Raw genomic sequence first — 56,734 nt, forward strand, 5'->3', positions numbered from 1 at the left:
GAAATTATTTTAAGGATATTTTAATCCAAAAATTTTGTAAGTTAATATTCAAATTATATAAACCATTTCTGATTTAAATTTTCATCTTTGTGTTTAATTCAATTTAGACTTTAAATTGCTTTTCTAGTCTAAATTGGCTAATTTTAGACCTAAAATCAAGACCTTTTGAAAAAATACCTACAAAAAAGTATTAAAATTTTCCTCTGGATAATAGGAACTATAATCGTATTGTTTTTATTGTTACTCCTTGCTATCCAAATGCCGTCAGTTCAAAATTTCGCCAAAGAAAAAGCAGTAACCTATCTTGAAGGTAAAATTAAGACTAAAATTACTATTGACACCTTACAAATTGGGTTTCCAGAAAAAATAATACTCAAAGGTGTTTATTTTCAAGATCAAAAAAAAGACACCCTTTTAGCCGGAGAGCGATTAGCGGCTGATATTAGTTTGTTACAATTGATCAATAACAAAATAGAAATCAGCTCCTTAGAACTGGAAGGTATTACCACCAATTTAAATAGAGATGCTAAAGCAGTTTTTAATTTTGAATATATCTTCAAAGCTTTTGCTTCCCCAGAGAAACAAAAGAGCGATTCACCCCCAATGCAATTTTCCGTTGAGGAAATTAAGCTAGACCGAATAAAATTTAATTATAATGATGCCGTTACAAAAAATGATTTAAATGCCAATCTAAATCATTTTGAAACAACGGTAAAAACATTTGATTTGGATCAAATGAATTTTGAAATTCCGAAAGCTAAAATTAATGGTTTGAAGTTTAAATTAAAACAAGGTATAGTTCAAATATCCAATAAGACCAAAGTTGCTGCTGCAAAAAATGCTCCGGACGCCATCTTAAAATTAAAGTTAGGTGAAATCGATTTATCCAAAATTGATTTCGATTATCATAGTGATGAAACCAAGTTATCCACTAATTTTTATTTAAAAAAACTGTTAGCTAAAATTGATAAAATTGACCTAAACAATCAATTACTGTTAATAGAAAGTATTGATTTGACCGGTGTTGAAGGGGGATTGGCTTTTGGAAAACTAGATCCAACAAATGCAAAAAATCAATCTAATGACAAAACTAACAACTGGGAAGTAAAAGTAAACAAAACAACGTTTAACCGAATTAACTTCCGTTATGACAATAATAACAGTGTCGCAACTAAGGAAGGCATCGATTACAACCATTTAGATTTTACTAAATTAAACTTACAAGTTGATGCCTTGTATTACAATCCCGAAAAAATTTCCGGAGATGCAAATTCGTTAACATTCAGAGAGAAAAGTGGATTAAATGTTCAATCGTTTAATGCTGAATTTTTCTACGGTAAACGAAATGCTTCTCTTAAAAAATTATATTTAAAAACGCCTCAAACAGAATTGAGAGATGAAATTCTAATAGGGTATCCTTCAATTGAATCATTGGCTAAAAATCCAGGCGAATTAGGTCTTATGGCTAATTTGAAGAAAAGTAAATTGGGAATTAAAGATATTCTTCTTTTTGCTCCTACCGTATCCAAGACGAATCCTTTCATGAGCTATCCCAATGCGATACTGCTTATTAATGGTAAAGTTTCCGGAAAATTAAAGAATATGGTATTTCCAGCTATCGAAATCAGCGGCATTGGAACCACAAAAGTGGCAGCAAGCGGCAGAATTATAGGTTTACCTGATGTAAACAAAGCCTACTTTGATTTGAATATTAAAGACTTGCAATCCGGTTCGAAGGATTTTAATGGAATTTTACCTCCAGGAACAATTCCAAATTCGATTCAGCTGCCTTCAAAATTAAGTGCAGTAGGAACTTTCAAGGGGACAATTGCTAATTTTAATACCAATATGGATTTGGTGAGTAGTTTTGGAAATGCAAAAATCAAAGGTGCGTATGACCGCAGCATAAAAAATCGAGATAAGTATGATGCCCAAGTAGAACTGACTAATTTTGAATTAGGTAAATTTATCAAAAACGATTCTATTGGAAAAGTCACTTTAAAAGCTACTATAAAAGGAAATGGTTCCAATCTAAAAACTGCTACGGCTTCGTTCAACGGAACGATTCAAAAAGCCTATTATAATAAATATACATATCAAAATCTAAGCATAAAAGGAAGTATTCGCAGTGGAAACTTCAATGCTACTGCTGTGGCAAAAGATCCTAATCTGACTTTTGATTTAGTCAGCAGCGGCAGTTTTAGAGATAAATACCCAACTGGCAAATTAAAACTGAATGTTGACATTGCTGATTTGGAAAAACTGAATCTGCATGCTGGTCCAATGAAAATAAGAGGTGTTGTAGATGCTGATATTCAATCGGCGAATTTAGATTATCTTAATGGAACCGTAAATGCACACAGTATAACCATAGCCAATGCGAAAGAAGAATTTGTAATTGATTCAATAAACGTAGTGGCAACATCTACTTCTGAAAAGAATACATTACTATTGAAATCACCATTTTTAGATGGTGAGGTAAATGGAAAATACAAGTTGTCAAAAATAGCGACCGCTTTATCTAATTCTATTGCAAAGTATTATGACCGCAAACCAAATTCAAGAAAAATTGCTGTTGAAAAACAACAATTTGCTTTTAAAATTGGGATAAAAGATAGTCCCATTTTATTGAAACTTATTCCTGAATTGAAAAGTCTTGAACCGATTAACATCAATGGAAGATACAATTCTGTTAACGATAGTATTGTTCTAAGCGGTATAATTCCAAAATTAATTTACGGAGAAAACACCATCACTAATGCTGCTCTTAAAGTGGACACGCAAGATAAGGCGCTTATTTACAGTTTAATTGTAGACGATATTCAAAACAACCAAATTCAGTTGCCTTACACCAATATTTCGGGGAAAGTGCACAATAATATTCTGGATTATACGCTACAATTAAAAGATCTAAAAGACAAAGAAAGATACTTGATTACAGGAAATTTGCAGGCAACAAACGGAAATAACCAAATCAGTTTTGATCCAAAAAATCTATTGCTCAACTATGAATCTTGGAAAATATCCCAAGACAATTTAATTCGTTTTGGCAAAAAAGGAATTTACGCGGATAATTTCGAATTGAGTAAAGATGGAAGCAGTATCCGAATACAATCACTATCCAATACTACTAATGCACCAATCGCGATTGATTTCAAGGATTTTGACATCAAAACCATTACCAGTATGGTTGAAAAAAAGGATTTACAAATGAGCGGAAAAATAAATGGAAACGCATTGGTTAAAAATGTAACTACAAAACCCTTTTTTACTTCGGATTTAAATATTGAAGATTTCACTTTCAAAAAAGATACTGTAGGTAACGTTAGCATAAAAGTTAATAATGCATTTGCCAATAGATATGATGCAGTAATTTCGATTACAGGTCAAGGCAACCAAGTCAATTTAGACGGGAATTATAAAACAACAGACAGCAGTTTTGATCTGAATCTGGCTATTGAAAAACTAAATTTAAAAAGTATTCAGGGCTTTACTTTGGATAATATAAAAGAAAGTACAGGCTTTTTTAGTGGCAATTTCAAAATTACAGGCAATACAACTCAACCCAAAGTAATTGGAGAATTACAATTCAATGGAATTGGTTTCAAAGCCACAAAACTCAACTCAACCTTCAAGTCAGCAAATGATAAAATCGTATTTACCAGCGATGCCATTCTTTTCGATAATTTCATTCTAAAAGACGAAAAAGACAATGATTTAAACATTAATGGAAAAATCAACAGTACGAATTTCAGGAATTTTGGTTTTGATTTAGCCTTGGATGCCGATAATTTCAAAGCTATTAATTCTAAAGCTAAAGACAATGATTTGTATTATGGCGAATTGTATTTAGACAACCATTTAAAAATATCAGGCAATTTTGACAATCCTGTTGTTGAAGGAAATATCAAAATTAATAAAGACACTAAATTCACTATTGTTTTACCACAATCTGATCCATCTATAGCCGACAGAGAAGGAATTGTAGAATTTATTGATCAAGACAATCCACAATTAATGGGCGATATTGCTCTAGCAGAATTTACTAGTGAATCAGAGATAAAAGGAATCAATGCTTCAGTAAATATTGAAATAGACAAAGAGGCTGAATTATCGCTGATTATTGACAAAGCAAACGGGGATTTCCTTAAATTAAAAGGAGAAGCACAATTGAACGGTGGAATTGATCCATCCGGAAAAACTACCTTGACTGGCCGTTATGAATTAACTGAAGGAAGCTATGAAATGAATTTTAATGCTATCAAAAGAAAATTTGACATTAAGCCTGGAAGTTATATTCTATGGACTGGAGAACCAACCACGGCCGATATAAATATTACAGCAATTTATAAAACAGAAGCGGCACCAATTGATTTGGTAAATGACCAATTAGGGACTGTTACAGCCGAAGTTAGAAATACCTATAAGCAAAAAATTCCTTTCGAAACTAAATTAAAAATGACTGGTGAATTGATGAAACCTACCATTTCGTTTGACATCGTTTTGCCAGAAGGTAACAATAGTGTTTCAACGGAGATTATCAATACTACGCAAGCCAAACTGACTCAATTACGTCAGCAGCCGGATGAATTGAACAAACAGGTTTTTGCTTTACTCCTACTGAATCGTTTCATTGGAGAAAATCCATTTGCGAGTGAAGCAGGAAGAGCCAACGTTTCTTCATTAGCCAGAGAAAGTGCCAGTAAAATTTTATCACAGCAGCTGAATAATCTTGCAGGCGATTTAATCAATGGTGTAGAACTTAATTTTGATTTGAATACATCCGACGATTATACAACGGGACAACGAACAAATAAAACCGATTTGAATGTAGGCATTTCCAAAAAATTACTGAACGATCGATTGAAAGTTACCGTTGGAAGTAGTTTTGGAATTGAAGGACCGCAACAAGTAAATCAGAATGCTAACAATATAGCCGGTGATGTTTCTTTAGACTACCAACTTTCAAAAGACGGAAGGTATAAAATTCGAGTCTATCGAATAAATAAATATCAAGTGGCCCTTCAAGGTGAAGTAGTAGAAACAGGAATTGCTTTTATCATTACTTTGGATTACAATAAATTCAAAGAGTTATTTGGTAAAAGTAAAAAGCAAAAAGCAACTAAAAAATTAAAAAAAGAATCAAAAAAGAAATCTGATGAATAAGACCCATTTACTATATTTTCTTTTTTTAGCATTGTTTGCCACATCGTGCAGCAATACAAAATTTTTGCCCGAAGGAGAACTGCTCTATACTGGCGCAACAGTAAAAGTAGAAGGAAATGAGATAACCAAAAAAGAAAAAAAAGCGTTAAAAACAGCACTAAAAGAGATCCTCAGACCAAAACCCAATTCCTTATTTCTTGGGTTAAGACCCAAATTATTCATTTATAATTTAGCGGGAAAACCAAAAAAAGAAAAAGGTTGGCGTTACTGGCTGAAAACCAAAGTGGGTGAACCACCCGTTTTATACAGTAAGGTTGATTTAGAATATAGTAAAAGTGTTTTACAGAATTTCTCTGAAAATAGTGGTTATTTCAACACTAAAACAGAAGCAGATTCAACTCGTCATGGTAAAAAAGCCACGGCGGAATATATTGTAAAACCCGGTAAACAATATAAAATTAGGGAAGTGAAATTCCCCAAAGATTCCTCCATAATCTCTAGTGCTGTTCGCAATACCAACCGCAGAAGTCTATTAAAAAAAGACAATGGATATAGCCTTGATGTTATTAAAGAAGAGAGAGTTCGTATTGATACCAGACTAAAGGAAAAAGGTTTTTTCTACTTCAACCCCGATTATCTTATAGTACAGGTCGACAGCACCGTTGCAGACCATCAGGTGGATCTTATCGTAAAAGTAAAAGACGAAACTCCAAAACTAGCGGAGACACCATTCAAAATCAATAAAATTATTGTTTATCCTAACTATTCTATTGGTTCTGATAGTTTGAAACCTAATTATAATTCTATCAAAAAATACCATGATTTTACTATTATAGATCAGGAGAACTTATTTAAACCACGAATTTTTGACCGTGCTTTGTATTTCAAAAAAGAAGATTTATACAATCGCACCAATCATAATTTATCTTTGAATCGATTGGTGAATTTGGGTACTTTCAAATTCGTTAAAAATCAGTTTAAACCTTCTGATACCATAGGAAATTATTTAGACGCCTATTATTATCTTACGCCTCTACCTAAAAAATCACTTCGTTTGGAAGTATTGGCAAAAACCAATTCTGCTAATTATACCGGAACCGAACTCAATTTAAACTGGAGCAATCGAAACGCTTTTAGAGGGGCTGAATTATTGACAATCTCTGCTTTTGGCGGTGTCGAAGTACAGGTTTCCGGGCAAAACAATGGATTTAATGTGTATCGGGTTGGAACCGAAGCTAATTTAGTTTGGCCAAGATTTATTGGTCCATTTAAGATCCGATCTTCCAGTGGTTTTGTGCCAAAAACAAAAGCTACCGTAGGATATGAATTTCAAAACAGAACCAAATTGTATTCTTTACAAACATTCAAAGGATCCTTTGGTTATTTATGGAAAGCAAGTGTAAAAAAAGAACATTTATTAAATGTTACCGAAATCACTTATGCAAGTCCTCAAAACGTAACTCCTTTGTATCTAGAACAAATTGCAGCCAATCCATCACTGGGGAAAGTAATTGAGAAACAATTAATCTTTGGTCCTACGTATTCTTATACCTACACCAATACATTAGAGAAAAGAAAGAAAAACACATTTTACTACAAAGGAACTTTAGACTTAGCAGGAAACATTGCAGGATTGGCCTCAGGAGCGAACATCTCAAAAGGCGATACTATCAAACTGTTTGATGTTCCTTTTAGCCAATTTGTAAAAATAGAAAACGATTTTAGACATTATTTGACATTAGGTCCAGATTCACAGCTTGCCAGCAGAATTATTGTAGACGCAGGATTTGCTTACGGAAATTCGAATGAGTTACCATTTATTAAGCAGTTTTTTATTGGTGGAACCAATAGTCTAAGAGCATTTCGTGCGCGATCCATTGGTCCTGGAACGTATGATGGCAATGCTGCGGCCAGTAGTTTTTTAGCAGATCAATCAGGAGATTTAAAACTGGAATTCAATACAGAATATCGAGCCAAAATTTATGGTTTGGTAAAAGGAGCTTTATTCCTAGACGCGGGAAATATTTGGCTGTTGAAAGATAACCCTGAAAAACCGGGGGCCCAATTTTCTAAAAAATTCATGAATGAATTAGCCGTTGGAACCGGAGCCGGATTGCGTTTTGATTTCTCTTTTCTAATTCTCAGAACGGACTTCGCCTTCCCTATCCGGAAACCATATTTACCGGATGGGCAACGCTGGGTTTTAGATCAAATTAATTTTGGAAGTGGCACGTGGAGAAAAGAAAATCTAGTTTTCAATTTGGCTATTGGGTATCCTTTTTAGGAGATAGAATTAAGGCAATAAAAAATTTTATTCCTTTTTAGTCGAAAATTCCAACAGTTTTTACAAATTTATATGGAACATCCAGAAGTATCACTAAATAAAAAACATTTAATTTACCTTACTCTCCTATAAAAGCTATATAATTATTTGCTGTAATTTGTATTTATTTAAAAATAAAAAATTTAAATAGAAATAAAATTAATTAAAGTGAGTAAAATGTTTTTCATTCTTGAAAACTAAACACAATAAAGTAGGCAATACAATCAAAAGTAAAGGCATCGCAATAATAAATCCTCCAATCACAGCAATAGCTAGTGGCTGATGCAATTCTGAACCCGTTCCAATTCCTATTGCTAGTGGAAATAAGGCTATGATTGCTCCAAGCGCGGTCATTAATTTGGGGCGCAAACGAGTGGAAATTGAATAAATTATAGATTCATTTACATTACGTGTCAATTTAAAAGTTTCTCTAAATTGTAAAAAAGTAAAAATAGCATTCTCACTTATTATTCCTACTATCATAATAATTCCTGTGTAACTCCCCACGTTTAATGGCGTTCCTGTTAGAAAAAGCAAGATATAGCTTCCTGCAATTCCCAAAACAGAAATTATTAAAATTACCAATGCTACTCTAAAATCTCTAAATAAAAATAAGATCACACCAAAAACCAACAAGGAAGAAGCGATTAATATCATCAACAACTCCTTGAACGATTGCTGTTGCTCTTTATAAGCTCCTGCATATTCTATATAATAACCACTTGGTAAATGAATATTGCTTTTAACTTGTGTTTGAATATCCTTCATCACACTTCCTAAATCTCTGTTATCCAGTCTTCCGGTTACAACACTTATCATTTGGAGATTTTCTCGTTCTATTTCAGCTACTCCTTTTTGAGCTGAAATAGCAACTAAACTGGAAATAGGAATCGATTGACCATTAGGTAAAAATAACTGCAATTTTTTGATATCTTCTAAACTTCTTTTTTCTGAATTTTTATAGATTAATCGAATGGGAATTATGCGTTCATTCTCTAATAAATTCCCAATAACATTCCCTTCAAGCGCAGTTTGCAACTGAAATTGCAAGTCGGCTGGAGTGATTCCATACTGCGCTAACTGGCTATAATTAGGCACAATATTTATGGATGGTCCCGCCAAAATAATACCGTCAAATACATCAGCTGTTCCTTTTACTTTTTCGACAATTGCATTTACTTTTTTGGCTATTTTTTGTAATTCGGTTTGATTATTGCCATATATTTTTACTTCAATAGGCGAAACAGAACTCATTAAGTCTCCCAACATATCCCCTATCACCTGACCAAAATCAATACGCAAAGCGGGTTGAGTCGCTTCAACTTTTTGTCTAATTTCATCAATAATAGCATTGCTAGTTTTACTTCGGTCCTTTTTTAATTGAATCAAATAATCCCCGCGATTGGGTTCCGTTATAAAAAATCCCATTTGTGTTCCTGTGCGGCGACTATACGTTTCTACTTCAGGAATTTTTATAATTATTTTTTCCACTTCTTTTAGCATTCTATCAGTCTCTTCAAGTGAAGTTCCTGGCGGGCTTTCATAATCCAAAATGACACTCCCTTCATCCATTTCTGGTAAAAAACCGGTTTCTAAATTAGGCAGTATAATAAAAATAGAAAGTACCAGAACGATACAAAATGAAATACTAATTATCGGTTTTCCAATAAAATAAGCTACCCAAGTCTGAGTTTTTATGTCATGGATTTCAGTTTCGTTTTTCGATTGAGAATTATTTTCTTTTTTGGAAAGCAATAAATAAACCACCGGAAGTAATAGCCAAGTCACAAAAAAAGAACAGACCAAAGTGATTATCATCGTATCCGTTAACACTTTAAAATACGAACCGGCAACACCGCTCATTAAAACAAAAGGAATAAAAATCACTATCGTACTTATGGATGAACCCACCATTGCCGGGAATAAATACTGTATCGCTTTTTGCAAAAGAGATACAGTAGGCTCATCAGGATGTTCCTCGTGTGTTCTATGAATTTGCTCTACAACTACAATCGCATCGTCAATAATTAATCCTAAAGCCGCTGCAATCGCTCCTAAAGTCATAATATTGAATGTTTGTCCGGTTAGGTACAAAACAATTAGTGTGAGTCCTAAAGTAACGGGAATAACAATCAAAATAGTGGCACTGGCTTTCACCGATTTCAAAAATAAAACAGCAACAATTATGGCCAACAAAAGTCCTATTAACAAACTATCCGTTACACTTTTTACAGCATCATTTACAAAACTGGCCTGCTCATAAAATGGCGTTATTATTATGTTTTTCGGAAGGATTTTTTTTAATGATTCCAGTTTATCATGCATCGCCTCTGATAGCGTAATCAAATTTGAATTGGGTTGCTTGAGAACTGCTATAAGAATACTTTCTTTACCATTGGCATTAACATTTATGTATTCTTTAGCTTCCCTAATTTCCACCGAAGCAATATCTTTTAAGGTTACAATTCCTTTTCCGTTATTACGAATAACCAGATTTTCCAGTTCCTCCTTTTTATCAACCTGAGCATCTGTAATCGTGAGATATAAATACCTGTAATCCGATAAATACCCATTGGATTTAATAAAATTAGTTTGACTTAATACTTGTGTGATAGCATCCGGTGTAATTCCTAATGCTGTCATTTTAGTAAAATCAAGTGACAACCAATATTCTTTTTCTTTTCCGCCAATAATCCTAATCTCAGAAACACCATTAATTTGAGAAAGGAACGGTTTTATGGTATAATTGGCTATTTTTTTTAGTTCAATAGCGGAGAGTCCTTTTCCTTCTATAGCATATCCAATTACCGGAAGAATCGAAGGATTCATTTTTTCGACTGAAATTTGTGTATCAGGCGGAAGGTTATTTTTTATCTGATTGATTTGCTCCTCTATTCTGGTTTTACTCAAATCGATATCGGACTTCCAATCCATGAATGCCGAAATCTCACAACTTCCTCTACTAGTTGTGCTCCTGATTGTTTTTAAATCCTGTACTTTTTTTATGGCATTTTCCAACGGTTTTGTCACCGTAATCATCATTTTATCAATGGGTTGTTGTCCGGCATCAGCAATGATTTTTATTTTCGGAAAAGTAATTTCGGGAAATAAACTGGTTTGCATTTTAGAATATGCGAAAAAACCTCCCAGAATTATTAAAAAAATGATGGCACTCAGTCCGTTTTTATGTTTGACAAAAAAGTTATTCATTTCAATCCGCTTTTATCACTTTTACTTTAATTGTATCTGCAACACCATAATTTCCTGAAAGTAAAATTTTATCTTCAGGAGTTAAAACCGGCGACAGAATCTCTACTTTATCTTGAGTTTCTACTCCTTTTTTTATTGGAATTTTTATTGCTGTATTGTTATCCATCATTTTCATAATCCAAAAATCCGTTTCCGTTTCATTACTTAAAACGGCTGCTTTTGGCAACGAAACAGTTTTTGAATTTGAACTTTTATTAATTCTGACTTTTACTATTAAATTCTCTGGAATATCATGTTTGCCAATTACTTTTAGAATCACACTTTGCGTTTGCGAAGTGGCATCGACAGTGGGCATGTATTTTTGAACTTTCGCTTTTACCAAAGTACTATCCGGTAAGATTACCGTTAGTTCTTCATTGATTGAAACATATTTTTTGAACTCATAAGGCAAACTCAGAACTATGGCAAAACTATTGGAGTCATTGATAGAAACTAATGGATCACCATCCTGAACATAATCACCTTGTTGCACGTTTACTGAAGTTACAAAACCATTAGTATTTGCTCTGACTTTTATGGCTCCGCCAAAATTTAAGCTTGGATCAATTTTATTAATCGTATTCCCTAACACTTTTGCCTCACGGGTTTTTATCGAAAATAATACCGCCCCGTTAGAAACATAATCATTGGAAGCCACATTAACTGAATTCAGATACCCCGTAGCATTTGCTTTTATAACATTTTTGACCAAATAAGCGGCTGTAGCATTCAGGTCAATATAACTTTGAATTGAACGGGTATCAATAGTAGTTAAAGTCACAGGAACACTCGGGTCAATTACTTTTTCGGCTTCATTGCTATTTTTACAGGAAATAAAAAAAAGTGCTGTAAGGATAAAAAATAGAATTGATTTCTTCATAGAATTAGTCATTAAAGCTCCAATAATTAATTTCATTTATAATTTGGAGTTTGTTGCTATTATTTAGGGAAATGGCATTTTTGATGGCTATTAAATTGCCAACAGCAATAATATATTCTGTGATTTGTGCATCTCCGGTAAGCAATAATTTTTTATTCGCTTCAATTAATGCGTCAGCAATAAGAAGCTGCGATTGCAACTGATTTTCTACAGCTGCTGATTGTTTCAAATTCAAATTCAACATCAATAATTGTTGTTGGTATTGTTTATTGAAATTGCTTTTATAAGCTAAATTAGTAGCTAATGCCGCATCATTTTTTTGATGCTGCAAAGTACGTTGGTTACCATCATAAATAGGAATTGACAGTCCTAAACCGACACTAAATCCAAAATTTTTATATGCCTGATAAGCAAAACTGGAATTATAACCTGCATCACCTAATAAAGACAAGGACGGTTTATAACTGTAATCAATGAATTTATTTTGATTCTGAAGTTTTAAACTGTCTACTTCAAATTGTTTCAAAAAAACTATTTTCTCAGAAGATCGACTATTTTTCAAAGTAATTTCAGGCTTTTTTAAATTAATAAAAGTCGTATCAGTTTCTCCAGCAAGATAGTTCAACAAGGCCAGATTATTCTGATATTGCTGTTTTAATTGTAATAATACTAAATCTTGTTGCTTTACCGTTGCACTAAAAATTAAATAATCCATTTGTTTATAAATGGCATTTTGGGTTAATTTTTTTAGAATGCTTGTTTCTTTTTTTAAAAGATTTGAGATTTTCTGGTTGAAGGTAATTTGTTCTGAACTAGCCGAAGCCAAAATATATTGAGTAATAATGGTTTTGTTTAAATCTTTTGAAGCAATTTTTTGATTCAAAACCAACCTTTCTTTAATAAGTTGAAACGAGTCAGATTGCGAATTGATTCTATTTTTCCCAATTATTTTTTGGTTAACACCTACCAAACCCGCAACAGATTGCCCGTTACTTAGCGCGGTATCATAACCAAAACCACTAATTAGAGGTGCGTAATTAACATTAAGATTTCCGGTAACTTGTGGTTTATAAACTGCTCGATTCAATAAACTATCCAGTGTCGCGGATTTTATTTGATTGCTGTAATCTTTAAGTAAAGGAGAATTATTTTGTGCTTTGGTAATGAAGTAACTCAAATCTTTTTCTTGCGAAAAAGATTTGAAACAAATAAAAATTAATAGTAAAAGCTTCCATTTCATTGGATAAATTTAGATAAAAAGAATGAAACTATTTAGAAATTGGCTCAACAACTAGAATAACGAACGAATTAAGTACTATTCCTGCTCGTGGTTTTGGGTTATCTGGGGTTGGCTCTGGTTTTACACCAAAATCCGCCGTAGGCAAATACAGTTGATTTGTAGTTCTGTTCAGTGCAATGGTTCTGGCCCCTTTTTGAGTCTTTACTGTTTCAATAACTGAAAAAGTATTTGCGTTACTCTCTTTTATAACGGTAATCGTTCCTTCGCCATTGGAAGTAAAAATAAGATTCTTTTTGGCATCAAAAGCAACGCCGTCACAACCATAACCAATTGGCAAAGCCTTTATTATTTTTCCATTTGTAGCATTAACAACGATCATTAAATTATTACCACAAACAGAAAACAATCGGTTCGTAACTAAATCTATTGCCAATCCTGATGGTTCCTCGCCAGGAGCAATACTCCAGGTATTTGTAACTTTTAATGTTGAAGCGTTTATCGTTTTTATTTCGTTTTTATCTTCAATATTCACATAAATTAACCCTTTAGTATTGGTTACTGAAAACTCTGGTTTTCCACCCAATGGAATTGTTTTCACCACTTTATTTGTATTGGCATCAATAACCGTAGCATCATTACTTTCAGCATTGTAAACAAACACTTTTCTGAAAAATTGATCGTATAAAATGGCATCTGGTTTAACTCCTGCAATTTTCACTTTTTCAAGTAATTCAAATGTTTTCAAATTGACAACTGTAATAGAATTGTCTTTTCCATTGCTGATAAATGCTTTATTTAGATCATTGGCAACAGCAATTCCATGAACTCCTTTTGTATCTGGAATAGTAGCTATTGTTTTATCTGATTTTAAATCAATCACATTGACCCTATTTCCGTGTGAAACAAATAAATGCTGCGCCACATCATCAACAGCGAGATAATCCCAGCCGTCATTGCCCGAAGTGCTGATCTTTTTGGATAATTTATAGGTTTGACTGTAACTATTAGAAATGGAAGCAATAATGATAAATGACAATAGTATTTTTTTCATTTTAAAGAACTTTAAAAGTTAATTTCGACCTTTTTTTTACGACAAATAACAGGTCCGATCTATTTGTCTTTTATGCTGACACCACTCTTTGCATCATTAAAAAGAGTTGGATATAAAACCAACTCTTTAAGATATTAATGTATTAACCAAAACTATTCTTTAACCGACATACCATTTTCTTTAAAAGCAAGGCTTTTACTCTTCATCCCTTTTTTTAAATCTACTTCATAGATAGTTCCATGTTTTGAACTTTCTGTTTTGTCCGCTTCTGCAATTTTCCAATCACTGTATTTCGATTTTACAGCTGCTAAAACTGCTTTTGGTACATTAACAACTTTAATTTCTCTTTCTGTTTCCAGCCAAGTTCCATCTTCTGAGAAATTAGCAGAAATCTTGTCTCCTTCCAATGTGAATTCTGCTTCCCATTCTTTCGGACCTTCAACTCCCCAACTCACTTTTGTTGCAGTAGGAAATTTTTTAACGAAGGCTTTTTTTACTGCATCCGGCGGAATTCCGGCAAACGCACAACTGCAAACGAATACAATTGACATAATCATTACTAATTTTTTCATTTTTTTAGATTTAAAAGTTAATTGCAAAAATATTACAGTACAAATATCAAATGAAATTCTATTTTAATTCTATGCTAAGAGAATAGCAATTCAGTTTTTAAAATTCAACTATTTATTACATCTGGTCAATTATTTGCAAAAATACTTCCTGCCAATAATTTGGATGATACGAGGTCTCCCTATCCCCAAAACGTACTATAATAATATTCTTTTCGGGATACATATAGAGATATTGTCCAAACAAACCAACAGCAAAATAACTCCCATATTTCAAAGGTCCTATTCCCCAATTATTATTATAAAAGTGTTTGTTATTTCCAGATGGATCTGAATGAGTTGATAATTCTACCCATTTTTTGGATAGAATTTGCTTCCCATTCCAATTCCCACCGTTTAGATAAAGTCTACCTAACTTTGCAAAGTCAATGGCTCTTGCTTCTAAACAACAAAATGATTTTTCAATTGCTTTAGCATCTTTTCGGTCTAAACTCCATGCCGCAGGTGCCTCCATTCCTAATGGCTTCCAAATTTTATCTTCTAAGTATTTTGAAATCGTACCTCCAGTCACCTTCTCTATGATATATCCTAAAAGTAATGTGTTCTCGCTGCTGTATCTAAATTTAGTATTGGGTGGACATTCAAGCGTTAAATTGAGCATTCTCGCTCTTAAATTATCACCCCAGTAAAACGCTGCATTATCAGATGCAGGATCTAATTCGCTATCTGTAAAGCGAATCCCTGATGTATGTTGCAATAAATTCTTTATGGTGATTTGTTCCCAACCTATTTTATTTTTAAATTCAGGTAAATAATCAACAATGAAATCATTCTCACTTTTTATTTTTCCTTCATCAATTGCTATTCCTATTAATGTTGAAACAAATGGTTTGGCCATCGAGAAGGAAGATACTAACGAATTTGATGTATACCCTTTGTTATATTTTTCGTAAACAATTGAATCATTACGAATAATTAAAAATGTTACCGTTTTATGTAATGTCGTAAAACTATCCAAGCTGACATTTGTAGAATTAAAATCCCTATTGATTACTCCTATTTTTGTTCCTAAATGAGAATCTTTACTGGATTTAAAGAAATTATAAACGGGACCTTCATTATTAACTATTCTTTGCGGAAAATGTTTATAATCACTTTGACTTGGAATCCCTCCATATCGCAAGGATCGCAATATATCACAAGAAATTAACGAACACAATAAGAGAGAAAGAAAAAAATATTTAACCAACTGTTTTGATTTCATTGTATTGACTCTTTTTTATTTAAATTCAATAGTATAGTCTTTTGTCAAAATAAAACAATGTTTACCATTAGTATGTTTATAGTTGAACCCCAACCCGCTTACATCCGCAATTTCTTTTACGATTGACAATCCAAGACCTAATGATTCCTGTGAAGTAGAGTTTTTATGGAACCGTTCAAATAACTGACTATCAATTGGGTTGTCATCTCCCAAATTTGAGATTATAATTTCCTTCTTCGTTATAAAAATCTCAATATTCCCACTATTAATATTATGCCTAATTGCATTTTGCAATAAATTATTAACCAATACTAAACACAAGTCAGCATTCATCAAAACACAAAAATCACTTTCAATATTTTTTATTACCTCAATTTTATTGGCTTGAATGTGCTCTTCAAAAAAGACTAAGGAGTTATCAACTGTATTTTCAAAAGATACTATTTCTGTGGTATTAAATTGTCTATTTTCAATTTTGGTAAGTAATAGAAATGATTTGTTTAATCGAATTATTTTAGAGCAAGCATAATCAATTGCTACTATTAATTTCATTTCATTCTCTTTCAAATTTTCAGATTGAATAAGTAAATCAATTTTCGATTTTATAACCGCTAATGGCGTTTGGATTTCATGTGAAGCATTTTCAGTGAATTTCTTTTGACTATTAAAATCAACTATCATTTTCCGCATCATAATATCCAAAGAAAGATTCAATTCATCAAATTCGGTTACAGAAGTATTTGTAAAATGCGGAATTACATTATCACTGGCACGAAATTTCTTTAAATTGGATACTGTCTGATAAAAAGGTTTCCATACTGTTTTTGAAATCCAAAAATTTATAATCAAGTAGGTCACAAAAAGCAAAATCAATAAAACAACAAAAGAAGTAAAAATACCTCTGAACAATTCGTTATATTCTAATGTGCTTCTCCATATCTTAATAGAATAATTAGCATTTCTAACTTTAAAAATAGAAGAAAGTAATCTGTTTTCTGCCAGTTCATTTTCTTTTTTATCAAAAATTAAAGTGTCTGAAAAAATAAGTGCAGGTGTTTTTAAAGCATTTATTTTATCCATTTTTTTAATTGTAGCTTCACTGCTTTTAGTGATTATTTTCAAAAAAATAGTATCATCCTCTTTTAAATAATTTTCTATTAGTTCTTTTCGATTTAGCAATAGTTCGTTATTACTTTCGCGCACCTCTCTTGTAATGATATGAAAACAAATAAATCCCGATAGAATTAATATCGGAATACTCAATATCAAATAATACAAACTTGTTTTAGCTAATAATTTCATTCTTGCGTTTTAAAATTGTAACCGATGCCGTAAATAGTTTGTAAATAATCTTCACATCTTTTTTCTAATAATTTTTTACGCAGATTTTTCACGTGATTGTATATAAAATCGAAGTTATCTAATCTATCCGAATTATCACCCCAAAGATGCTCTGCAAGCGCACTTTTACTCACTACTCTATTTTTATTAGATATAAAATATAGTAATAAATCATATTCTTTTGACGTTAAAATTACATCTTGATTATGAACTAAAACACGTCTTTCGTGAGGCAAAATTTTTATTTCATTGATACTAATTTCTAAATTTCCATCAAAACTTTTTCTTCTAATCAAAGCTTTAATTCGTGAATTAAGTTCCGACAAATGAAATGGCTTTGGCAAATAATCATCCGCTCCAAGGTCCAAACCATTTACTTTATCATCAAGTGAATTTTTTGCAGAAATTATTATAATACCCGCTTTAGATTTTTTTAGTTTAATTTCTCTGAGTAAATCTAAACCAGAGCCGTTTGGCAAAGTAATATCTACTAAAATACAATCATAATCGTATATCGCAATTTTCTGTTGCGCATGATGGAAATCAGGAGAAATTTCAACAATATTCCCTTCCATTTCAAGATATTGTTCTATGCTTTTTTGTAATTCTGGCTCGTCTTCTATTAGTAGTATTTTCATAGGTAATGTAAAAATAAAGCTAAAATCTATTCTAATTCTGTTTTTGAATTAAATTTAAGTGATTTCAATAGCTCATTAGTTCAAAGTCGCCCAACTAACCCAAATTTCAGAAGCTCCCATTGACCTCTTATCTAAACCTCTTATCTAAACCTCTTATTTATTTACGTTGTTGAATGATTAGAATATGACGTAATAAATTGCCAAATATTTAATAAATCTCCATTTTTAAACCTTATCAGTGCTACATTCTATTATCTTTGTTTTAAGTAAACCTACTGATAAATTATGGAAGAATGTATCTCTGTTTTTGATATGCTTAAAATCGGTGTTGGACCCTCTAGTTCTCACACACTTGGACCTTGGCGCGCAGCAGAACGTTTTCTAAGTGAATTGAGAGACGAAAATTTAATCCATAAAATAACTAAAGTAAAAATAGACTTATATGGTTCACTTTCGCTAACGGGGAAAGGGCACGCAACTGATTTAGCCATTATGTTGGGCTTAAGTGGACAAGATCCTGAATATATTCCTATCTCGGATATTGATAAAATTATAAAATCCATCAAGGATAAAAATGAGATCAAACTTGGCAATGAAAACCAGATTCCTTTCCATTTTTTACAAGATATTGTTTTCAATAAAAATTTTCTTCCTTTTCATTCCAATGGTTTGACTTTTACAGCTTATATAAATCATGATAACGAATATATTTCAACCTTCTACTCCATTGGGGGCGGATTTGTTGTAAAAGAAGAACGCATCAATGCCAAGAAAAAAAATGCTATAAAATGCGCTTTTCCCTTCCCAATCGATAAAGCAACTGAACTTTTAGACTACTGCAGAAAAGAGGATAAAAAGATTTCGGAAATTGTTTATGAGAATGAAAAATCGATGCGCACCGAAGAAAAAATCAATCATGAGTTAATGCGCATTTGGAAAACGATGCTGGAGTCTATCTATATTGGTTGTCATTCTGAAGGAATTTTACCCGGAGGATTACATGTCCGCCGTCGTGCATTTGATATGCACCAAAACCTCATTGGCTTAGCAAACTATGACTCTCCGCAAACTTGGTTAGAAGAAATTAGAAAAACCGAAGTGAAATTTCGCCAAATCTTAAAATGGGTAAGCTGTTTTGCACTTGCTGTAAATGAAGTCAATGCTGCTTTAGGACGGGTGGTTACCGCTCCAACTAATGGAAGTGCAGGCGTAATTCCATCTGTTTTAATGTATTATTTAGTTATTGAAAACCATAATGCAGGCGAAAAAGAAATCAAACAATTCCTAATGGTAGCCAGTGAGATAGGAAGTATTTTCAAAAAAGGATCTACTATTTCAGCAGCTATGGGCGGTTGTCAAGCTGAGATAGGCGTTTCATCCTCTATGGCGGCGGCTGCTTTATGTGAATTAATGGGAGGAACACCAGAACAAGTTTTAATGGCTGCCGAAATTGCCATGGAACACCACCTCGGTTTAACGTGCGATCCTATTGGTGGATTAGTACAAATTCCTTGCATAGAAAGAAATACAATGGGAGCCCTAAAAGCGATTAATGCTGCCGAATTAGCATTAGAAACAGATCCAAAAAATGCAAAAGTTCCTCTAGATAAAGTGGTCGACACCATGTGGCAAACGGCTAAAGACATGAACAATAAATACAAAGAAACATCTGAAGGTGGTTTAGCAATCGCTGTAAATATGGCAGATTGTTAAATAAATATGATTATTCAGATAGAGAAATTCCATCTTGGTATTCTGTTTGTTTACTTTCATCTCTACCTGACCTTGCTTATTTTCTAAAGTATAAAGCGTATAATCAGGATATGGCGAATAGACCGCAGAATTAATTATTTTATACGATAATTTCTTATCAGTGAAAAAGAATACAACACTATTTTTTTGGGTATCCAAGAATACGAAAGAATATTCATTTCCTGAAATATCACATTCGCCGCTATTGAAAGATAATTCATCTACGCAATAGTGCTGAACATTAAATACGTGTTCTTGATTATACACGCTACCCGTTAACAGTCGCATTCCTATTTTTTTTTCATACTTTGTGACTGTTTTTTTCATTATTAGAAAGCCAAACACCTCTTTTTCTTCACAAACAAAAGATATGCCACAAAAAAATACTTTACTAAACTGTAAAAAAATACGTTGTAAAATACAAATAGAAATTTTAAATTCTCCTCAAAATGCAATTTGGTCCATTACCTATTTTTATAAAAAAAATCGTTTCTTTGAACGGTGCTAAAATTCAATACCGTTAAAATAAAATGACGTAAAGCATTTTAAAGAATTAATTTCTGTTAGCGTTTCCATATAAAAATAATTTATTACAATATGAATATAAAAAGAGATATCAACGCATTAAGAAGAAAATTAATGCGCAGTTTAACTAAAAACATTGGAACTTCTCATTTTGATCCAAATACTGATTTCACGAAAGTCATTATTAAAAAAATTTTAATTTGCAGACCAAATCCCCGCTTAGGAAATCAACTGTTAATCACTCCACTTGTTCAGGAAGTCATTGCCACATTTCCCGACTGTGAGATTGATTTATTTGTTAATGGAGGTTTAGCAGCAATTGTTTTTGAAAATTACAAAAATATAAAGCGAATAATTCAACTACCCCGTAAACCTTTTAAAGATTTAATAAAATACGCTAAAGGGTGGATGGCTCTAAAAAAACATAATTATGACATTGTGATCAATGTTGTTGAAGGTTCCTCATCAGGACGATTGTCAGCACAGTTTGTTACTTCAAAATACAAGTTCTTTGGTGATGATCTTGAAGAACTTCAACTTAAATATGAAGATTACAAACACATTGCTAAACAACCAGTCTACAACTTTAGACATTATATGACCAAACTAGGTTTTAATGAAAGTGACAAACCAATTCCCTCCTTAAATCTAATGCTAAGTGCTTCTGAAATTGCTGAAGGACAAAAACTGTTGCAAGACATAGTGAGAAATGACAAAAAAACGATTGCCATTTTTACATTTGCAACTGCTGAAAAATGCTATTCACCGTCATGGTGGGAAACATTTTATAACAGATTAATAATAGAATATCCAAATTACAATATAATCGAAGTTTTACCTGTTGAAAATGTTTCGCAAATAGGATTTAAAGCACCTGCATTTTACAGTAAAGATGTCCGTGAAATAGGGTCTCTAATAGCAAATACTGCCGTTTTTATTGGTGCAGATAGTGGAATTATGCATTTAGCTAGCGCAGCACTAACACCCATCGTTGGCTTGTTTTCAGTTACGGATATAAAGATGTATGCGCCTTACAACAATAATAGTGTAGCAATAGATACTAATTCTAGTTCTGTTGAAGACTGGATTGACATATTGAATAAAATTATTTAAAATAGCTAGTTTAACACACTTAAAAAACAAAAATTTATTAACTAAAAAAGAAGCCAATCCGCTTCTTTTTTTATTTGCACCGAACGATAATATTGAATTGACTACATTTTGCGCAATAATTAATTGTTCTATTTGACTTAGTATCACCAACCGTTATTTAATCCTTCTTTCAATGCTTTTTCATATTTTTCTAAATCAAATTGGTAGAGGTCTGGAGCTTTGTGAGCACCACCTTTCCGACTTTCGTCCAATTTGATCAGGATATCATAACGCAACATTTTTCTGTAGAAATTACCTCGATTTAATTTTTTCGCTAAAATAATTTCATATAATTTTTGAAGTTCAGGCATGGTAAATTTTTCTGGAAGCAAGTTGTAGCCAATCGGTTTATGATTCAATTGCTTTCGCAAGGTAGTTAGTGCTTTCTTAAAAATACTTCTGTGATCCATCATAAAATTGGGCAGTTCCTCTATTGATTTCCACTCACAGGCATCCGAAATATCGTCCAGAACTAAATTTACTTGGTGAAAATCGACCAAAGCATAAAATGCTACGGAAAGAAATCGTTGTTTATTCCACAACGTGTCCGGAAATTCATCAAAAACACCTCCCGAGCGATTCAAGTCACTGAAAACTTTGAATTCTTGTAAATAAATATTTTCTGCACCAGTTCTACTATATAAAATTCTATTGGCCGCTTCTTTTAGATTTTCTGTTTTTAAAACATAGCCGCCGGGAAGAGCCCAAAGATCTTTATCTTTTAACCTGGTCACTAATACTTTTAAGGTTGTATCGTGAAATCCAAAAACGACACAGTCCACAGATAAGTTCGGAATATAGATCTCCCAAGCTTCCGCTGATTTCTTTTCTATTATTTTATTAAATTCCATTCTTTTTTAATTGGCTGTAAAAATACGAATTAGATTATAATTTTTACTTTAAAAACTGATAATCAAAAAAATAAACTATTTTTTTTTTGCAAATATTAAAAAAAATAATTAATATTGCTTCATAATGAAGCAATAAAAACTTTAGACAAAAAACTTTATGAAAAACCATTTAATTAAGAAATTAGCACAGATCTCACTACTTTCTACTTTAGTATTAACCGCTATTTCCTGGACGGAACATCCAAACGATATCAAGACTGACAAAGAACCGATTATTATTGTAAACGGATTAGTTTTTAAAGATTTAAACAAAAATGGAAAACTAGATCTATATGAAGATTACCGTCTTCCTGTGAATGAAAGAATCAAAGATTTGATAAAGAAAATGACTGCCGATGAAAAAGCAAGTATGCTTATTGGAATTGGTATGCCTGGATTTGATGCTGTAACGTTTAAGTTTACAGCAGAAGGCTTTCAAGGAAAAGTACCGGGAGCTGCTGGTGGGACTTATGAATTAAAACGATTAGGAATCCCGACCGTAGTGGTATCAGATGGCCCAGCGGGTTTGAGAATTAATCCAAAACGAAATAATGATAGTAAATACTATTACGCAACTGCATTTCCGGTAGGAACTTCATTGGCCTCTACTTGGAATACGGAATTAATAAACAGTGTAGGAAAAGCAATTGGTAATGAAGTGAAAGAATATGGTGTTGATGTTTTACTTGGACCTGGAATGAACATTCATAGAAATCCATTATGCGGCAGAAACTTCGAATATTACTCTGAAGATCCATTGCTTACCGGTAAAATCTCGGCAGCAATTATAAATGGTATTCAATCAAATGGTGTTGGAACTTCTATTAAACATTTTGCAGCCAACAATCAGGAAAGAAATAGAATGGGTATTAATGCTCATGTAAGCGAAAGAGCACTGCGTGAAATTTATCTTAGAGGTTTTGAAATTACAGTAAAAGAAGCACAACCTTGGACCATAATGTCGTCCTATAACTTAATTAATGGTATTTATACTTCTCAAAGAAAAGATTTACTGACGACAGTTTTAAGAAATGAATGGGGATTTAAAGGTCTGGTAATGACTGATTGGTTCGGTGGGTATGACGGATTTGGTAGCTCAAATGGCCCATTTTCTCCAAATTCCGTGAGTAACGTTACAGCACAATTGTTAGCTGGAAATGATTTATTAATGCCTGGATTGGCTTCTCAAAAACAAGCAATTTTAGACAACATGAAAAGCGGAAAATTATCTGCCGCAGTTGTAAATAAGGATTTAACTAGAATCTTAGAATTAGTAATGAAATCGCCATCAATGAACAATTACAAATATTCTGACAAGCCAAACTTAAAAGAAAATGCAGAAGTAACAAGACAAGCTGCTGCTGAAGGAACAATTTTATTGAAAAATGATAAAAACACTTTGCCATTTTCTTCTAAATCAGCTCCATTAGCAATTTTCGGTTTAACTTCTTATGATTTTATTTCAGGCGGAACTGGAAGTGGTGATGTTAATGAAGCATACACCATTTCATTAATTGCCGGATTAATTAATTCAGGATTTACAATTGATAAGGAGCTAGAAGGATTGTATAAACCTTATGCAGCAGATCAAAAAGCCAAAGAATTGGAACGTCGAGAAAAAGAAGGTGGATTGTTAGCCACACCAAAAAGACTTGCAGAACTGCAATTGAGTAAAGAAATCATAGAAAATAAAGCCAATTCATCTGAAATTGCATTGATTACGATAGGCAGAAATGCTGGTGAAGGTGATGACAGAAAAGTGGAAGATGATTTTAATTTAGCTTCTGATGAAGTAAATTTAATCAATAATGTATCTCAAGCTTTTCACGCTAAAGGAAAAAAAGTAGTTGTTGTATTAAATATTGGTGGTGTAATTGAAACCGCTAGCTGGAGAGACAAAGTAGATGCAATCCTGTTGCCTTGGCAACCAGGTCAAGAAGGTGGAAATTCTGTCGCCGATGTTTTCTCCGGAAAAATAACTCCATCAGGAAAATTAACAATGACATTTCCAGTAAAATATGAAGATACTCCCTCATTTAAGAACTGGATTGGAACACCCGCTGCAAGCCCTACTAGTGTAACTTATGAAGAAGGCGTTTATGTAGGATATCGATATTTTAATACTTTTAATGTGAAGCCATCTTATGAATTTGGTTACGGATTGTCTTTTACTACATTTGAGTATTCTAATATTAAATTAAGCGAGCCAACATTCTCCGATAAAATGACCGTTTCAGTTACCATTAAAAATACCGGAAAAAAAGAAGGAAAAGAAGTGGTTCAACTTTATTTATCTGCTCCGTCTAAAACGATTGACAAACCAAAAGAAGAATTAAAAGCTTTTGGTAAAACCAAAACATTACAACCGGGGGAGAGTCAAACAATTAATTTGATATTAAATTCTAAAAATTTAGCATCTTTTATTCCTGGCAAAAATGCCTGGATTGCCGAAGCAGGAAAATACAAAGTTTTAATAGGTTCCTCTTCTATAGATATCAAACAATCAGCTGAATTTACTTTGGCAAAAGAAAAAATAGTGGAGAAAACAAATCCGGCATTTGTTCTTGATGCTAAATTTACAGATTTGAAACACTAATTCTTTAAAAAATTAATCTTTTTATAAATGGATTCGACGAAAGTCGAATCCATTTTTTTGCTCTATAGATAAATTTATTTTTGTACTTGATGGAACTTGTTTTAGCTTATAAGTTTTAGTAATATTCTTATTTGGATAACCTAAAAACATATCAAATTTAAGATAAGATGCTAAACATTCTTAATTTTTAAATTAGCTTTTAAATCTTTTTCCTTTCCAATTCCAATTTTAATATAGGTTGATATACGAAAGGTATTTCTTCAATTTCGACATCACTTTTATCCAATCCAAATGCTCTTGTGTCAGAAAGAGACCAGTTTTTGAGCATATAATAGGAGTTCAACAATAAAGCGTCTTTAGCAGTAAAATCATTTTCGACAGAAAGAAATTTCTCTAAAATAATGAACTTAAAATCAGGTTCGGCATTGTATTTTGTAGAACCATCTGGGCGAATGTGTAAATTCAATTCTTTATTTTGGACCAAATTTTGAACAATTTTCTTGAAATACAACTCAACCTTTGGCTGGATTCTGAAACCAATATTTAATACAATTTTAATTACCTTGTCGTCTAATAATTCAATTACTTCATAATTAAGAGTAAATGGATCATTGGTTCTGTTGATATGAAAAAACCAATACACATCAGCTCTTTTTGGTTTTTTGGAAAAAATAGATCTCAATATTTTTTCTTCAACTTCATAATTTCGATCTGCCTTAGACAGGTAAATTAAATGTGTTGCATACTTTGGGATACTAATATCATTGCTCAATTCCTGAAGTCGTTCCGTATGTTCTGACAAATTGGTGAATTTTAGAAATTTATTATTAATTTTTCTGGCGTAAAACCAAACATACATTGTCATAAAAATGAAAAGCTCAAAGAACAAGAACATCCAACGTTCTTTGATTTTTATAATGTTGGCAATAAAAAAGGCAATTTCAATGATACCAAAAACAGTAATAATTATGGCTATCAAAATCTTGTTCATTTTTTTTATGTAAAGCAAGTAATAATTTAAAAGCACAGTTGTCATCAGCATGGCAATAGTAATCGAAAAACCATAGGCGGCTTCCATATTTGACGAGTTTTTAAAATATAAAATCATCAAAACACAGCCCGCCCAAAGAATAGTATTTACAGATGGAATATAGATTTGTCCCTTCAAATTAGTAGGATTTCGCATAGATACTCTTGGCCAAAAGTTGAGAGACATCGCTTCATTTATTAAAGTATAAGACCCGCTAATTAAGGCTTGCGATGCGATGATAGCAGCAAAAGTGGCAATGATTACCCCCGAGAAAAGAAACCATTGCGGCATAATGGTATAAAATGGATTTCTTCCTTCAAGAAATGGTTTCCCTTGATTCATTAGCCATGATGCCTGACCCAAATAATTGACAATTAAAGCAATTTTAACAAAAACCCAAGTAATCCTAATATTCTTTTTTCCACAATGTCCTAAATCCGAATACAAAGCCTCTGCTCCAGTTGTACATAAAAAAACTGCTCCTAACAGCCAGAATCCATGAGGATATTCCACTAATAACTCGTAGGCATACATTGGGTTTAATGCACTCAAAATCATCGGGTGATCAAGTATTTGCACAAATCCTAAAACAAAAAGCATTGAAAACCAAACAACCATAGCCGGACCAAAAAAGAAGCCTACTTTTTGGGTTCCAAATCGCTGAAAAAAGAATAATCCCGATAAAATTACAATCACAATTGGAAGTGTTGGAATACCAGGAACTACATCTCCTAATCCTTCAACCGCAGATGCTACCGAAATTGGTGGAGTAATAATTCCATCGGCCAAAAGTGTTGTTGCTCCAAGAATAGTAGGAATTACCAATTTTCCTTTACCAAACCGTTTTACAAGCGCATAAAGCGAAAAAACACCACCTTCGCCATGATTATCAGCCGAAAGTGTTAAAAAAATATATTTGAATGTCGTTTGAAATGTAAGTGTCCAAAAGATACAGGAAATACCGCCGTAAACAAGCAGTTTTGATATTTCTCGATGTCCAATAATAGCTTTCATAACATATAACGGACTGGTTCCTATGTCGCCATAAATAATCCCTAATGCAACTAAAAGAGATGCAGCACTGACTTTTTGAATAGTTGATTTATTCATTTTAATATTAATTTTTAAGATTGTAAAATGCATTGATTAGTATAAATAAAAAACCCAATCGTGATGTTTTGAACATACAATACAATGATTTTTTTGTCTGTTTTATTTATTATCGCGCAAAGCAGATTGCTTATAGCTTTGCAGATTTTAGCTTGTATTGAAACGATAACCAACTCCAGATTCTGTAATTATATATTTAGGTCGGTTTGGGTCTTCTTCAATTTTTTTACGAAGTTGTGCCACAAAAACACGTAAGTATTGCGTTTGATCGGAATAGCTGTTGCCCCAAACTTGTTTTAATAAATACTGATGTGTAAGAACCCTGCCTTCATTTTTGACCAAAATAGAAAGCAAGTTATATTCTGTAGTTGTTAATTTTAAAATTTCATTTTTTAGCTTAACAATTCTAGAAGTAAAATCAATTGAAATTTCACCAAAATCTATTATTGGTTCATTTTCATCTTGGTTTAAATTTCTTAAAGCTGTTCTAATTCTAGCTAATAATTCTTGAGTTCTAAATGGTTTTGCCAAATAATCGTTGGCGCCATTATCCAGTGCTTTTACAATTTCTTCTTCGGTATTTCTTACGGTTAAGATTAATATCGGTTTTTTATACCATTCTCTCAACCTTTTTAAAACTACTTGTCCATCTTCATCAGGCAAACCTAAATCCAAGATGATTAAGTCCGGCTGATGATTTGCTGCGAGCGATATACCTTCCTTTCCATTTACAGCAAAAATAGTTTTATACCCGTTAGAATCTAAAGCGATTTCGAGTAGTTTCCTGATCTGGATTTCATCGTCTATAATTAATATTTCGGCTGAATTATTCATTTGAAATGGCTGCTATATTCATTACTAATGCTGGAAAATCTATTTTAAAAACAGAACCACCTTCTACTTTATTTTCTAAGGTGATTTTTCCGTTTTGGGCTTCAACAAAACCTTTTACAATGGACAAACCTAATCCAGTTCCTCCTGTTTTTGAGTTTTGTAATCTGTAAAATTTATCAAAGACTTTATCTATTTCCGCTTCAGGAAAACCGTTTCCATCATCAGAAATAGTGATAACACAGGGCATCAATTTATCTGGGTTATATTCAAAATCAATAGTAGCGTTATACTCGACTTTGATCTCGATTTTAGCTCCATTTGGTGTGTATTGTGACGCATTAAAAACTAAATTATAAATAACTTGTTCCATTAAACCATAATCCAACTTAAATAGCGGTAAGTTTTCATCAGCAATAACAGCAATTTTATGAAAATGCAAATCGTCTTTTAAACTATCTAAAACATTGTAAACCAATTCTTTTAAATCACACCAATCCATTTTTGGCTGTATTACTCCTGATTCTAATCTGGACATATTCAATAAATTCTCGACTTGATGATTCAATCGCAAGGAAGCCTTTTCGATTTCGGTATATAATTTTAATTTATTCTCTTCAGAAATGGTTAATGTTTTACTTTGAATGGTGTCTATTGAGCCCATAATGGTAGAAATTGGTGTGCGCAATTCATGCGATAAGGAATCCAATAAGGCATTGTACAGCTTCATCGTATTTACCCTGACTTCTTTTATTTGGAATATTTTTTCGGCTTTTCTAATTTTGTGGGTCAAAACGCCATTTATAAGTGCAATTAGAAAAAACAAAAACAATAACAAGGAATCTTCGGCATTACTAATATGAAAAGTATAATATGGTTTCAAAAAGAAGAAATTCATAATTAAAGCACTTAAAATAGCACTCAATAAAACGGGTAAAATATCTAAAAATATAGCCAATAAAGAAACCACAACGAGCAATAAATAACCGACTATGGTGTAATCCAAATAATCTCTGGTGAACAAACACAGTGAAGCAACTGTACTTATAGACAATACGCATATAAGATATTGGTTTTCTCTTTTTATTTGGCTCAAAATACTTTTCACGGTAATGCTTTTATTAACACTACAAAGTTAAATGATATGTTGTAAGTATTTTATAATATATCAGTCCCTAAGATAAAGATTTTATAAAGATTTTTTTTGCTGATTCCTTAAAAAATAACCATTATAACTCTCTTAATAATTCAATTTCATTACTTTTACAGGCTCAAATCGTATTCTTAATACTTAAAATAGTAAACCACAATGTCTCTAGCAAAAAAAGATTACAAAAGAATTACAACAAAGTCATTAATTGAAATGAAGGCTAATGGAGAGAAAATTTCCATGCTGACCGCTTATGATTATACCATGGCTAAAATTGTTGATACTGCTGGAATCGATGTTATTCTTGTTGGTGATTCTGCATCGAATGTTATGGCGGGTCATGAAACTACTTTGCCAATTACTTTAGACCAGATGATTTATCATGCTTCCTCAGTCGTTAGAGCGATAGAAAGAGCATTAGTTGTTGTTGATTTACCTTTTGGAAGTTACCAATCAGATCCAAAAGAAGCGTTGCGTTCTGCTATTAGAATCATGAAGGAAAGCGGTGGACATGCCGTAAAACTTGAGGGTGGAAAAGAAATTAAAGATTCAATTAAGAAAATATTAAACGCAGGGATTCCTGTTATGGGACATTTGGGCTTAACTCCCCAATCTATTTATAAATTTGGAACGTATACGGTTCGCGCTAAGGAGGAAGAAGAAGCGGAAAAGTTAATGGAAGATGCTAAATTGCTGGAAAAGCTAGGTTGTTTTGCCTTAGTTTTAGAAAAAATTCCCGCTCATTTAGCAGAGAAAGTAGCGCAAAGTATTTCGATTCCCGTTATAGGAATTGGTGCCGGTGGCGGTGTTGACGGTCAGGTTCTTGTAATCCATGACATGTTAGGAATGAACAATGAATTTAGTCCTCGTTTTTTGAGAAGATACATGAATTTATACGAAGGAATGACTACTGCTATTGGTCAATATGTCGCTGATGTGAAATCAAGCGATTTTCCAAATGTGAATGAACAATATTAGTGTTAAGTATTCATATGCAGTATTCAGTTCTCGATCGTATCGATAAAATTTTAATTAAAGCCTTTTACACTTGTCTAGTAAAATAATTTCGAACAAAAATAACTTACAAATTCTTCACGAAGACAACCATCTAATTGTGGTCAACAAGCGTGTAGGTGATATTGTACAAGGCGATAAAACGGGCGACAAAGCTTTGAGCGAGGTTGTAAAGGAATATATAAAAGACCAGTACAATAAACCGGGAGAAGTTTTTCTCGGGGTTGTACATCGCCTAGACAGACCTACAACCGGTATTGTTGTTTTTGCCAGAACAAGCAAAGCTTTGACCAGAATGAATGAATTGTTCAGCAACCGCGAAACGCAAAAAACATATTGGGCAATTGTAAAAAATAAACCCGAAAAAAGTGAAGACAAACTTATCCATTTCATAAAAAGAAACGAAAAAAACAACACTTCAAAAGCGCATATCAAAGAAGTTCCTGAGAGTAAAATAGCTAGCTTGGATTATAAACTATTCAAAGAATTAAACAACTATTTTGCACTTGAAATCAATCTATATACCGGAAGACACCATCAAATCAGGGCACAACTTTCTGCCATTGGTTCACCTATAAAAGGAGACTTAAAATATGGTTTTGACAGAAGTAATCCTGATGGAGGAATACACTTACATGCCAGAAAATTAGTTTTTATACATCCCGTCACCAAAGAACCTATAATTATTATTGCCCCTACGCCCTCTGATTCCATTTGGGATGCGTTATGATTTTTTTTGTAAGAATGATTCATTATGTAAATTATAAAAATTAACTTGCATAGCGCTAAATAAATTGTGTGTCCAATGAATTACAAAACGAATATAGCATCTAGAAAAGAAGCTTTAACAAAGCTACTGAATGTCATTATCACTCATGAAAATGAAATTATTGAAGCTTTATATAGTGATTTTAGGAAACCTGCTTTTGAAGCGGTTCTTACAGAAACGAATTATGTAATTTCCGAGTTAAAAGATACCATTAAAAATTTGCAAAAATGGGCAAAACCAAATAGGGTTTTCCCATCAATACTTAATTTTCCCTCCACGGATTATATTTATAAAGAACCTTATGGCAAAGTATTAATTATAGCTCCTTGGAACTACCCTTTTCAATTAGCACTTTGTCCCTTAATTTCAGCTGTTGCTGCCGGAAATCAAGTAGTTTTAAAACCCTCTGAGCTAACTCCAAAAACATCAGAAATAATCACAAAAATAATCGAAAAAACATTTCCGGTTAATCACGTAGAAGTTATCGAAGGCGGCCTTGAAGTATCTCAAAATCTGCTATCTCGACGCTGGGATTATATCTTTTTTACGGGTAGTGTTCCTGTGGGGAAAATCGTGGCAAAAGCAGCAGCTGAAAATTTAACGCCCGTAACATTAGAGCTTGGAGGTAAAAACCCTTGTATAATTGACAATACTGCCAATTTAAAATTGGCCGCAAAAAGAATTGTTTGGGGGAAATTTATAAATGCAGGTCAAACGTGCATTGCACCAGATTATATCTTAATTCAAAAAGATATGAAAAATCATTTCATGGAATTCATGAAATTGGAAATCACGAAAGCCTATGGTGAAAATCCAAAATCATCCCCAGATTACGCCAGAATTGTAAACACAAAAAACTGGCTTCGATTAGCAAATATGATTGATGATAAAAAAGTGATTTTTGGTGGTCAGACTGATATTGACGATCGTTACATCTCTCCTACACTTATTGATGAGGCCAGTGTGGATACTTTGATTATGCAAGACGAAATTTTTGGTCCATTACTGCCTATTCTTTCTTATGAAAATGATGCCGAAATAAATACTGTGATTTCAAAATACGAAAAACCATTATCATTATATGTCTTTACCGAAGACAAGAAATTTGCACAAAAAATAATTAAACAGTATTCTTTTGGAGGAGGCTGCATTAATGATACCGTTGTACATTTTTCTAATAAAAGACTGCCTTTTGGGGGTGTTGGTCATAGCGGAATTGGTGCATACCACGGGCGTTTAAGTTTTGATACTTTCTCACATAAAAAGGCAATTGTAAAAAAAGCAAATTGGCTAGATTTGCCCATGCGTTATGCTCCTTATAAAGACAAATTAAAATCCATTCAAAAATTATTAAAATGGCTGTAACCAATAAAAAATCGCTTAGTGAAGCTGTAAAATATACGCGATCGGTTCTGGTTTTTAAAAAAGAACCTATTGATGAGCAAAAAGTAAAAGATTGCATCCATTTAGCCACACTTGCGGTAGCAAGCAGTAATATTCAGCTATGGGAATTTCATCATATTATATCTCCTGATAGTATTAAAGAAATAGCAGCAGCCAGTTTTGACCAAAATGGGGCTAAAACTGCTCAACGATTAGTGATTGTTGTCGCTAGAAAAGATTTATGGAGAAAAAGAATGCACGCTAATATCTCTTTTCTGAAATCCCAATTTGGCAACAAATCGGAAGCTGAGTATTCAACTAAAGATGAATTTGCTCTAAACTACTATAAGAAAATAATACCTACAATTTACACTGATTTTTTATTGATATTGGGAGGTATCAAATTTATTGTTTTTTACATCATCGGATTATTCAAATTCATTTATCGACATGCAAGACAAAGTGATATGAGTATTGTAGCTCATAAAAATGCCGGACTTGCAGCACAAAATTTCATGATTAGTATGGCAGCGCTAAATTTTAATACGTGCCTAATGGAAGGTTTTCATTCCATTAGAATTAAAAAAATATTAAATATACCTTCTGCTGCTGAAATTAATATGATCATTGGATGCGTACTCAGCGACGAGCAAGGAATATATGAGAACGCTTCAGAATTCCTTTTGAGAAGATCTATCACAAAATATAAAAACCTTAAATTAACCAACTAAAACCTTAAATTAAATGATGAAAACTACAAAGGAGAAAATAGAAGAAATAAAAACCAATGGTTACCAAATAGATTTTGGAAATGTTTTTAATCATGCATTTGAAAATTATAAAAAAATTGCTTTATACGCCGGTCTAATGATTTTTGTATTTGCAATAGTATTAGGATTTCTAGCTGGTGGAATAGTGATTTCTACTTTTGGAATTTCTGCACTAAATCAAAAAATGTTAGAAGATTTAAGAATCGAAAATTTTACAGGACTGCATTTGGCAATGTATCTAATTTTGGGAATATTATTTAATTGTCTTTTGGTTCCATTCTTAGCAGGATTAATTAAAATGGCTCATAGTGCTGAAAAAGATGAAGAATTTCATGTTTCTACAGTTTTCCAATATTATAAAAATCCTTATTTTCAGGAACTCCTCATTGCGACATTTATAATTACGATTTTCAGCACTGGTTTATCTGAAATGTTTAAGCTTGTTGGTATCGAAATAATTGGTGTATTATTTAGTGCTGTAATCTCCTTTTTTACATTCCTGACTATTCCGCTAATTATTTTTGGTAACCTAAAAGCTATTGATGCTCTAAAATCAAGTATGATAATTGTTTCAAAACAACCCTTAGTGCTTTTGGGATTAATAATTGTAAGCGGTATCGCTTCATTAGTCGGTTTTATTGGATGCTGTATTGGTATCTTTTTTACAATTCCTTTTATGTATTCTATGTATTATGCAATTTACATTTCAATTATAGGAATAGATCCAGAAATTGGATTGGAATAAATAACTAAAAATTTAAAATATGCTTTTTATTAAAAACACAATCTGATCTTTTTTAGGTTGTGTTTTTTATTAAAAAAAATCATATATTAACCCAAAATTAAGATAAGATCATAAATCTATTCTTTTTAACTTAATATAGATATCCCTATGGTATTGCACTATAGCTCATTATTATTAACTAAAGTAAATTTATTTATTTTTAGTTGGTTCACTAATTTTTTAATGGCAAATAATTTTTTAATAATTAAAACATTGATTAACAGCAAAGTGAGTTTTTCGACAATAATTCCCATTCTAATTCTGTTATTTTCGTTATTGATTTACAGCTTTTCAAAAATTAAAAAAATATTATACAGTAAATCTATAGAAAAAAATTACAAAGAAAATTTGAGAAACAAAGAGTACCAGATCTATCTTTTGTTTTTAGGAATAATACTACCGATATTAGAAATTAATTTAGAAATATTTAGTGTAAGACCCAAAAGCTTATTAATGACAAATGGAATTGTTGGGTTCTTTTTAATAGCAATCTATTTTGCAAGTTTAAAAATGGTTTTTATAAAACGAAATATTAAAAATATTTTTGTCACAATATATCTGCTTTATTTTGGCCTAATTTGTAAAAATTTAATTTTCCTCCCTACTGATTTTATTCCAATAATAGCTTTTATAGTTACTTTTTTTTTCTCATTCAGCATCCTAAAACCAACAAAGTTGTATTGGTATTTTGTCACATCAGTATTAATTTATCTGGTAGGACTATACGGTTTTGGAATTGTACCAATAAAAACTATAATTATATTATTTAATTATTCTTTAATAATTTTTATTATCAACTACATTAGATATGTCTCCTCTTTAAATATAAAAGATAAATTTCGTTTTAATGATCAGATTATTAATAAAGGGAATTCACTTATTCTTGCTACAAACAGAAAAGGGGAAGTTGTATTTTGTAGCGAAACTATCACATCAATTTTAGGCTATTCAATTCCTGAAGTAATGGGATTAGGCTATTGGCAATATACTGAAGACAAGGAGTTTGTTGCCGAAAATTACCATTTAAATTTCAATGATGATCAGTCATTCATCAGAAAGTTGAAATGCAAAAATGGAGAATACAAATACATTCAATGGAAAGACAAGAAGTTTTCTGATGATTTAATTATAGGAATTGGACAAGATGTAACGAATGAAATTTACATTCAAAATCAATATAAGAACCTCATACAATCTGCTACTGATATAATATACGAAGTAGATCAAAATGGTAATTTTACATTTATAAATGATTTTACTAGTAAAACTTTAAAGTACAAAGAGAATGAAATTCTAACTCGTAATTATTCTGAATTTATACGAGAAGATTACATCCATAAAATGATGCAATTTTATCAAAATTTAGAAGAGAAAGAAAATGATTTCCCTACAATCGAAATTCCTTTAGTAAAGAAAAACGGTGAAATAGTATGGATTTCTCAAAAAGTTATAATTCGCAGAAACGACTTTAATCAAATTATTGGGTATTCCGGTATTGCTCGAGATATTACTAAGTTCAAAGATATTGAAACTGAAAATAGAATCCGAGCGGAAAAAAATAATGAATACAACAAGACCATTAAAAAATTATCTACAACTAATTTTAATAATTTTCAAAGTTTACAGGATTGTTTGAAGTTGATAATTAAAGCTTCCGCAAAAGCTTCTAAATGCAATTATGTCAGCTACTGGAAATACACGGAAGATAAAATTAGCTGCGAAATTTTATATGATTTAGATAGTGGCAAATACGGTGTCGGAAATGTTTTAAACAAAGAAAAATTTAAAATTTATTTTGAATCAATAAAAAGTAAAAAACAAATTAGTGCACCCGATGTTTTTAATGAATTCGAAGTTTCTGAATTTAAAGAATATTTTTTGAAGAAAGGTATCAAATCACTTCTTGATATTCCCATTTTTACCAATGGAGAACTAGTTGCTACCTTAAGTTTTGAAACTACAAAAAACCAAAGAAACTGGGACATCGAAGACATCAATTTTGCAAGAACAATATCGGATATAATTTCGCTAGCGATTGTATCGAATATGAGAAATGAGGCAGAGAAAAAATTAGTATACAAAAGTGAACTGCTGTCTGCAATGACTTTATGCACGGAAAAACTGCTAAATAGTAATGATATAAACGATATTTTCTCTGATATTCTAGTCATAATGGGAAAAGCGACTAAATCTCACAGAGCTTATTATTATGAAAATGATTCAGAAACAGGATCTATAAGTCAAAAATACAGATGGATTATTCGTAATGGTAAACTAACCGAGAATAATATAAAACTGCAAAATTTGCCTTACTCCTATTTTGAAGAATTATTAACTCCTCTTTTCAACAATAAAATTTATGAAGTAACAGTTTCGAAAATTGAAAATGAATCTTTAAAAAATAAATTAATGGCGGTAGATGTGGCCTCTGTAATTCTTTTTCCAATTTTTGTAAAAAACAAATTTCATGGGTTTTTAGGTTTTGATGACACCTATACGGAACGTAAATGGAACGAAGATGAAGTCAATATTTTACAAACTTTGTCAAGAAATATTGCGTCCTCAATTGAACGAATTACTAATGAAATAGCAATCTATGAAAGTGAAGAAAAATTTCGATTGCTTGCTAATAACATCCCTGGAACCGTATATTTATCAAAATACGATAAATACGCCACGAAAATTTATATTAATGATGAAATTGAAAAACTAACCGGTTACCCAAAATCAGAATTTCTTAATAATAAATTGTCTTTTATAGATTTAATTTATCCTGAGGATAAAGAACGAGCTGTCTTTGAACAGCAAAACGCCATCGAAAATGGCAAACAAATACATTTAACCTACCGAATTATAAACAAAAATAATGCTATTATTTGGGTAGAAGAATTTGGTGATGTGATTTACAAAGAAGGGAAAATTGCATTTATCGAAGGTATTTTCATTGATATAACGGAGACAAAACAAACCGAATCTTTCATTAAAGCTAAGGAGTTAGCAGAAGCTGCTAATAAGGCAAAATCAGAATTCCTTGCCAACATGAGTCACGAAATCAGAACTCCATTAAATGGAATAATTGGGTTTACTGATTTATTAATGAAAACTAATCTTGGTCAAACCCAAGAAAAATACATGACGACAATAAATCAATCTGCTAATTCATTATTAGATATTGTAAATGACATTCTTGATTTTTCTAAAATCGAAGCTGGGAAATTAGAGTTACACATCGAAAAACAAGATGTTAAGGAGATATTAAGTCAAATGATTGATTTGATATTATATGAATCAAATCAAAAAAATTTAACTTTAGAACTGAATATTGCATTAGATGTACCTAAATATTTTTGGACAGACAGCGTTCGTTTAAAACAAATATTAATTAATCTTCTGTCAAATGCTGTAAAATTTACGGAAAAAGGTTCTATAAAATTAAATGTTTCAGTAGCTGAAAAAACAAATGATTCTAGAGCCAAAATACTTTTTTCTGTTATTGATACCGGCATTGGAATACTGGAAGAAAACAAGAAGAAAATATTTAAAGCCTTTTCACAAGAAGATAACTCAACGACCCGAAAATTTGGGGGAACTGGATTAGGTCTTACTATCTCTAACCAATTATTAGGTTTAATGAACAGCCAGTTACAACTAGAAAGTACAGTTGAGTTTGGCAGTGCCTTTTATTTTTATTTAGATTTAGAAATCAGTAATCTGGTGTCAGATGAGGTTAAGGAAATTATTATTCCAGATGCTAATAAAGAGATAGCACTTAAAAATTATCAAAAAATAAGAATAATGCTTGTTGAGGATAATAAAGTTAACATGTTATTACTTAAAACTATCATTAAAAACTTATTTACAAATGTGACAATTTTTGAAATTCCAAATGGAAAAGTGGCTGTTGATCAATTTGAAACTTTAAACCCGGATCTTATTTTTATGGATATTCAAATGCCAATTTTGAATGGATATGAAGCTGCTAAAAAAATACGAAATCTAAAATCTGGTCAAAATGTTCCCATAATTGCAATAACCGCCGGTACTGAAAAAGAGGAAAAGGACAAGTGCATATCCTTTGGAATGAATGACTATATTGCAAAACCTATAATAAAAGGTATTATTGAGGAAGCTATTTTGAAATGGATTAAATGATCTATAAAGATTAATTTATTGTAAAAATTGAAACTACTTAAAAAAAACATAAATTAGTACTTATTTACAAAATACAAATTACTTAAAGATATTATATTATGAAATGGACTGGCAGACGTCAAAGTGACAATATGGAAGACCGACGAGGGATGTCTTCAGGAGGAAAAACTATCGTTGGAGGTGGAATTATTGGTATTATTATCTTATTACTGAATCTCTTTGGGGGTGAGAATGCCCAAATGCTTACTCCAATATTAGAACAAATGAACCAAGGTCAAAGTGCTCCCATTGAACAAAGAGCCTTAACTGCACAAGAAATTGAGGAGGGCAAATTTGTAAAAACCATTCTTGCAGATAATGAGGATGTTTGGGGAAAAATTTTCCAGGAAAATAATATTCAGTTTCAAAATCCTAAATTAGTATTGTTTACGGATGCTGTAGAAACGGCATGTGGTAACGCTACATCTGCTTCTGGGCCATTTTATTGCCCAAGCGATCAAAAAGTATACATGGATTTAGCGTTTTTTGAAGAGTTGAAAACAAGATTTGGAGCTCAAGGAGGCGATTTTGCCACCGCTTATGTTATTGCACATGAAATAGGGCACCATGTACAAACCTTATTGGGAACTTCCAGTAAAATGAGACAAATGCAAGAAGGTAAAAGTGAAGCCGAAGCTAATAAATTATCTGTAGCTTTAGAATTGCAAGCCGATTTCTATGCAGGTGTTTGGACGCATTACAACCAAAAAATGAATAATTTTTTAGAAGAGGGGGATATTGATGAAGCGCTAAGTGCAGCACATGCCGTAGGTGATGATGCTATTCAAGCTAAAATTCAAGGACACATTGTTCCGGAATCTTTTACTCATGGAACTTCTGCTCAACGTAAAGCTTGGTTTATGAAAGGGTATAAAACAGGTGATATCAAACAAGGTGATACATTTGCAGAAATTAACTAAAAGTAATTCTATTCCCCTTTTTGAATTTAGATACTAGTACTATTTGGGCTTTATTATTAATATGGATTAAAATAAACTAGTCTATTTTAATTGAACAAAATGAAGCAATAAAAAGCACATCGAAAAAATTAGCAGTACCTTTGGGCCCACTTAAAGAAGTACACTAAAAATAGTGCTCACTTCATAAACACCATTTATGTCATTCAACTCATTAGGCTTATCTGATGCTTTATTAAAAGCCATCAGCAAAAAAGGATATTCAACACCTTCTCCAATACAACAAAAAGCAATTCCTCCTATTTTAGAAGGTAAAGATGTATTAGCATCTGCACAAACAGGAACAGGAAAAACAGCTGGTTTTACACTACCTATTTTACAAATATTATCACAAGGTCAACAATTGCGACAAAGACCTATTCGTGCCTTAATATTGACACCAACCAGAGAATTAGCCGCACAAATATTGGCCAATATAAAAGAGTACAGTGAATTTTTAGACCTAAAAAGCACTGTTATTTTTGGGGGCGTAAACCAGAATCCGCAAGTGACACAATTGCGTCAGGGAATCGATATTTTAGTGGCCACTCCAGGTCGGTTAATCGATTTGCATAATCAAGGATTAATATCGCTTGCAAAAGTTGAAATCTTAGTTTTAGATGAAGCAGATCGTATGCTGGACATGGGTTTCGTACGAGACATTGATCGCATTATAAAAGTGTTACCTTCAAAAAGGCAAAATTTGATGTTTTCGGCAACCTTTTCAACAGACATCAAGAAATTGGCCATGGGCATTTTGCACCATCCCGTTCATGTTGAAGCAACCCCGGAAAACACGACCGTGGATGCTATTATCCAAAAAGTATATCCTGTTGCCAAAGAGAAAAAAACAGAACTGATCATTAAATTGATTACGGAAGGAAACTGGAAACAAATTTTGGTTTTCACCCGTACTAAACAAGGTGCTAATAAACTGACGGAAAGCATGATTAGTGCCGGAATCAAAGCAGCTGCCATTCATGGAAATAAAGGACAAGGCGCCCGTACAAAAGCCTTAGCGGGTTTCAAAGACGGAAGTCTAACCGCTTTAGTTGCAACTGATATTGCTGCGCGTGGTCTGGACATCCCGTTATTACCGCATGTGGTTAATTTTGAATTGCCTAATATTCCTGAAGATTACGTTCACCGCATTGGTAGAACTGGTAGAGCCGGAGCAAGCGGAGAAGCTATTTCATTATTCAGTCCAGACGAAACTGTCTTTTTACGTGATATCGAAAAATTAGTAGGTTTGAAATTGCCGAAAGAAAACATTAGAGGTTTTGAGCCAGATCCTAACGCTTCAACGGAACCAATTAAACAAGGTCAAGGAAGACAACAACGGAATTCGACTCCTAAGCAACCAAAAACCGAAACTACAAACCGCACCAGCAACAATAGTTTTGGTCCAAGACGTCCAAGTCAAAATAATGACCGCCGCTCTAATAGATAACAACTGAGAAAATCCGTTTTCTTTTTTAGGAGCAGAATAATTTCGTTTTTTTAGAACATATTTCCCGCTATACTTTACAAACCTAATGAGACCTGAACACCAGCTCTCATTAGGTTTTTCATTTCTATCGGGGCTATTTAGAGCGCTCTTACTTTCATAATACCATTTTGCAAATTCATCCTTTGAATCTATAATAGCTAGGTGATTTGTAAGAAAAAATTGTTATATTTGAGATAAATAAAGTATGGCTGGTCTCATACATCTATACTAGTGGCAAATATCCAAGTGACGCTCTAAAAATATTCGATAATATATGAGAAAATTACTATTTCTATGCTTACTTCTTCCAGTGGCAATGTTGTCGCAAGACCTTAAAAATGAATCGCAACAAACATTATCTTCAAAAGTAGATGATTTTGTAATTTCTTTCTATGCTAGTCATATCGAGGTTGATAAAATGATTCCGTTTTTTGACACCGCTTATTTCGCTATGCTCTATAAGTTCTCGGAACATATGAAATTGAAAAATGAAGACTACGGCATGTTCGTCAGCAAGAAAACTTTAAAAGCTAGAAATAGTACTGATGGAAATATTGTTAATCTTACGTTTAGAATTAAATATAAAAAAGGTTCTATGACAGAAGAATTAGAATTGCGAAGATCTTCTGTAAACTCACCATTTAAGATTTTTTATTGGAAGACTCATCGATAAATTATGCAAATGCACATTTGTCCACAGTAGGCTAATTCCCATTGCTGCTTTTTCGTTTCGGATGTTTTTTTTTCCACTCGCACTCGTTTGTCCACTTTATCTAGTGCTCGTTTGTAACGAATACTTAGTTAGATTAGGAGACAAATTATAGCGTTTGTAACGTGGATAACTAAAATATGGCAATTTTAAGACTTTGCAAAATAGATTATATCAACCCCGTTAAAAGCGTTTTACCAGCTCCGCAAAGTGTTCTTATAAAAAATAAATTTCTCGTTAATGCTGCGCAAATGTCTCTGCCTTTGCGTAATTTTAGAATTTGTTATTAAAAATAATACGCAATAAAATCTCTGACTTTCATACACCTCTGTTTTCCCCGCTACGCAAAGTCTCCGACTTTGAGTATGTGTTTTTCAGTCTCCGACTGACCTTAAAATTCAAACATTTGAAAAATAAAATCGGTTAAAATCACAGTTAGGAGCGCGAAGATTTGCTTAAGAACTAACTTCAAGCTTGTATCCTTTGTTGCGTATTACAACAATGTTACTATTCGGATCAAGTTCTAGTTTTTTTCTAAGTTTTGAAATGAACATATCCAAACTACGTCCAACAATAACACCTTCATCTTCCCATAGCTCTTTTTGCAATCGGCTTCTCTCTATAGTCTTGTTAGGAGATAATGCGAAAATGAGTAGTAAACGCGTTTCTGTTCCAGTCAAATCTATGGTTTCTTTATTTATCAGCAGTTGCCGTTTTTGCGCATCAAATACGACCGAACCAAAAGTAAATATCTGGTTATGGTCATCTTTTGGTAAGTCGCTCTTTGGCTTAACCGACCTCAAAAAAACAAAGCCAACAAATGCTAAAAGTGACAAGCCACCCAAAAAATATTTATTCCTTGCTGTAGTAATGCTATTCGGTTTAAATTTAATGTTAATCATATAACATGCTTTGGGTTGCGTTCTTCCTATACACGCTACAATATCATCTTTTTTATTTTTGGATATAGCATATCCATAAGCAATACTGGAGTTGCCACAGTTAAGTACGTTAACAACATAATCATTTGCAAATGGATCTTTGGCTAACAAACGCTGAGTAGTATTCACCAAGGAGTCGGTTTGAAAAGTAAGCTCATTCTCAAACCTGATTTGATATTCATTTTCAGCCATCTTTATTACGGGAAGAACTCTTGATGTACTATCGCCGGACTGTAAGAGTATTTCGTGTCCGATTCTGCGGAGTAAAACTTCCCTTCTGGCGATATCAAAATCGTCACTATCATCCTTTCTGAAAGCCATAAAGATTGCAGCCATAAATAGGAGTAGCAATAACCCAAACAGATATTTACGTCTTCCAGAAAGGATATTTCGACTAAGATGCATTGTGTAAAGTATTTATTTACAAAGTTTACATTTTTATTTACAATCCCAATCTATCAAATCGAAAAATATCAATGTAAATTCGTAAAATCAATTTAAAAGATATGATAAAATGAAAAAAATCATCTATACGCTCATCTTACCGCTGGTTATGGTAATCGGACTAGTATTTAGCTTCGCTACGTTCGCATACCGCTCGGGTGCTAATCGTGAAATTAAAAATGAAACTAAGTCATCTCAAAAGCAGTTGTCCGTTGCTGACAGGAAAGCCAACTTGGATAAACGAAAAAAATGGGAAGCTTCACCTGACGGAATAAAGTACAAAGAATGGGAGGTTTCTCCTGAAGGTAAAAAAGTGCATGCCAGTTATGATAAAATAAAGAAGTCCATAAAGGCTTTCACCAATATGGAGGCAGTGGTAACGTCACTTACTTTTAAGCGTGCAAATGCGAAATCATCAGGACCAAAATGGCTCATAGTCAAAATTAATGGCGAAGAATACATGATGCAATTTATTCCTAAGGATTTTCAGCAGTTAAATAGCCTGAAAGTTAACGACAAAATAATTGTAAGAAGCCGCAGCGCAGGATATTCGCCTAATCATCCATATTTGATTATATCGGGCGACTATATTGCGCAAAATAATAAGATACTTTTTAAACGTGACTTTAGCAAAAATAACGGTTGCTAAAAATTAAATTCCCTGCTACGCAAAGTCGGAGACTTTAATTTTCTATTTTTCAGTCTACGACTGACCTTAAAATTCAAATATTAAAAAAACAAAATTGGTTAAAAACCGCAAGTCACTTCCTTAAAGTAGGAAACTTTGTGGAACGTTGTGATTACCATTTGCAATCAAAAATCGTTGATCAAAAATCTGAAATCTCCTCCTCTTTATACTCAAAACTGTTGTTTCCAATTACAACAATATTGTAAAGCATTACTTTACAAACTAGTATTCTATTCATAGGTATTCAAATCTAGATTAAGAACAGTACCTACTCTGCTAAACTCCTTATTAATCTTTGCATTCAAGATCAGTTGTTCATTTGTTATTGGATGATTAAAAATTAACTGATGCGCATGAAGCATCATTCCTTTCAGTTCAAAATTCTCTAACCATAATTTATTTTGTTTGTTACAACCATGTGGACGACTTCCTAAAATGGGATGAAAAATATGTTTGAAATGTTTTCGTAATTGATGCATCCGTCCCGTTTCAGGAATCGCTTCTACCAAACAATATCGTGACGTAGGTTTATTGTTAAATTCTAACTCAATTTCGGTAGTTTGCAATCGATGAAAGTAAGTTATTGCATTTTGTATAATACCATCATCATTGGTTAAATCATAATCAATCGTTAGTTCTTCGGGTGACCAACCACGTAAAATTGCTAAATACTTTTTTTCGACTTCGCGTGTGGCAAAACGATCATTCATAATTTTTAAAACCTCCTTGTACAACGCAAATAACAAGACACCAGATGTTTTGCGATCTAACCGATGAACAGGATAAACGTGTTGCCCTCCTATTTGATTTCTCAATTCTTGAATCGCATAAACTTTTGCATCGCGCGCGTAAAACGATTTGTGGACTAACAATCCACTTGGTTTATTAATTGCAATAATATATTCGTCTTGGTACAGAATTTCTAACATTTGGCAAAAATAAAAGAGATTTCTCTCGAAATCTCTTTTTTGACTTATTTATTTCTATACTTTTCTTTTTTTCCCCTCTAGCGCGAACGTATTCTTAATTTTGCAGAAGTAAAACATCAAAAATCGTTAATCAAAAATCTGAAATCTATTTTACCCTAACCAACCATCACGATCCAAACTTCTATATTGAATCGCTTCGGCAATATGACTCGAAACAACTATTGGAGCCGCATCAAGATCAGCTATCGTGCGTGCTACTTTCAAAATCCTGTCATAGGCCCGCGCCGAAAGATTCAATCGTTCCATCGCCGTTTTCAATAATTGCTTGGAAACATCGTCTAAGGCGCAATATTCCCGAATGTGTTTGGTATTCATTTGGGCATTGTAATGGATGTTTTCCATTTGCACGAAACGTTCCGTTTGGATTTCGCGAGCAGCCGTGACTCTTTTTCGAATATCGACGCTGCTTTCTGCTTTTTGGTCTTCCGATAATTTTTCGAAAGGAACTGGCGTTACTTCAATATGTATATCAATTCGATCTAATAAAGGTCCTGAAATTTTACTTAAATACCTTTGCATTTCATGTGGCGAAGAAGTTTGTGGAGAATCCGGATCGTTAAAAAAACCACTTGGACTCGGATTCATACTCGCCACCAGCATAAACGACGATGGATAAGTAACTGTAAATTTAGCTCTGGAAATCGTAACTTCTCTATCTTCTAATGGCTGACGCATTACTTCCAACACATCACGTTTAAATTCTGGCAATTCATCCAGAAACAAAACGCCATTATGCGCCATGGAAATTTCGCCGGGCTGCGGATAACTCCCTCCCCCAACAAGTGCCACATTTGAAATAGTATGGTGCGGACTTCGAAACGGTCTTTGATTCATCAAACCTACTTCCTTCAGTTTTCCCGCTACACTATGAATTTTTGTGGTTTCTAGCGCTTCACGCAACGTCATGGGCGGGAGAATACTGGGTAAACGCTTGGCAAGCATTGTCTTTCCTGCTCCCGGAGGACCAATTAGAATAATATTATGTCCACCCGCAGCAGCAATTTCCATACAGCGTTTTATAGACTCTTGTCCTTTGACATCACTAAAATCGAACTCGGGAAAATCTAAATCTTTATAAAACTCAGCGCGGGTATCAATTGTAGTTGGTTCTAATGTACCTTTTCCTTCTAAGAAATCAATAACTTCTTGAAGATTTTCTACTCCATAAACATCTAAACCAGCCACAATAGCAGCTTCTTTCACATTTTGTTTTGGAAGAAAAAAACCTTTAAATCCCTCTTCTTTTGCTTTTATAGCTATCGGTAATGCCCCTCGAATGGGCTGTAAACCGCCATCAAGTGAAAGTTCTCCCATGATGATGTATTTATCAATTTCATCCGCCTTAATTTGGGAGGAAGCCACAAGAATACCAATTGCCAAAGTCAAATCATAAGCAGAGCCTTCCTTACGCAAATCGGCGGGAGCCATATTAATTGTGATTTTTTTTCCAGGCATCGTGTATCCATTATTCTTCAAAGCTGCGGCAATTCTATAACTGCTTTCTTTTATTGCATTGTCTGGTAAGCCAACTAAATGATAACCAATTCCTTTATCAATATTTACTTCAACTGTAATGGTTGTCGCTTCAACTCCAAAAACGGCACTTCCGAAAACTTTAACTAGCATATTTACGTTATTTGCTTCTAAAGTAGAAAAAACATTTTTAATAAATATGAATAATTAAACATCATTTAATAAAATTCCCAAAAAACATTGAAATATTCATCAAACCATTAAAAAGTAAACAAATAAACTAAATTGCCTTCATTCAGAAAATAAACAAATGTTAAAATCAATTATATGTAATGTTTTACTTATTCATTTTCATATTTTTAGAGAATATTTACAAAACCAAACCATGAAAAAAATCCTACTTCTCCTCTTTTTGAGTGCTTTATTACCCAAAATTTATGCCCAAGAATATTTCCCAAATAATGAAGGTGTTAAAAATACGAACCATAATTTTACCGCTTTTACAAATGCCAAAATTTATGTGACACCCACACAAATTATTGAAAACGGGACTTTACTAATTCAAAATGGTAAAGTAATTAGTGCCGGGAACAATAGTGTAATACCTAAAAACTGCACCACAATTAATCTGAATGGTAAGTCGATTTACCCATCCTTTATTGATACTTACACGAGCTTTGGAATTGAAAAACCAAAAAACAATTCTAGTTCGGGCAGAAATCCTCTGTATGATTCTAAAAAAGAAGGCCATTACTGGAATGAAAATATTCGTTCAGAAGTTAATGCTTATGAGAGTTTCAACTATGATCAACCTAAAGCGGAAGAATTACTTAAAGCAGGTTTTGGAGTTGTCGGTACACATGTACAAGATGGAATTGCGCGTGGAACAGGAACATTGATAGCTTTAAACAACTTTGATAAGAGTACTCGGTTACTATCCGAGAAAGTAACCAATCATTTTGCATTTACGAGAAGCGCAATAACCAATCAATCTTACCCCAGCTCATTAATGGGAATGATGGCCTTGTTACGCCAAATGTATTTAGATTTAGATTGGTATAAAAATGGAAATTCTACAACCAAGGATGTATCCTTAGAAGCCCTTGCCAAGAATGAGAATTTAATTCAAATATTTGATTCGGGTGATAAATTAAATAGTTTACGCGCTTCAAAAATAGCCAAGGAATTTGGTTTGAACTACGTTTTGAAAGGTATTGGAAATGAATTCGAAAGAATTGAAGAAATAAAAAAAACAAATTCAAAATTAATCATCCCGATTAATTTCCCTGAAGCGTATGATGTTTCCGACCCAAACCAAGCCAATCAAATGGAATTGAAAGATTTACGTTTTTGGAATCAGGCACCTACTAACCTTAAAGTATTAACAGATAATAATGTTATTTTTGCTTTGACTACAGACAAATTAAAAAAAGTAGAAGATTTTAGAGTAAATCTATTAAAAGCCATAAAATATGGCTTCGATAAAACCAAAGCATTAGAAGCATTGACCATAATTCCAGCTTCGATTTTAGGAAAAAGCAATGAAATAGGAAGTTTAAAAACAGGAAGTTACGCGAATTTTGTAATAACTTCAGGTGCTATTTTTGACGAAAAAACAATAATTTATGAAAATTGGGTTCAAGGCAATAAGTATGTTATCAACGACATAACAATTAAAGATATTCGTGGTGATTATGATTTGAGTGTGGATAATCAACAATACAAATGGAAAATTAGTGGGGAAATTACTGCTCCAAAATCGATAATTACAACAATAGATTCCAAAAAAGTTAGTTCAAAACTAACGGTTTCTAATAATTGGATTTCAACAGTAATGAAGTCGATGGATTCAACAAAAACAACTTTCTCCAGATTAATTGGATATATCGATGACATCCAACTACTTTCAGGAAAAGCAATTTTATTCAATGGAAATGAGGTAAAATGGTCTGCAGTACGAACCGCTCCTTTTATAAAGCCGATTGACTCCTTGAAATTAGAAAAAAACAATACGATTATTGCAACTACATTCCCAAATGTGGCTTATGGTAATTCAAAAAAACTGACGCCTCAAACCTTATTGTTTAAAAACGCTACTGTTTGGACAAATGAAAAAGAAGGAATTCTTGAAGAAACAGATGTATTAGTTAAAAACGGTAAAATCGCATCAATAGCAAAAAATATTTCTGATGCATCAGCCACCGTTATTGACGCAAAGGGAAAACATTTGACAAGCGGAATCATAGATGAACACTCACATATTGCGATCTCGAACGGAGTTAATGAAGGAGGACAGAATTCTAGTGCCGAAGTAACGATTCAGGATGTTGTTAATTCTGAAGATGTGAATATCTATAGAGATTTAGCTGGAGGTGTTACCGCTTCTCAATTATTGCACGGCTCTGCAAATCCTATTGGAGGACGCTCCGCAATTGTCAAATGGAAATGGGGATTATCCGCAGAAGAAATGCTGTACGAAGACCAACCCAAATTCATCAAATTTGCTCTGGGAGAAAATGTAAAACAAGCCAATTGGGGAATTGTAAATCCAACGCGTTTCCCACAAACAAGAATGGGCGTTGAACAAGTTTTTACCGATTATTTCCAACGTGCAAAAGAATATGATACTACTTGGAAAAATTATAAAGCAATTAAAGGAAAATCCAAAGCGCCTAGAGTAGATCTGGAATTACAAACTTTAGTCGAAATATTGAATAAAGAACGCTTTATTACTTGTCACTCTTATGTACAATCGGAGATTTTAATGATGATGAATGTGGCCGAAAAATTCAATTTTAGAATCAATACTTTTACCCACATCCTTGAGGGTTATAAAGTGGCCGATAAAATGAAAGAGCACGGAGTTGGTGCTTCTACTTTTGCAGATTGGTGGGCGTATAAGTTTGAAGTAAATGACGCAATTCCTTATAACGGACCAATTCTTCACAATGCAGGAGTTTTAGTAGCATATAATTCAGATGATGCTGAAATGTCAAGAAGATTGAACCAAGAAGCTGCTAAAGCTGTAAAATATGGAAATATTTCAGAAGAGGAAGCTTGGAAATTCGTGACTTTGAATCCCGCAAAACTTCTACATATTGATGATAAAGTAGGAAGCATAAAAATTGGAAAAGATGCTGATGTTGTATTGTGGAACAATAATCCTTTATCCATTTACGCTAAAGCAGAAAAAACAATAATTGAAGGTGTAATGTATTATGATCTTCAAAAAGATGAAGAACAAAGGGTCGCTATTGCCAAAGAAAGAAATGAGTTAATCGGACAATTATTGCAAGAGAAGAATAAAGGAATGATTACTCAGGAGCCTAAAAAAGCAGAAAAGAAAGAATACCAATGTGATACTTTAGAAAATTAAAAAAATGAAAAATATATTTATACTATTGTTGGTATTTTGTTTATCAATAATTACGAAAGCCCAACAAACACCAGCACCTAAGCAATCTAAATCAATTCTCATCTTAAATGGCACTGCTCATATAGGTAATGGAACAGTTCTTGAGAATAGTGCAATAGGATTTAAAGATGGTAAAATTACCTTAGTTGCAGATGCGAGAGTAATACGTTTAGCTGAAGGTGCGTATGATGTTACAATTGATGCTAGTGGCAAGCAAGTTTATCCAGGCTTTATTGTACCTAATTCAACATTAGGTTTAGTGGAAATCGATGCTGTAAAATCCTCGGATGATGAGGAGGAAATTGGAAGTATTAATCCGCATGTCAGAGCTATTATTGCTTATTCTGCAGATTCAAAAGTTATCGAGACTGTGCGTCCAAACGGTGTTTTAATGGCTCAGATTACGCCTCGCGGTGGAAGGATTTCCGGAACTTCATCTATTGTTCAGCTTGATGCATGGAATTGGAAAGATGCAGTTATAAAAGAAAATGATGGAATCCACCTTAATTTCCCTTCTAGTTTCTCAAGAAGTGGTTCTTGGTTTGAACCTGGTACAATTGAAAACAATAAAGAGTACGTCAAACAAATCTCGGAAATAACAACTTTTTTAGCTAATGCAAAAGCGTATTTAGCAGATAATTCGAAAGAAAGAAATTTAATTTTTGAAGCTACGAGAGGTTTGTTTGATGGAAAGCAGACTTTATTTATTCATGCCAATGAAGAAAAGCAAATTATTGACGCTCTGCAGTTAGCCAAAGAAAATGGCATTAAAAAATTAGTGATTGTAGGCGGATATGAAGCGTATAAAACGGCTGCTTTGCTGCAAAAAAATAATGTTGGCGTTTTATTAAAGCGTGTTCATGATATGCCAGAAAATGACGATCAGGATGTTGATTTACCTTATAAGAACGCCAAGTTATTAACCGACCAAGGTGTTCTTGTAGGTTTAGAGAATAGTGGTGACCATGAAAGAATGAATACTAGAAATTTGCCATTTTTGGCAGGAACTTGCGCTGCTTACGGACTAGATAAGGAACAAGCCTTGCAACTAATTACATTTAATACTGCAAAAATACTAGGAATCGACAAACAATGTGGAACTCTAGAAGAAGGGAAAGACGCTACACTGTTTATCTCAGATGGAGATGCTTTAGATATGAGAACAAACAAATTGACAACAGCTTTTATTCAAGGCAGAACGATAAGTCTGGAAACACACCAAAGTCAACTGAACAATAGATATAAGGAAAAATATAATCAAAATTAAAAATATGGGACTATTTAATGCCATTTTAGGCAACGCATCAGAAGTTAATATCGAAAATATTTCAAGAGAATTTGAACCTATTTTGATCGATGGGGAGATAATTGAGAAAGCATATAAACTTATTCGGGATATGTTTATTTTCACAAATAAACGTTTAATTTTAGTGGAGAAACAATTGGTTGGAACTAAGGTCGATTATATGTCCATCCCTTATTCGAGTATCAAAAAATTCTCCAAAGAAAGTGCCGGAATATTGGATATGGATGCTGAATTAAAAATTTGGTTAAACAGTGAAAGTACGCCAATTTCGAAACAATTTGGAAAGGGAAGTAATAATATAAATGAAGTCTATAAAATTTTAAGCCAACATATTTTAAAATAATATTATTTTCTAATTTTATAAGAAATGTATCAATTGATGTATCATCATATTGATACATTTTTTTTATCCTTACAAATCATTAAATTTATAATAATTTCCAAAAAGGCGCATTGCTTATAAAATAAGGATTAATAAATTATTAAATTATACATTTAATTCTAACATACCTATAAAATAACAGGGGCTAAATTGAAAAATTAATAAAAATAAAAAAATATACCTGTTTTTTAATAGGGGTCAGCAATCATTTTATATTTTTATCCAAAATTTAAAAGTAAAACCTATGCGAAAGATTATTTTAAGTGTGATATTAATCACAATTCTAGTATTATCCATTTTTTCAATTCATCTTTTTGTTGAATCTACTACACTAGGCGCTCACGTTGTAGCATTAAAATTAGATACTGGAAATACCGCTTGGATGATAGTTGCCACAGCTCTTGTATTATTAATGACTCCTGGACTTGGATTCTTTTATGGTGGAATGGTAGGTAAAAAGAATGTAATTAGTACCGTATTACAAAGTTTTATGGCTATGGTTATAGTAACAGTTCTATGGGTTGTTGTTGGCTTTGGATTGTGTTTTGGACCAACAATTGGCGGATTTATAGGAAATCCTATGCCGAACTTATTTTTTCAAGGGGTAAGTGCTAATACTGCTTGGGAATTGGCTCCCACCATTCCAATGATATTATTTGCTTTATTTCAAGCAAAATTTGCAATTATTACACCAGCTTTAATAACAGGAGCATTTGCAGAACGTGTTCGTTTCTGGGCTTACTTGTTATTTATGGTTTTATTTATATTATTCATTTATGCTCCACTGTGTCATATGACTTGGCATCCAGACGGATTATTATTCGGGTGGGGAGTGCTAGATTTTGCTGGAGGAACCGTAGTTCACATGAGTGCAGGATGGGCTGCTCTTGCTGGTGCAATATTCTTAGGAAAAAGAAAAGTACAAAAGGCAAATCCGGCTCGTATTACCTACGTATTATTAGGAACAGGATTATTATGGTTTGGTTGGTTTGGTTTCAATGCAGGTTCTGCTGGGGGAGCAAGTAGTATAGCCGCACAAGCATTAGGAACTACAACAGTTGCTGCTGCTTCTGCTGCGATGGGATGGGTATTTCTTGATAAAATCCTTGGGCATAAACTTTCAGCAATGGGCGCTTGTATCGGTGCAGTTGTCGGTTTAGTAGCGATTACACCTGCCGCAGGATTCGTAAGTATCCCCCATGCGATTGCTATTGGTATTATTGCCAGCGGGGTTAGTAATCTTGTGGTTAGTAAATTCCCTAAAGGTAAAATTGATGATGCCTTAGATGTATTTGCTTGTCACGGTGTTGGTGGTATGGTAGGTATGCTTTTAACAGGTGTATTTGCTTCAAAATCAGTAAATGCAATTGTAGGAGACCACCAAGGTTTAATTTTTGGTGATGCTACTTTGTTTTTAATTCAATTAAAAGCATTAGTTCTCGTTTCTATATTTGCATTCTCAGCTTCCTATGCTTTATTCTTTATTGTAAATAAAATTACGCCTTTAAGAGTAACGGAAGAAAAAGAAGAATTGGGTTTAGATATTTCTCAACATGGAGAATATTTGTAAATCACTTTTGAAAAAAAACATACACACTCTGAAATTAAATTTTTAGAGTGTGTGTGTGTGTGTTTAATTCATTTCAATCGTTCCCTATTTTGTATTCTTTTTAAGCTACTATAGATGTCTGAACAATTTTAAAATACAACAGCAAATCTTTGTAATAATTGCTTATTTTAAAATAGAAAATTCAATTTTAGAATCATTATATATTCGATGAGTCTGTTTTCTAAAATCTTCAGGTTTAGCATAAAATATATTTTCTACAAAAGTTTGTGGATTCAAATCAATTAATGGAAACCAAGTACTCTGAATTTGGATCTGGATTTTATGTCCCTTTTTAAAAGTATGAAAAACATCCTGTAATTTGATATTTACCGCTGTTTTTTCATTTGGAATAAAAGGTTCTGGATTTGAAAAACTATTTCTGAAACGTCCTCGCATCACTTCACTGCGCACCATCATATGATAATTGCTCATCTTCAAATACGGCGCAATTTCCTTTGTTTCTGGCTCATCCTTAGGAAAAACATCCACTACTTTAATAATCCAATCAGCATCCGTACCAGTCGTAGAAACTTGAAGTCTAGCCATTATTTCCCCTGCTAATGTGGTGTCGTCATTTAAAATTTCCGTTTCAAAAACCACAACATCAGGACGTCTTGCCGCAAAGCGCTGATCATCGGTCATGTATTTCCTTGGCGTTATTCCTTTTTGATTAATATCTTCAGATGAAGGAACCGGTTTTTTTGGATCACTTATAAATTCTTCGAAAGCAAAGTTCTTATTCCCCATTTTTGACAGTTGACTGCCTTGCAAAAAGAAATCTTGTTTTTCAACTTTTTGAGGTGGCCATACAGAAAAAGTCTGCCATGCTTTTTTCCCAGTATCAAAAACATAGGCTTCTGGCAATTTATTTTCACCTTTTCCATTATTTTTTAAAAAATGACGAAAGAAATTAGCTTCAATATTTTTTTGATAAAAACCTGAAATACTATCTCCAAAATTAATATTACCTATTATTTGTTGTGGCTGATTTCTTGCCCAATCGCCATGACTCCATGGACCCATAACGATAGTGTTGTAATTTTTACTACTCTTTTCAATTGCATTGTAGGTATTTAATGGTCCGTATAAATCTTCGGCATCAAACCAACCTCCTACTACCATCACAGCAGGTTTTATATTTTTTAAATGTTGAAGAATTCCTCTTTTTTGCCAAAAACTATCGTAGCTGGAATGCTCTTTTAGTTGTTGCCAAAATTCATTTTCTTTTCCATAGTAGGTATCTAAATTCGACAATGAGCCTGCATCTAAATAAAACTGATAATCATCAACCGTTCCCGTATTTGGAAATTTATACCAAGCCTCCGTAGTTCGTTTTTCTTTTTGAGGTCCAAATAATGGTGTTGCTTTCCAATAGCTTAACAAATAGGCACCGTTATGATGAAAATCATCAAAAAAGAAATCGGAAATACAAGCCTGTGGCGAAACAGCTTTCAATGCGGGATGATTACTTAGTAAAGAATACGTAGCATAAAATCCAGGATAGGAAATCCCCCAGGTTCCCACATTACCATTATTGTGAGATACATTTTTGACTAGCCAATCTATAGTATCATACGTATCTGAGGCTTCATCAATCTCTTTTTTACTTTTTTTATTGGGAATAAAAGCGCGCATATTATCATACATTCCATCACTCATAAAACGGCCCCGAACATCCTGATAAACCACTATATATCCCTCTTTCATCATAGTTTCACTTGGGGAAATACTTTTTTTAAACTGGTTTTCGCCATAAGGTGCACAATTATAAGGAGTCCTCTGCATGATGATGGGATACTTTTTAGAAACATCTTTTGGAGAATAAATACAGGTGAATAACTCTGCCCCGTCACGCATTTTTATATGCACTTCTTTCTTAGCGTAATTTTCAGCAACATAATTTACCTTTTCATTTTGAGAGTACAGCACCACGCTTAAAAGAAAAAGAGAAATACCAAATAGTTTTTTCATGATTTTTTGTTTAAATAATTTTTAAAGATAAAAAATCTTGACAGATATAATAGGAGTTAACTTATTTTTAAGATTTTCTAATGGGGTGTTTTTATTTCTAATACTATTATTTTATTTGGTAACAACTAATTTTAAAAAGCAATCTAGGTTGATCATCACATAAAAACTCCATTTCAATAAAAAATTAAAATGGAGTTGGTTAAAAGTTTATTTGTAAATAACCTTTATTCTTTTATCAGTCTGACTATTTTTTGGTTACTACCCTGACTCACGATTACTAAATAAGTACCTGATGGTAATTCTTCTCCAAACTTAATTTCTTGACCATCACTATTAGCAATGTGTTTGATCATTCTTCCAAGTACATCATATACTGATATTTCCACTTTTTCATCACTACCACCTAATAATTTTGAGATGAATTGATATTTAGCTGGGTTTGGATATATTTTAACATCAAATGGCTCAATTTCTGAAGTTTTTTCAACAATTTCCATTTTTGTTGTTGTTGTTGTTGTTGTTGTTGTTGTTGTTGTTGTGCCTTTCTTCACGTCGTGGATTACGATGGAGCCTCCGCCTAACGCTGTTGTTGCATCTGCATTATCTGCTGCGCCAATTTGGTTATCATATACCAGACTCCCTGATGTTGTTGCCCAAATTTTAATTCTAAATTTATCTGTAACAGCTGTTGCTTTCATGTCACCGTCTATTGCAGAAACCATAAAACTATATCCAGAAATCCCGTTTATTGTCCCTTGCCCTTTATAAATAGCTTGTGCCCCAGCAATAACTAATGACATGGCATCGTGAATGCTACTAGAGAAGTTTAAATTTCCAGTTTGAAATTGAAACTCTGTATTTCCATCCACTGCAGTGCTTCCTTTTTTGTATTTGGCATTGAAACCAAAGTTAGCTTTTCCTATAAGTGTTGCGTTAGCTATATAAGCGCCCGCAGGCGAGTTAATCCATCCACCTCCAGTTACAAATCCGCCAGTTGGATCATATACTGCAAGATAGGCGTTGGATGTAGCACAACCAGCACCAGCTACAGCAGTAATCTTGTAAACTTCAGCTGTAAGACCAGTAACTGAAAATGTTGCTAACCCACTGCTGTTTGTTAGAGAACTATAACTTGTAATTCCACCATTCCCATTATCAAGCGTGAATATTACATTGATACCAGAAAGATTATTGGAAATTGATGAAGAAACTATAGCACTTAGCAATGCATTAGAACCAACAGGAACTGGTACACTACTAGCGCTGGCATCTATGGCGACACCATAAATAGTAAATATTCCGTTTATAAGTGTTACTGAATAGTTGCCTAGCTTACTGTTAGGATCATTCAATGCAGGAATTATATCGTAAGCACCCGCTACTGATGAAATTGCTGCTGTTGTACTATAACTCGCCGTAATTCCGTCACTACTTAGTACGCCATTTAATGTTCCGGTTAAACTAGGATTAGCCTGACCACAATACTTAGATTTATCACTAGCTTTTACGATTAGTTGCGCTTTACCAATTGTAAAGTTTTTGCTATCACTGCTGCCTTCATGGTTCGCATCACCTGTGTAGGTGTAACTTGCATTGGCCGTTCCAACATTAATGTTGTTTGTATAAACCGGAGTTGGTGTCAAACTCAATCCTCCTGCACCTGTTACGCTAACCGAAGCTTGGCTAATAGCCGAACCTGTATAAATAAATGGTGCGCCGGCAGCGATAGTAACTGTGGTAACACTTGGCGCTTTTGCGATGGCAAAGCCCTTGGTGTCCGTGCTGCCTTCGTGGTTCGCATCACCTGTGTATATGTAACTTGCATTGGCCGTTCCAACATTGATGTTGTTTGTATAAACCGGAGTTGGTGTCAAACTCAATCCTCCTGCACCTGTTACGCTAACCGAAGCTTGGCTAATAGCCGAACCTGTATAAGTGAATGGTGCGCCTGCAGCGATAGTAACTGTGGTAACACTTGGCGCTTTTGCGATGGCAAAGCCCTTGGTGTCCGTGCTGCCTTCATGGTTCGCATCACCTGTGTAGGTGTAACTTGCATTGGCTGTTCCAACATTAATGTTGTTTGTATAAACCGGAGTTGGTGTCAAACTCAATCCTCCTGCACCTGTTACGCTAACCGAAGCTTGGCTAATAGCCGAACCGGTATAAGTGAATGGTGCGCCGGCAGCGATAGTAACCGTGGTAACACTTGCCGCTTTTGCGATGGCAAAGCCCTTGGTGTCCGTGCTGCCTTCATGGTTCGCATCACCTGTGTAGCTGTAACTTGCCGTTGCTGTTCCAGCATTGATGTTGTTGGTATAAACCGGAGTTGGTGTCAAACTCAATCCTCCTGCACCTGTTACGCTAACCGAAGCTTGGCTAATAGCCGAACCTGTATAAATAAATGGTGCGCCGGCAGCGATAGTAACTGTGGTAACACTTGGCGCTTTTGCGATGGCAAAGCCCTTGGTGTCCGTGCTGCCTTCATGGTTCGCATCACCTGTGTAGGTGTAACTTGCATTGGCTGTTCCAACATTAATGTTGTTTGTATAAACCGGAGTTGGTGTCAAACTCAATCCTCCTGCACCTGTTACGCTAACCGAAGCTTGGCTAATAGCCGAACCTGTATAAGTGAATGGTGCTCCTGCAGCGATAGTAACCGTGGTAACACTTGGCGCTTTTGCGATGGCAAAGTCC

General features: G+C 33.2%; 37 protein-coding genes. 19 read left to right on the top strand and 18 right to left on the bottom strand.

Annotated elements, in window-relative coordinates; all coding sequences use genetic code 11:
• Positions 1-165: 165 nt before the first annotated feature.
• Together ACFX5D_RS11890 and tamL are read left to right on the top strand one after the other, a co-directional pair.
• Positions 166-5,166, top strand: coding sequence for a translocation/assembly module TamB domain-containing protein (locus ACFX5D_RS11890; RefSeq protein ID WP_465254660.1), 5,001 nt, complete (start codon positions 166-168; stop codon positions 5,164-5,166).
• Positions 5,159-7,450 (top strand): translocation and assembly module lipoprotein TamL, encoded by a 2,292-nt coding sequence (gene tamL / locus ACFX5D_RS11895; protein WP_379858403.1) that lies wholly within the window; start codon positions 5,159-5,161, stop codon positions 7,448-7,450. Before ACFX5D_RS11890 ends, tamL begins: the two co-directional genes overlap by 8 nt.
• Positions 7,451-7,648: 198 nt before the next feature.
• On the opposite strand, the gene ACFX5D_RS11900 is transcribed toward tamL, so the two are convergent.
• The 8 genes from ACFX5D_RS11900 to ACFX5D_RS11935 all read right to left on the bottom strand — a co-directional run bounded on the left by ACFX5D_RS11900 (position 7,649) and on the right by ACFX5D_RS11935 (position 17,721).
• Positions 7,649-10,699: an efflux RND transporter permease subunit gene (locus ACFX5D_RS11900; RefSeq protein ID WP_379858404.1), complete on the bottom strand. Its 3,051-nt coding sequence runs from the start codon at positions 10,697-10,699 to the stop codon at positions 7,649-7,651.
• A 1-nt stretch (position 10,700) separates the two neighbouring features.
• The gene (locus ACFX5D_RS11905) at positions 10,701-11,654 is read right to left on the bottom strand and encodes an efflux RND transporter periplasmic adaptor subunit (protein WP_379858405.1); all 954 of its coding nucleotides are present in this window, start codon (positions 11,652-11,654) and stop codon (positions 10,701-10,703) included.
• Positions 11,623-12,858 (bottom strand): TolC family protein, encoded by a 1,236-nt coding sequence (locus ACFX5D_RS11910; protein WP_379858406.1) that lies wholly within the window; start codon positions 12,856-12,858, stop codon positions 11,623-11,625. Before ACFX5D_RS11910 ends, ACFX5D_RS11905 begins: the two co-directional genes overlap by 32 nt.
• 28 nt (positions 12,859-12,886) lie before the next feature.
• Positions 12,887-13,909, bottom strand: a complete 1,023-nt coding sequence (locus ACFX5D_RS11915) for a YncE family protein (protein WP_379858407.1) — start codon at positions 13,907-13,909, stop codon at positions 12,887-12,889.
• A gap of 152 nt (positions 13,910-14,061) precedes the next feature.
• The gene (locus ACFX5D_RS11920) at positions 14,062-14,481 is read right to left on the bottom strand and encodes a PepSY-like domain-containing protein (protein ID WP_379858408.1); all 420 of its coding nucleotides are present in this window, start codon (positions 14,479-14,481) and stop codon (positions 14,062-14,064) included.
• A gap of 115 nt (positions 14,482-14,596) precedes the next feature.
• Complete coding sequence (locus tag ACFX5D_RS11925; protein WP_379858409.1) at positions 14,597-15,742, bottom strand: serine hydrolase domain-containing protein; 1,146 nt, start codon at positions 15,740-15,742, stop codon at positions 14,597-14,599.
• Between the two features lie 15 nt (positions 15,743-15,757).
• Entirely contained in the window at positions 15,758-17,044 is a 1,287-nt protein-coding gene (locus tag ACFX5D_RS11930; protein WP_379858410.1) for a sensor histidine kinase, read from the bottom strand.
• Positions 17,041-17,721: a response regulator transcription factor gene (locus ACFX5D_RS11935; RefSeq protein ID WP_379858411.1), complete on the bottom strand. Its 681-nt coding sequence runs from the start codon at positions 17,719-17,721 to the stop codon at positions 17,041-17,043. The genes ACFX5D_RS11930 and ACFX5D_RS11935 overlap by 4 nt, the downstream gene beginning before the upstream one ends.
• A gap of 285 nt (positions 17,722-18,006) precedes the next feature.
• Between ACFX5D_RS11935 and ACFX5D_RS11940 the strand changes: the two genes are divergently transcribed.
• A complete protein-coding gene (locus ACFX5D_RS11940) occupies positions 18,007-19,434 on the top strand; it encodes an L-serine ammonia-lyase (protein ID WP_379858412.1) in 1,428 nt (475 codons plus the stop codon).
• Here the strand turns inward: ACFX5D_RS11940 and ACFX5D_RS11945 are convergent.
• A complete protein-coding gene (locus ACFX5D_RS11945; protein WP_379858413.1) occupies positions 19,402-19,800 on the bottom strand; it encodes a hypothetical protein in 399 nt (132 codons plus the stop codon). The two genes, ACFX5D_RS11940 and ACFX5D_RS11945, sit on opposite strands and share 33 nt — an antisense overlap.
• 270 nt (positions 19,801-20,070) lie before the next feature.
• Here ACFX5D_RS11945 and ACFX5D_RS11950 point away from each other — a divergent pair, with 270 nt between their 5' ends.
• Positions 20,071-21,111 (top strand): glycosyltransferase family 9 protein, encoded by a 1,041-nt coding sequence (locus tag ACFX5D_RS11950; protein ID WP_379858414.1) that lies wholly within the window; start codon positions 20,071-20,073, stop codon positions 21,109-21,111.
• A 143-nt stretch (positions 21,112-21,254) separates the two neighbouring features.
• Here ACFX5D_RS11950 and ACFX5D_RS11955 read toward each other — a convergent pair whose 3' ends face one another.
• Complete coding sequence (locus tag ACFX5D_RS11955; RefSeq protein ID WP_379858415.1) at positions 21,255-22,001, bottom strand: NUDIX domain-containing protein; 747 nt, start codon at positions 21,999-22,001, stop codon at positions 21,255-21,257.
• Positions 22,002-22,158: 157 nt separating this feature from the next.
• On the opposite strand from ACFX5D_RS11955, the gene ACFX5D_RS11960 reads away from it, so the two are divergent.
• Entirely contained in the window at positions 22,159-24,636 is a 2,478-nt protein-coding gene (locus ACFX5D_RS11960) for a glycoside hydrolase family 3 C-terminal domain-containing protein (RefSeq protein ID WP_379858416.1), read from the top strand.
• A gap of 199 nt (positions 24,637-24,835) precedes the next feature.
• Here the strand turns inward: ACFX5D_RS11960 and ACFX5D_RS11965 are convergent, their stop codons facing one another.
• The 3 genes from ACFX5D_RS11965 to ACFX5D_RS11975 form a co-directional block, all read right to left on the bottom strand.
• Positions 24,836-26,776: a KUP/HAK/KT family potassium transporter gene (locus ACFX5D_RS11965; protein ID WP_379858417.1), complete on the bottom strand. Its 1,941-nt coding sequence runs from the start codon at positions 26,774-26,776 to the stop codon at positions 24,836-24,838.
• Positions 26,777-26,923: 147 nt separating this feature from the next.
• Positions 26,924-27,610: a response regulator gene (locus ACFX5D_RS11970; RefSeq protein WP_379858418.1), complete on the bottom strand. Its 687-nt coding sequence runs from the start codon at positions 27,608-27,610 to the stop codon at positions 26,924-26,926.
• Positions 27,603-28,715 (bottom strand): sensor histidine kinase, encoded by a 1,113-nt coding sequence (locus tag ACFX5D_RS11975; RefSeq protein ID WP_379858419.1) that lies wholly within the window; start codon positions 28,713-28,715, stop codon positions 27,603-27,605. Before ACFX5D_RS11975 ends, ACFX5D_RS11970 begins: the two co-directional genes overlap by 8 nt.
• A 201-nt stretch (positions 28,716-28,916) precedes the next feature.
• Between ACFX5D_RS11975 and panB the strand changes: the two genes are divergently transcribed.
• The 9 genes from panB (at position 28,917) to ACFX5D_RS12020 (ending at position 40,786) form a co-directional block, all read left to right on the top strand.
• The gene (gene panB / locus ACFX5D_RS11980) at positions 28,917-29,735 is read left to right on the top strand and encodes a 3-methyl-2-oxobutanoate hydroxymethyltransferase (protein ID WP_379858420.1); all 819 of its coding nucleotides are present in this window, start codon (positions 28,917-28,919) and stop codon (positions 29,733-29,735) included.
• A gap of 70 nt (positions 29,736-29,805) precedes the next feature.
• A complete protein-coding gene (locus tag ACFX5D_RS11985) occupies positions 29,806-30,501 on the top strand; it encodes an RluA family pseudouridine synthase (RefSeq protein ID WP_379858421.1) in 696 nt (231 codons plus the stop codon).
• Positions 30,502-30,576: 75 nt separating this feature from the next.
• The gene (locus tag ACFX5D_RS11990) at positions 30,577-31,905 is read left to right on the top strand and encodes an aldehyde dehydrogenase (protein WP_379858422.1); all 1,329 of its coding nucleotides are present in this window, start codon (positions 30,577-30,579) and stop codon (positions 31,903-31,905) included.
• Positions 31,896-32,654: a nitroreductase family protein gene (locus tag ACFX5D_RS11995; RefSeq protein ID WP_379858423.1), complete on the top strand. Its 759-nt coding sequence runs from the start codon at positions 31,896-31,898 to the stop codon at positions 32,652-32,654. The genes ACFX5D_RS11990 and ACFX5D_RS11995 overlap by 10 nt, the downstream gene beginning before the upstream one ends.
• 13 nt (positions 32,655-32,667) lie before the next feature.
• Positions 32,668-33,438: a DUF2189 domain-containing protein gene (locus ACFX5D_RS12000; RefSeq protein ID WP_379858424.1), complete on the top strand. Its 771-nt coding sequence runs from the start codon at positions 32,668-32,670 to the stop codon at positions 33,436-33,438.
• A gap of 492 nt (positions 33,439-33,930) precedes the next feature.
• Positions 33,931-37,629, top strand: a complete 3,699-nt coding sequence (locus ACFX5D_RS12005) for a PAS domain S-box protein (RefSeq protein WP_379858425.1) — start codon at positions 33,931-33,933, stop codon at positions 37,627-37,629.
• A gap of 98 nt (positions 37,630-37,727) precedes the next feature.
• Entirely contained in the window at positions 37,728-38,588 is an 861-nt protein-coding gene (ypfJ, locus tag ACFX5D_RS12010) for a KPN_02809 family neutral zinc metallopeptidase (RefSeq protein ID WP_379858426.1), read from the top strand.
• A gap of 196 nt (positions 38,589-38,784) precedes the next feature.
• A complete protein-coding gene (locus tag ACFX5D_RS12015) occupies positions 38,785-40,074 on the top strand; it encodes a DEAD/DEAH box helicase (protein ID WP_379858427.1) in 1,290 nt (429 codons plus the stop codon).
• Between the two features lie 313 nt (positions 40,075-40,387).
• Positions 40,388-40,786, top strand: a complete 399-nt coding sequence (locus ACFX5D_RS12020; protein WP_379858428.1) for a hypothetical protein — start codon at positions 40,388-40,390, stop codon at positions 40,784-40,786.
• 491 nt (positions 40,787-41,277) lie between these two features.
• On the opposite strand, the gene ACFX5D_RS12025 is transcribed toward ACFX5D_RS12020, so the two are convergent.
• A complete protein-coding gene (locus ACFX5D_RS12025; protein WP_379858429.1) occupies positions 41,278-42,099 on the bottom strand; it encodes a winged helix-turn-helix domain-containing protein in 822 nt (273 codons plus the stop codon).
• A 178-nt stretch (positions 42,100-42,277) separates the two neighbouring features.
• Between ACFX5D_RS12025 and ACFX5D_RS12030 the strand changes: the two genes are divergently transcribed.
• Complete coding sequence (locus ACFX5D_RS12030; protein WP_379858430.1) at positions 42,278-42,856, top strand: hypothetical protein; 579 nt, start codon at positions 42,278-42,280, stop codon at positions 42,854-42,856.
• 269 nt (positions 42,857-43,125) lie between these two features.
• Here the strand turns inward: ACFX5D_RS12030 and ACFX5D_RS12035 are convergent, their stop codons facing one another.
• Positions 43,126-43,824: a pseudouridine synthase gene (locus ACFX5D_RS12035; protein WP_379858431.1), complete on the bottom strand. Its 699-nt coding sequence runs from the start codon at positions 43,822-43,824 to the stop codon at positions 43,126-43,128.
• 150 nt (positions 43,825-43,974) lie between these two features.
• Positions 43,975-45,510: a YifB family Mg chelatase-like AAA ATPase gene (locus ACFX5D_RS12040; protein WP_379858432.1), complete on the bottom strand. Its 1,536-nt coding sequence runs from the start codon at positions 45,508-45,510 to the stop codon at positions 43,975-43,977.
• Between the two features lie 232 nt (positions 45,511-45,742).
• Here ACFX5D_RS12040 and ACFX5D_RS12045 point away from each other — a divergent pair, with 232 nt between their 5' ends.
• The 4 genes from ACFX5D_RS12045 to ACFX5D_RS12060 all read left to right on the top strand — a co-directional run bounded on the left by ACFX5D_RS12045 (position 45,743) and on the right by ACFX5D_RS12060 (position 52,030).
• Positions 45,743-48,733 (top strand): amidohydrolase family protein, encoded by a 2,991-nt coding sequence (locus ACFX5D_RS12045; RefSeq protein ID WP_379858433.1) that lies wholly within the window; start codon positions 45,743-45,745, stop codon positions 48,731-48,733.
• Positions 48,734-48,737: 4 nt separating this feature from the next.
• On the top strand, positions 48,738-50,039 hold the full coding sequence (locus tag ACFX5D_RS12050; protein ID WP_379858434.1) for an amidohydrolase family protein: 1,302 nt from the start codon (positions 48,738-48,740) through the stop codon (positions 50,037-50,039).
• A gap of 4 nt (positions 50,040-50,043) precedes the next feature.
• Entirely contained in the window at positions 50,044-50,421 is a 378-nt protein-coding gene (locus tag ACFX5D_RS12055) for a PH domain-containing protein (protein WP_196849711.1), read from the top strand.
• A gap of 283 nt (positions 50,422-50,704) precedes the next feature.
• Positions 50,705-52,030 (top strand): ammonium transporter, encoded by a 1,326-nt coding sequence (locus ACFX5D_RS12060; protein WP_379858435.1) that lies wholly within the window; start codon positions 50,705-50,707, stop codon positions 52,028-52,030.
• 162 nt (positions 52,031-52,192) lie between these two features.
• Here ACFX5D_RS12060 and ACFX5D_RS12065 read toward each other — a convergent pair whose 3' ends face one another.
• Together ACFX5D_RS12065 and ACFX5D_RS12070 are read right to left on the bottom strand one after the other, a co-directional pair.
• Positions 52,193-54,040: a CocE/NonD family hydrolase gene (locus tag ACFX5D_RS12065; RefSeq protein ID WP_379858436.1), complete on the bottom strand. Its 1,848-nt coding sequence runs from the start codon at positions 54,038-54,040 to the stop codon at positions 52,193-52,195.
• Between the two features lie 224 nt (positions 54,041-54,264).
• A partial coding sequence (locus ACFX5D_RS12070; RefSeq protein ID WP_379858437.1) for an MBG domain-containing protein occupies positions 54,265-56,734 on the bottom strand: 2,470 nt, incomplete at its 5' end.

Origin of the sequence: Flavobacterium fructosi (genome assembly GCF_042787335.1) — a bacterium.
GTDB classification, from domain to species: domain Bacteria; phylum Bacteroidota; class Bacteroidia; order Flavobacteriales; family Flavobacteriaceae; genus Flavobacterium; species Flavobacterium fructosi.

Bases quoted from the DNA above. Each gene is read 5' to 3' on its own strand.
- ACFX5D_RS12020 (WP_379858428.1), top strand. From the start codon at position 40,388: ATGAGAAAATTACTATTTCTATGCTTACTTCTTCCAGTGGCAATGTTG.
- ACFX5D_RS11905 (WP_379858405.1), bottom strand. From the start codon at position 11,654: ATGAAATTAATTATTGGAGCTTTAATGACTAATTCTATGAAGAAATCA.
- ACFX5D_RS12025 (WP_379858429.1), bottom strand. From the start codon at position 42,099: ATGGCTGCAATCTTTATGGCTTTCAGAAAGGATGATAGTGACGATTTT.
- ACFX5D_RS11915 (WP_379858407.1), bottom strand. From the start codon at position 13,909: ATGAAAAAAATACTATTGTCATTTATCATTATTGCTTCCATTTCTAAT.
- ACFX5D_RS11940 (WP_379858412.1), top strand. From the start codon at position 18,007: ATGGAAGAATGTATCTCTGTTTTTGATATGCTTAAAATCGGTGTTGGA.
- ACFX5D_RS11970 (WP_379858418.1), bottom strand. From the start codon at position 27,610: ATGAATAATTCAGCCGAAATATTAATTATAGACGATGAAATCCAGATC.
- ACFX5D_RS11930 (WP_379858410.1), bottom strand. From the start codon at position 17,044: ATGAAATTATTAGCTAAAACAAGTTTGTATTATTTGATATTGAGTATT.
- ACFX5D_RS12060 (WP_379858435.1), top strand. From the start codon at position 50,705: ATGCGAAAGATTATTTTAAGTGTGATATTAATCACAATTCTAGTATTA.
- ACFX5D_RS11960 (WP_379858416.1), top strand. From the start codon at position 22,159: ATGAAAAACCATTTAATTAAGAAATTAGCACAGATCTCACTACTTTCT.
- tamL (WP_379858403.1), top strand. From the start codon at position 5,159: ATGAATAAGACCCATTTACTATATTTTCTTTTTTTAGCATTGTTTGCC.
- ACFX5D_RS12000 (WP_379858424.1), top strand. From the start codon at position 32,668: ATGATGAAAACTACAAAGGAGAAAATAGAAGAAATAAAAACCAATGGT.
- ACFX5D_RS11995 (WP_379858423.1), top strand. From the start codon at position 31,896: ATGGCTGTAACCAATAAAAAATCGCTTAGTGAAGCTGTAAAATATACG.
- ACFX5D_RS11925 (WP_379858409.1), bottom strand. From the start codon at position 15,742: ATGAAATCAAAACAGTTGGTTAAATATTTTTTTCTTTCTCTCTTATTG.
- ACFX5D_RS11900 (WP_379858404.1), bottom strand. From the start codon at position 10,699: ATGAATAACTTTTTTGTCAAACATAAAAACGGACTGAGTGCCATCATT.
- ACFX5D_RS12065 (WP_379858436.1), bottom strand. From the start codon at position 54,040: ATGAAAAAACTATTTGGTATTTCTCTTTTTCTTTTAAGCGTGGTGCTG.
- ACFX5D_RS12045 (WP_379858433.1), top strand. From the start codon at position 45,743: ATGAAAAAAATCCTACTTCTCCTCTTTTTGAGTGCTTTATTACCCAAA.
- ACFX5D_RS12015 (WP_379858427.1), top strand. From the start codon at position 38,785: ATGTCATTCAACTCATTAGGCTTATCTGATGCTTTATTAAAAGCCATC.
- ACFX5D_RS11945 (WP_379858413.1), bottom strand. From the start codon at position 19,800: ATGAAAAAAACAGTCACAAAGTATGAAAAAAAAATAGGAATGCGACTG.
- ACFX5D_RS11990 (WP_379858422.1), top strand. From the start codon at position 30,577: ATGAATTACAAAACGAATATAGCATCTAGAAAAGAAGCTTTAACAAAG.
- ACFX5D_RS11950 (WP_379858414.1), top strand. From the start codon at position 20,071: ATGAATATAAAAAGAGATATCAACGCATTAAGAAGAAAATTAATGCGC.
- ACFX5D_RS12050 (WP_379858434.1), top strand. From the start codon at position 48,738: ATGAAAAATATATTTATACTATTGTTGGTATTTTGTTTATCAATAATT.
- panB (WP_379858420.1), top strand. From the start codon at position 28,917: ATGTCTCTAGCAAAAAAAGATTACAAAAGAATTACAACAAAGTCATTA.
- ACFX5D_RS12030 (WP_379858430.1), top strand. From the start codon at position 42,278: ATGAAAAAAATCATCTATACGCTCATCTTACCGCTGGTTATGGTAATC.
- ACFX5D_RS12055 (WP_196849711.1), top strand. From the start codon at position 50,044: ATGGGACTATTTAATGCCATTTTAGGCAACGCATCAGAAGTTAATATC.
- ypfJ (WP_379858426.1), top strand. From the start codon at position 37,728: ATGAAATGGACTGGCAGACGTCAAAGTGACAATATGGAAGACCGACGA.
- ACFX5D_RS12005 (WP_379858425.1), top strand. From the start codon at position 33,931: ATGACAAATGGAATTGTTGGGTTCTTTTTAATAGCAATCTATTTTGCA.
- ACFX5D_RS12035 (WP_379858431.1), bottom strand. From the start codon at position 43,824: ATGTTAGAAATTCTGTACCAAGACGAATATATTATTGCAATTAATAAA.
- ACFX5D_RS11965 (WP_379858417.1), bottom strand. From the start codon at position 26,776: ATGAATAAATCAACTATTCAAAAAGTCAGTGCTGCATCTCTTTTAGTT.
- ACFX5D_RS11935 (WP_379858411.1), bottom strand. From the start codon at position 17,721: ATGAAAATACTACTAATAGAAGACGAGCCAGAATTACAAAAAAGCATA.
- ACFX5D_RS12040 (WP_379858432.1), bottom strand. From the start codon at position 45,510: ATGCTAGTTAAAGTTTTCGGAAGTGCCGTTTTTGGAGTTGAAGCGACA.
- ACFX5D_RS11955 (WP_379858415.1), bottom strand. From the start codon at position 22,001: ATGGAATTTAATAAAATAATAGAAAAGAAATCAGCGGAAGCTTGGGAG.
- ACFX5D_RS11920 (WP_379858408.1), bottom strand. From the start codon at position 14,481: ATGAAAAAATTAGTAATGATTATGTCAATTGTATTCGTTTGCAGTTGT.
- ACFX5D_RS11910 (WP_379858406.1), bottom strand. From the start codon at position 12,858: ATGAAATGGAAGCTTTTACTATTAATTTTTATTTGTTTCAAATCTTTT.